This is a genomic window from Halomonas kalidii, from assembly GCF_030010475.1.
GTDB lineage: Bacteria > Pseudomonadota > Gammaproteobacteria > Pseudomonadales > Halomonadaceae > Halomonas > Halomonas heilongjiangensis.
The window spans coordinates 1-57495 of sequence record NZ_JASCQN010000047.1 but is presented as its reverse complement, the minus strand read 5'-3'; the positions used below and the strand labels follow the sequence as shown (position 1 = coordinate 57495).

Sequence of the window (57495 nt, the reverse complement as noted above, 5' to 3'; positions counted from 1 at the left end):
CATAAAAACGCCGGTCGAGGTCGACCGGCGCAGTATGAGAAACGTGGTTCTGGAACGTTTAGAAAACTCTATTGAGCCCGTTCTGGGCCGCCACCCGATAGGCCTCGGCCATGGTCGGATAGTTGAAGGTGGTGTTGACGAAGTACTTGAGTGAGTTGGCCTCGCCCTTCTGCTGCATGATCGCCTGGCCGATGTGGACGATTTCCGAGGCCTGGTCACCGAAGCAGTGGATCCCGTAGATCTCCAGGCTGTCCTGGTCGAAGAGGATCTTGAGCATGCCCACGGTGTCGCCGGTGATCTGGGCCCTCGCCGTATCCTTGAAGAAGGCCTGGGCCACCTCGTAGGGCACCTTCGCCTCGGTGAGTTCGCGCTCGTTGCGGCCGAAGGAGCTGATCTCGGGGATGGTGTAGATCCCGGTGGGCACCTCGGTGACGTAGCGGAAGTCGTCCTCCACCATCTCGCTGGAGGCATTGAGCCCCTGGTCGTAGGCGGCGCTGGCCAGGCTCGGCCAGCCGATCACGTCGCCGGCGGCGTAGATATGCGCGATGGCGGTACGGTAGTGCTCGTCGACCGAGAGCTGGCCGCGGCCATTGGCCTCCAGGCCGATGTTTTCCAGGCCCAACTGGTCGGTGTTGCCGGTACGACCGTTGGCCCACAGGAAGGCATCGGCACGCAGCCGCTTGCCCGACTTGAGGTGCACGGTGACACCGGACTCGTCGCCCTCGACCCGTTCGTACTCCTCGTTGTGGCGAATCAGCACCCCGTGCTTGCGCAAGTGGTAGGAGAGCGCGTCGGAGATCTCGTCGTCGAGGAAGGAGAGCAGGCTGTCGCGGTTGTTGATGAGGTCGACCTTGACCCCGAGCCCGGAGAAGATCGAGGCGTACTCGCAGCCGATCACCCCGGCGCCGAAGATGATCAGGGTGCGCGGCGTATGATTCAGGCTGAGAATGGTGTCGGAGCAGTAGATGCGCGGATGACGGAAGTCGATGTCGGCCGGCCGGTAGGGGCGCGAGCCGGTGGCGATGATGACCTTCCTGGCGACCAACTCCTCCATGCCCTCGTGGTCGTCGCGCACCAGCAGGGTGTGCTCGTCCTTGAAGCGGGCGACGCCGCTGAACAGATCGATGCGGTTGCGCGCATAGAAGTTGGTACGCATCGCCACCTGCTGGTCGATGGTGACGCGGGACCGCTCCATCACGCGGGGAAACGAGAACCAGCGCGGCTCGCCGATGTCGCGGAACATGCGGTTGGTGTTGAACTGCATGATCTGCTTGACCTGGTGACGCAACGCCTTCGACGGGATGGTGCCCCAGTGGGTGCAGTTGCCGCCCACGGTCGGTTGCTTCTCGACCACCGCCACACGCTTGCCGTGCTTGGCGGCATTGATCGCGGCGCTTTCCCCTGCAGGCCCGGTCCCGATCACCACCACGTCATAGTTATGGACTGCCATGGATTGTTGCGTCTCCTTGTTCCCTTGACTCTTGGTTGGAGGGCCGCCGGGCCAGCGGATATCATCGGCGAGTGGCGTCGTACCCGAGGTCGGCACCGCGGCTCTCGTCGCTGCGGCGGCGGGCGCTGCCCTGGCGCTTGCGACCCTCTTCCTCGCACACCTCGTCCTTGCCGCCGCAGATCTCGCAGCCCTCCTTGAGGCCGAGCTGGTTGAGACCGCCACAGGAGCCGGCGATCGGCTTGCGACCGAGGATCACCCCGATCGCCATGGCCGCCATGATCAGCAGCATGAAGCCCAGAACGATAAGCCAGATGGTCATGTGTGCTCTCCCTTCGGCTATGCTTCGAGGTACGGCTCGAGCGCCGAACCATGATGAATTTCAATACCTTGTGGTGTTAAGACAACGATTCGAACCGGACGATCCGCGGCCTGCGCCACGGCATCGGGCCCGGCTGACATCAGTTCTCGGGCCTGGCGGTCGGCCTCGACGGCCGTGGGGGCCACCACGCTGACCGAGAGGAGTCGACGGGCCGCGGGCTGCTCGCCCGGTTCGCCACCCAGGGTGGCCTGCTGGAGCACAGCGGTCTTGGCATCGAGATGCACCAGGGCAGCATCGCCCAGCCTGAGCCCCGGCGCCCCCTCTCCCGGGAGTCCGGGCCGGTCGAGAGCCAGTCGCCAGGGGCGCCCGCCCGCTTGGCCTCGGGTACGCACCACCCCGCCCAGTTCCAGCATGGCATGCTCGATGCCATGGCCCTCGAGCAGCGCATCGAGCCGGTCGACCGCCAACGCCCGGGTCATCTGCAGCAGCACGTCCACCTGGGGCTCGTCGGCGCTCTCCGCCCCCGGGGAAAGCGCTCCGAGGGCGTGGCGCAGCGGCACCAGCCACAGTGCCAGCTCCTGTTCCAGGCCGACCAGTTCACCTTGGATGCCGGCCTTCAGGAGCTCGCGGGCGCCGTCGTCCAGGTCGGCATACAGGGTGATGTGATAGCCGGTATCGAGGGCCGTGCCCTCGAACTGGTGCAGCGGTGACTGGCTGCGGCACCCGACCAGCAGCGTCACCGGCAGCCACACCAGGGCAAACAGAAAGAGGGCCGGCCGCAAGGCCGGCCCCGTGTCTCGCCTCGCGGCGACGGAGATCATCCGCCGAAATCATCCAGCAGGATGTTCTCGGGCTCGACGCCCAGGTCGAGCAGCATCTTGATCACCGAGGCGTTCATCATGGGCGGCCCACACATGTAGTACTCGCAGTCCTCGGGGGCCGGGTGGTCCTTGAGGTAGTTCTCGTAGAGGACGTTGTGGATGAAGCCGGTCGGGCCCTCCCAGTTGTCCTCGGGCTGCGGATCGGAGAGCGCCAGGTGCCACTCGAAGTTGTCGAACTCTTCCGCCAGCTGGTCGTACTCGTCGTTGTAGAAGGTCTCGCGCCATGAGCGCGCACCGTACCAGAACGAGATCTTGCGCTTGGACTTCAGGCGCTTGAGCTGGTCGAAGATGTGGCTGCGCATCGGCGCCATGCCGGCACCACCGCCGACGAAGATCATCTCGGCGTCGGTGTCCTTGGCGAAGAACTCGCCGAAGGGGCCCATCACGGTGACCTTGTCACCCGGCTTCAGGCCGAAGACGTAGGTCGACATCAGCCCCGGCGGATGGCTGGTATTGGGCGGCGGGGTGGCGATACGGATATTGAACTTGAGGATGCCCTTCTCTTCCGGGTAGTTCGCCATGGAGTAGGCGCGGATGACCTCCTCGTTGTTCTTGTGGGAGATGTCAAACAGCCCGAACTTCTCCCAGTCGCCCCGGTACTCCTCCTCGATATCGAAGTCGGAGAACTTGATGTCGTAGGGCGGGGCCACCAGTTGCACGTAGCCGCCGGCACGGAAGGCCACTTCCTCGCCCTCGGGAAGCTTGAGGTTGAGCTCCTTGATGAAGGTGGCGACGTTGGGATTGGCGATGACCTCGCACTCCCACTGCTTGACCCCGAAGACCTCCTCGGGCACCTCGATCTTCATGTCCTGCTTCACCGGGACCTGGCAGGAGAGGCGCCAGCCGTCCTTCTTCTCGCGCAGGGTGAAGTGGGACTCCTCGGTGGGCAGGATGGCACCGCCACCCTCTTCCACCCGGCACTTGCACTGGGCGCAGGACCCCCCCCCGCCGCAGGCGGAGGAGAGGAAGATCCCATTGGCGGCCAGGGTGTTGAGCAGCTTGCCCCCGGCCTGGGTGGTCAGGGTGTGCTCGGGGTCGCCGTTGACCTCGATGGTCACGTCCCCGGTACTGACGAGCCTGCTGCGGGCAGCCAGGATCACCAGTACCAGGCCGATGACGACCACGGTGAACATGACCACACCGAGCAAGATGACTGTTGTATCAACCATGTCGGTTTCCTATTACTTGACGTTGCCTGGCTCCCGGCGACGCAGCACGCCGCCGGGAGAACACGACCTGCCTCAGAGCTGGATGCCGGAGAAGGACATGAAGCCCAGCGACATCAGGCCCACCGTGATGAAGGTGATGCCCAGCCCCTGCAGGGAACCGGGAACGTCGCTGTACTTGAGCTTCTCGCGGATGCCGGCAAGCGCCGTGATGGCCAGCGCCCAGCCGGTGCCTGCCCCCAGGCCGTAGACCACGGACTCGCCGAAGTTGTAGTTGCGCTCGACCATGAACAACACGCCGCCGAGGATGGCGCAGTTCACGGTGATCAGCGGCAGGAAAACGCCCAGGGCGTTGTAGAGCACCGGCACATACTTGTCGAGAAACATCTCCATGATCTGCACCAGGGCGGCGATGACGCCGATGTAGCTGAGCAGGCCCAGGAAGGAGAGATCGATGTTCTCGGCACCCGGAATCCCGGTCCAGGTCAGGGCGCCTTCGGACAGCAGGAAGGAGTAGACCAGGTTGTTGACCGGCACGGTAACGCCCAACACCACGATGACCGCGATGCCCAGGCCAAAGGCCGCCGAGACCTTCTTGGACACGGCGATGAAGGTACACATGCCCAGGAAGAACGCCAGGGCCATGTTCTCGACGAAGACCGAGGCAACGAACAGGCTGATGTAGTGTTCCATGTCAGACGGCCTCCTTCGGCTGGGTGTTGTGCTTCATCTTGAACTCGTTCTCTTCGATCTGCTCAGGGTTCAGCGAGCGCAGTACCCAGATGATCAGGCCGATGATGAAGAACGCCGAGGGCGGCAGCAGCAGCAGCCCATTGGGCACGTACCACCCGCCGTCCTGGACCGGATGCAGCACGGTGAAGCCGAACACGCTGCCGGAACCGAACAGTTCACGGAAGAAGCCCACGGTCATCAGGATGAAGCCGTAACCCAGACCGTTGCCGATGCCATCCAGGAAGGACATGCCCGGGGTGTTGGTCATGGCGAAGCCTTCGGCGCGCCCCATGACGATACAGTTGGTGATGATCAGGCCAACGAACACCGAGAGCTGCTTGGACATCTCGTAGGCGTACGCCTTGAGGATCTGATCCACCACGATCACCAGCGAGGCGATGATGGTCATCTGCACGATGATGCGGATCGACGACGGAATGTGATGCCGGATCAGCGACACGAACAGGTTCGAGAAGGCCGTGACGAAGATCACCGCCATCGTCATGACCAGCGACACGCTCATGCTGGTGGTCACCGCCAGCGCGGAGCAGATGCCGAGCACCTGCAGCGCGATGGGGTTGTTCTTGAACACGGGCGTCGTCAGGACGCCCTTCGGGGTAGCGGCTGACATGATCAGGCTCCTTCAGCTTCGAGTTCGACATCGGCATCCTGAGCATCCTGCTGCTCGATCCCGCTGCGGAATTTCGCCAGGTACTCGCCGAAACCTTCGGGGCTCAGCCAGAACTGCAGCATGTTGGTCACGCCGTTGCTGGTCAGGGTGGCGCCGGAGAGACCATCGACCTGATGCTCGCCGCTGCCGCTGCCCTTGGTGACGCGGATGGCCGGGACCGTGCTGTCCTCCTCATCGAAGATCTGCTTGCCTTCCCACTGGGCCTGCCAGCGCGGGTTGTTGACCTCGGCGCCCAGCCCCGGGGTCTCGGCGTGCTCGTAGTAGGTGATGCCGACGATGGTGTTGCCGTCGCCCTCCACGGCCAGGAAGCCTCGCATCAGGCCCCACAGCCCCTGGCCACGGATCGGCAGGATGATCTGCTCGGGATCCTCCTCGTCACCGACCAGATAGACGGTGGTAAAGTGCTCGACTCGGGTCAGGCCGGCGGGATCGCGCTCGCCGGACAGCACCCGCGAGGCCGCCGGGTCGCGACGCGCCTCGAAGCCGTCGTAGGTGGCCGGATCGAACTCCTCTGTGTACTCGCCGGTACGCATGTCCACCACCCGCGGGGTGACAGCCGACTCGAACGTCTCGTTCACGTCCATGCCGGGCTCGTAGAGGTTGGCCACGTTGAGGATGTTGGTCTTGCGGTCGAGTTCCTGGTTGAACTGCTGCTTGGCGCGTAGCGCCACCGCGGCAGTCGAGACGATGACCGAACACACGATGCAGAGTGCGAACGCCACCGTCAGGATCTTCTTGATGGAGTTGTTGCTCTGTGCCATCAGGCGGTCTCCTCGGCCGACGCACCGGTGCGCTGCATACGGCGCTTGATGTTGGCCTGTACAAAGAAGTGGTCGATGAGCGGGGCGAACAGGTTGGCGAACAGGATCGCCAGCATGATGCCTTCGGGGAATGCCGGATTGACCACGCGGATCAACACGGTCATCACGCCGATCACCACCCCGAAGATCAGGCGACCCGGATTGGTCATCGAGGCGGACACCGGATCGGTGGCCATGAACACCATGCCGAAGGCGAAGCCGCCGATCACCAGGTGCCAGTACCAGGGCATGGCGAACATCGGGTTGGTGTCGGAGCCGATCAGGTTGAACAGCGCACTGGTCGCCACCATGCCGAGGAAGGTCCCCAACATGATTCGCCACGAGGCGATCTTCGTCCACAGCAGCACCGCCGCGCCGATGAGGATGGCCAGCGTCGATACCTCGCCCACCGAGCCGGGGATGAAGCCGAGGAAGGCATCCCACCAGCTGTACTGGCTGGAGAGTGCCGCCATGCCTTCCTGGAAGCCGATGGAGAGGGGCGTCGCACCGGTGAAGCCGTCGGCCGCCACCCACACTGCTTCACCGGAGATCTGCGCCGGATAGGCGAAGTAGAGGAAGGCGCGCCCGGTCAGCGCCGGGTTGAGGAAGTTCTTGCCGGTACCACCGAAGATCTCCTTGCCGATCACTACACCGAAGGTGATGCCGAGCGCTACCTGCCACAGCGGGATGGTGGCCGGCAGGATCAGGGCATAGAGCACCGAGGTGACGAAGAAGCCCTCGTTGACCTCATGGCCGCGCTTGACGGCGAACAGCACCTCCCAGAAGCCCCCCACGACGAACGTCACCAGGTAGATGGGCAGGAAGTAGGTCGCGCCGAGCACGAAGTTGGCCCACAGGCTGTCGGGGTTGTGGCCGCTGGCGAGGATCATCATGATCGCCTCGCGCCAGCCATCCATGGAGGCGTAGCCGTCGGCGATGGCCAGGTTGGCCTGCCAGCCGGCGGCCCACATGCCGAAGAACATGGCCGGGAAGGTGCACAGCCAGACGGTGATCATTATGCGCTTGAGGTCGATGCCATCACGCACGTGGGCGGTGGTCTTGGCCACGCTGGGCGGCGCATAGAAGATGGTGTCTACCGCCTCGAACAGCGGGTAGAACTTCTCGTACTTGCCGCCCTTGTGGAAGTGCGGCTCGAGATTGTCGAGTGTCTGTCGGATAGCCATCATCAGGCCTCTTTCTCGATCAAGGTGAGGTTGTCGCGCAGGATGGGACCGTACTCATACTTGCCGGGGCACACGTAGGTGCACAGGGCCAGGTCCTCTTCATCCAGCTCCAGACACCCGAGCTGCATGGCAGTCTCGATGTCACCGACGATCAGCGAGCGCAGCAGCTGCGTGGGCAGGATGTCCAGCGGCATCACTTCCTCGTAGACCCCCACGGGCACCATGGCCCGCTCGGAACCGTTGGTCGAGGTGGTCGGCGCATAGTTCCTGAGGCCGGTGAACTTCGACAGATAGATCCCCAGGACCGAGTGGCGGTTGGCGCCGAGCGACATCCAGCCCATGAAGACGCGCTTGTTGCCCTCTTCCAGCAGGCTGAGCTGGTTGTGGAAGCGACCCAGGTAGCGCAGGCTCCCCTCGCAGGTAAACCCCGAGAAGACCGATCCGGAGATGACGCGGGTACCATCGGGGTCGACCACCTCACCGGCCAGCAGCTCGTCGGTGCTGGCGCCGATACGGGTACGCAGCAGGCGCGGCTTCTCGGCACGCGGGCCACCCACGGCGACGACCCGGTTCACGTCGAGCTTGCCTTCGGCGAACAGCTTGCCGAAGGCGATCACGTCCTGATAGCCGATGTGCCAGACCCGCTTGTGCAGGCCGACCGGCGACAGGTGGTGGATATGGGTGCCGACCAGGCCGGCCGGGTGCACGCCGCCGAAGGTCTCGACCTGCACGCCCTGGACGTCGCCGCCGGGAAGGCGCGCGTCGGGCGCAGTACACAGGAAGACCTTGCCTTGGGTTAGCTTAGACAGAATCTTGAGCCCATCCTCGAAGGCTTGCGGCTGCTCGTTGATGATCTCGGCCGGATCGCCGCACAGCGGATGGGTGTCGATGGCGGTGACGAAGATGTCCGTCGGCGTGCCGTCGACGGCCGGCGTGCGTGAATAGGGACGGGTGCGCAGCGCGGTCCACAGGCCGGATTCGACCAGTTGCTCGACCACGACCTGGCGCTCCAGGCTCTCGAGCTTGTCACGTCCATGGGCGGTGAATTCGACCGCCTCCTCGTTCTCGTCGACCTTGATCACCACCGACAACAGCTTGCGCTTCTCGCCACGGTTGATGGCCACGATCTCGCCGGCGGCGGGCGCCGTGAAGCGCACGCCTTCGATCTTCTTGTCGGTGAAGAGCAGCTGGCCCAGCTTGACTCTCTCTCCCTCCCGGACCTCCATGGTCGGCTTCATGCCGACGTAGTCGGTACCCAGGATCGCCACGTGACGCACCGGGCGCGCATCCTCGATGCGCTGCTCGGGCGTCCCCGTGATGGGGAGATCCAGGCCTTTCTTGACTTCGATCATAGTCTCGCCCAGTTGATGGATCGGATATACGAAGAAAGGGGTTCGAATGGATTCGAATTCTTGTGGTGTCAGTACGTTACCAGTCAGGCCCGAGGCGAGCTCGGACCACCCCGAAAAATCCCCGGTATTATAAAGACAAGCCTGGGTGATGACCACCTGCCTGAAAGTCGCAGACGATGGCCCGAAGCAAGGGAAAAATTGTCGCAGGCTGTGGAATCTGCGTTGAAAACGCCGCCGGAGCAGCGGGTCGAGGGAGGGAGGACGACCAATGTCTCGCACCACCCCTCGCTGGAGGGGCGGCGCGGTCAGGACTTACGGCTGGGAGCGGGGCAGCTTGAGGAAGCGCACGTTGGAGACCTGCTGCAGGATGCGCACGACCTGGCAGCTGTAGCCGAACTCGTTGTCGTACCAGACGTAGAGCACGGCGTGCTTGCCGTTGGCGATGGTGGCCTTGGCATCGACGATGCCGGCATGGCGGTTGCCGACGAAGTCGGACGACACCACCTCGGGCGAATCGACGTAGTCGATCTGCTTCTGGTAGGACGAGTCGATCGACATGCGACGCAGGTAGTCGTTGAGCGCCGCGACGTCGGTCTCCTTCTCCAGGGTCAGGTTGAGGATCGCCATGGAGACGTTGGGCGTCGGCACGCGGATGGCGTTGCCGGTCAGCTTGCCGGAGAGCTCCGGCAGCGCCTTGGCCACCGCCTTGGCGGCGCCGGTCTCGGTGAGCACCATGTTGAGCGGCGCGCTGCGGCCGCGGCGATCGCCCTTGTGATAGTTGTCGATCAGGTTCTGGTCGTTGGTGTAGGCGTGGACCGTCTCCACGTGGCCGTGGGCGATGCCGTACTCGTCGTTGAGCACCTTGAGCACCGGCACGATGGCGTTGGTGGTACAGGAGGCCGCCGACAGGATGCGATCCTCCTGGGTGATGTCTCCATCGTTGATGCCGAAGACGATGTTCTTGACATCCCCCTTGCCCGGGGCGGTCAGCAGCACCTTGGCGACGCCCTTGCACTGCAGATGCTGACCGAGGCCCGCCTCGTCGCGCCAGATACCGGTGTTGTCCACCACCACGGCGTTGTCGATGCCATAGGTGGTGTAGTCCACGTCGACCGGAGAGTCGGCGTAGATCACCTGGATGACGTTGCCGTTGGCGGTGATGGTGCGCGCCTCGGCGTCGACCTGGATGGTGCCGTCGAAGGGCCCGTGCACGGAGTCGCGGCGCAGCAGGCTCGCCCGCTTCTCGAGGTCCTGGGCGATGTCGCCGCGGCCACGCACGACGATGGCCCGCAGGCGCAGCAGGTTGCCGCCACCGGCCTTCTCGACCAGCACCCGGGCCAGGATGCGCCCGATGCGGCCGAAGCCGTAGAGCACCACGTCCTTGGGCTCGCCGTTACCGCGGCTCGGGTCGTGGGCATCGACGATCTCGGCGAGCTCCTCGCGCAGGAAGGCCAGGGCGTCACCACCGCCGCGCCTCTTGAAAGCCACGCCGAGCTTGCCCACGTCGACGTGGGCCGGGCCCAGGTTGAGCTGGGCCATCGCCTGGACCAGCGGGAAGGTGTCCTGCACGGAGAGCTCGGTCCCCTCGATCTTCCTGACGTAGCGATGGTCCTTCAGGATGCGGATTACGCTGCGGTTGAACAGCGAGCGTCCGTAGAGGGTCGTGACCACGTTGTTGTGACGGTAGAGGCTGCCGATCAGCGGGATCATCTGCTCGGCGGTCGCCTGGTTGTCATGCCATGCCTGGAAGACGGTATCGAGGGGTTGCTGACTCACGGGAAGCCTCTCTGATGGTGTAAGGAATCGCCCTCATTATCGGGGGCCCGTCCTGCGGGGGCAATCGCAGTATGGTCGCAGCCGCTGTAGGGGGATTACAGGAAACGGCGTTTGACTACAAGCGCGCCATGGGGCTGGTATGATGGCCCCGGGACCCGGCCGACACCCGTCGCGGGCGGATTCTCGCCTCACCGTTACCCAGCCGAAGAGACCATGCCGAACTTCTCGCCGCTCGACCCGCCAAGGCCCCAGGGCCTGCGTGACACCCTCTACTGGCAGACGCCACCGGGCAGCGCCAGCGCCCTCGCGCTGGCGCGACTGGCCAGCGACACGCCGCTGCTGGTGATCACCGCCGACACCGCCCAGGCCCAGCGCCTGGAGAACGACCTGTGCTTCTACTCCCGGCTGCCCGTGCTGCCCTTTCCCGACTGGGAGACCCTACCCTACGACAGCTTCTCGCCCCACCAGGACATCGTCTCGGCACGGCTGCGCACCCTGCGCCTGCTGCAGGACGGCGAGCACGGCATCGTGCTGGTGCCGATCAATACCCTGATGCAGCGGCTGCCGCCGGTGGAATACATCGCCGGGCGCGTGCTGACCCTGGAAGTCGGCATGCGCCTCGACCGCGAGGGGTTTCGCGAGAGCCTGTCCCGGGCCGGCTACCGGGCGGTGGAGACCGTCTTCGAGCCCGGCGAATACGCCCTGCGCGGCGCCCTGATCGACCTCTTCCCCATGGGCAGCGAGGCGCCGCTGCGCATCGACCTGTTCGACGACGAGGTCGACACCCTGCGTCGCTTCGACCCCGATAGCCAGCGCAGCCAGGACAAGGTCGAGCGCGTCGAACTGCTGCCGGCCCACGAGTATTCGCTGTCGCGCTCGGCCATCGCCTGTTTCCGCGAGGGCTTCGAGACCCTGTTCGACGTCGACCCGCGCCAGTGCCCGCTCTACGTCGATGCCCTCAAGGGCATCCCCTCTCCCGGCCTGGAGCAGTACCTGCCGCTGTTCTTCGACCAGACGGCGACGCTGTTCGAGCACCTGGCCGAGGGAACCCGGGTGGCCCTGCTGCCCGGCGTCCTCGAGGCCGCCGAGCACCATTGGGCGTCCATCGAGAGCCGTTTCGAGAACCTTGGCGTCGATCCCACCCGGCCACTGCTGCCGCCCCATCGCGCCTTCGTGCCGGTGGCCGAGGTGTTCGGTGCCATCAAGCGCCATCCGCGGGTCGCGCTGACCGACGACATCGACCATCGCCATGCCCACCCGGTGGCGGCCGTGGCGCCTCCCGACGTGGCGGTGAACGCCCGGGCCAGGCAGCCGCTCGCCGCCCTGGAAGGCTTCCTCGCCGCGCACACCGCCAGTCGGGTGCTGTTCGTGGCCGAGTCACGCGGGCGACGCGAGGCGATGGAAGAGACCCTGGCGCCGCTGCACCTGGACCTGCCCCATGTGGAGGACTTCGACGCCTTCCTCACGGGCGAGACGCCGCTGGCGATCACCGAGGGCGAGATCGACGCCGGCCTGTGGCTGACCGCCCCGGATCTCGCAGTGATCAGCGAGACCGAGCTGTTCGGCGAGGTGGTGCGCCAGAGCCGCCGACGCGAGAAGGCCACCGACGACGGCGAACTGGCGATCCGTCACCTCTCCGAGCTCCGCCCGGGCGCCCCGGTGGTGCACCAGGCGCATGGCGTGGGGCGCTACCTCGGGCTCGAGACCATCGAGGCCGGCGGCCAGGCCGCCGAGTTCGTCGCCCTGGAGTACGCCGACGGTGCCCGCCTCTATGTTCCCGTCGACAGCCTGCACCTGATCTCCCGCTACGCCGGGGTCGACGACGAGCTCGCCCCGCTGCATAGGCTCGGGTCCGAGCAGTGGGACAAGGCACGCCGCCGCGCCGCCGAGAAGATCCGCGATACCGCCGCCGAGCTGCTCGACATCTACGCCCGCCGCGAGGCCCGGGAGGGCTTCGCCTGCGCGCCCCCTGACGCCGACTATGCCCGCTTCGCGGCCAACTTCCCCTTCGAGGAGACGCCGGACCAGCGCGCCGCCATCGCCGCGGTGATCGCGGACATGACCGCGCCTCGCCCCATGGATCGCGTGGTGTGTGGCGACGTCGGCTTCGGCAAGACCGAGGTCGCCATGCGTGCCGCCTTCCTCGCCGTGCACTCCGGCCGCCAGGTGGTGGTGCTGGTGCCCACTACCCTGCTCGCCCGCCAGCACTTCGAGAACTTCCGCGACCGCTTCGCCGATACCGCCGTGCAGATAGAGCTCATCTCGCGCTTCACCGCCGGCAAGGGCCAGGCCGAGTCGCTCAGGCGGATCGAGGGGGGCCAGGCGGACATCGTCATCGGCACCCACAAGCTGCTGTCGAAGAGCATGAAACTGCCCAACATGGGGCTGCTGGTCATCGACGAGGAGCACCGCTTCGGAGTGGCCCAGAAGGAGCGACTCAAGAGCCTGCGCGCCGAGGTCGACATCCTCACCATGACCGCCACGCCGATTCCGAGGACCCTGAACATGGCCATGAGCGGCATTCGCGACCTCTCGATCATCGCCACACCGCCGGCCCGGCGCCTGTCGGTGAAGACCTTCGTCCAGCAGCGCGACGAGGCGGTGATCAAGGAGGCGATCCTGCGCGAGATCCTGCGCGGCGGCCAGGTGTACTTCCTGCACAACGAGGTCAAGACCATCGAGACCGCCGCCGAGAGGATCCGCGAGCTGGTGCCCGAGGCCCGCGTCGGGGTGGCCCATGGTCAGTTGCCGGAACGCTCGCTGGAACGGGTGATGTCGGACTTCTACCACAAGCGGTTCAACGTGCTGATCTGCTCGACCATCATCGAGACCGGCATCGACGTGCCCAGCGCCAACACCATCGTCATCGAGCGCGCCGACAAGTTCGGCCTGGCCCAGCTGCACCAGCTGCGTGGCCGGGTCGGACGCAGCCACCACCAGGCCTACGCCTACCTGCTCGCCCCGCATCCTCGGGCCATGACCCGTGACGCGGTCAAGCGCCTCGAGGCCATCGCCGGCGCCGAGGACCTGGGTGCCGGCTTCACCCTGGCCAGCCACGACATGGAGATCCGCGGTGCCGGCGAACTGCTCGGCGAGGAGCAGAGCGGCCAGATGGAGGCCATCGGCTACGGCCTCTACATGCAGATGCTCGACCGGGCGGTGAAGGCGATCCGCGCCGGCAAGACCCCCAACATCGAGGCACCGCTGGACGAAGGCGTGGAGGTGAGCCTCAACCTGCCGGCACTGATCCCCGACGACTATCTGCATGACGTGCAGCAGCGCCTGGTGATGTACAAGCGCATCGCCAGCGCCGCCGACGAGGCCGAGCTCAAGGAGCTGCAGGTGGAGATGATCGACCGCTTCGGCCTGCTCCCCGCGCCGGTGAAGACCCTGATCCGCCAGACGAAGCTGCGCCAGCGTGCCGAGACGCTGGGTATCGTGCGCCTGGAGGCCGGCGCCGCACGCGGCCGGGTGATCTTCGGTGGCCAGACGCGAGTCGACCCCCTGACCCTGGTCGAGCTGATCCAGCGCGCGCCCGACCGCTATCGCCTCGATGGCGCCGACACCCTGCGCTTCGAGGCGAACATGGAGCAGGAAGACGCGCGCTTCCAGGTGGTCGAACGACTGCTCGAGGCCCTCAACCGCAAGGCCGAGGCGGCCTGAACGAGATTTTGTCCCCGGCGCTCTGGCGCACCGCCGCGCGGCAGGGCAATCTATACTGTCAGCCAAGCGGGACATCGCAGCCTGACTCCCTGGCATCGCCGACAAGGACACCGGCGATGCCGTGACAACCGTCATGACCGGCAACGGACCCCCAGCGTCCACCCGGACGACAGCACTACGAGATGATGACGTCGATGAAGCACTCAAGACTGGCCAGCCGCACGGCGACGGAACTCCTGACCCTGGGCCTCGCCGCCGCCCTGGCAACCGCCATGCTCCCCGGCGCCGCCCTGGCCGAGGAGCAGGAACTGGCGCGCGGCCACTATCCACTGCCCGAGACCGGCAACGTGATCGGCGAGGTCTATACCGTCACGGTCGAGGAAGGCGATACCCTGATCGACATCGCCCGCGAACACAACGTGGGGTATGAGGCGATCCGCATGGCCAACCCGGAGGTCAGCCTCTGGGCCCCCTTCGCCGGCACCGAGGTCGTCATCCCGAACCAGCACATCCTGCCCGACGCGCCGCGCGAGGGCATCGTGATCAACCTCTCCGAGCTGCGGCTCTACTACTACTCGAGCGAGGACGTGGTCGAGACCTACCCGATCAGCGTGGGCCGCGACGGCTTCGCCACGCCGGTGGGCGTGACCAAGACCACCGTCAAGGTCAAGGACCCGGCCTGGTCGCCACCCAGCTCGATGCGTGAGGAAGCCGCCGCCCGCGGCGAACCGGCGCCTGAGGTGGTGCCACCCGGCCCGGACAACCCCCTGGGCCGCCACGCCATCCTGCTCGGCCTGCCGAGCTACCTGATCCATGGCACCAACAAGCCCGACGGCGTCGGCATGCGCGCCAGCCGCGGCTGCATCCGCATGTTCCCCGAGGACATCGAGTCGCTCTACGAGCGCGTGCCGAGCGGTACCAAGGTGAACATCATCGACCAGCCCTTCAAGGCGGGCTGGTCGGCAGATGGCGTGCTCTACGCCCAGTCCTTCCCGCAACTGGAGGAGAACGAGGGCACCTTCGAACCGATCCTCAACGCCCTCGAGGTGGTGACCCGCGCCTTCGGCGAGGAACAGCCCCCGGTCGACTACGCCATGCTGCGTGGCGTGGTGGAGAGCCCGGACGGCAGCGTGGTCTCCCTGCTGCGCCAGGCCGAGGAGGAGCCCACCCCTGCCGCCCCGCAGCCCGAGGAAGCCGACGGGCTGTTCCAGGAACTCGAGCTCAGCGCCCTGGGCGGCCACCTGAACTGACCCTCGAGGCAGGCTTCGCCCGCCGAGACCTGCCCCGGACGGTGACGGCAGAAACGAGAAAACCCCGCCGAAGCGGGGTTTTCTCGTACTGCAGAACCGCCACCATCCATGGATGATGCCGGCACTCCGGCAGAATTACTTCTGCATGGAGCGCTGGAACATGCGGTTCATTTCCTCACGGTTCTGCTCGGACATCTGCAGAGCCGCCTGGGCGTCACGCTGCGCCTGGTTGGCGGTGTTCTGGGCCTGAGTGGCGATGCTGCGTGCTTCAGCGGCGTCGGCCTGGGCGGCTTCGGCAGTCTGACGCACTTCTTCCAGGGCGCTGGTGGAAGCACAGCCAGCCAGGATGGCCAGGGAAGCAGCAGCGGCGGTCAGCTTCAGGGTGGTCTTCAGAGTCATGGTGTTCTCCTTGAGTCTTCCTTGGGTAGTGCGTTGGTGATGCCTGGGATCAGGCTTCCTGCTCATGCAGGATTTTCTTGCAGCGACTTCTGCTGCTAAGCACAGGAGTCAAACGCTGTTTTATTATACACAACGGCGCTTGTCCATAGCTTTGAACGTCCCTTGCGCACGTAAAGCCTAGCGGATCACGACGCGAGTGCCAATGTCGATCAACGCGGCCAGCCGCTCGATCTGCGCATCGGTCACCGCCACACAGCCCTGGGTCCAGTGGAAACGGCGATGGATATCGGGGTCGCCCTTGCCGATGCCGTGGATGCCGATGGCCCCTCCCAGGACGGTCTGCTGCGGAGGATGGCCGCGACGGCGATAGTAGTCGAAATAGTCGTCGTAGTCCTGCTGGCTGTAGATCCCCTCCTCCAGTGCCAGGCGGGCATGGGCCGGCGTAGGGTAATCGAGTCCGATGAAGATGTGCCAGTCGCTCTGGCGGTTGAAGCGATTGACGCGAAATTCCCCGAGCGGGGTCGCGTTGTCGCCTTGCGTCCGCTGGATCCTGGCCCCGCCACGGCCCAGGGAGATCGGCGCGAATCGCTCGACCTGGGCATTGCCACGATAGACGGTCAGGGTCGCCTCGCGGTCGTCGACCAGCACCCAGAGCTCGTCCGGGTACTTCGGCACATGGGCACGCGACAGCAGGGTCTCGATCAGATCGGCCCGGGCGGCATCCGCGCCCAGCAAGGCGAACGGAGCGCTCAGCGCCATCAGGGTGAAGCGGCGGCGAGACAACGGGGTCATCGGGTGATTCTCGACAGCATTGAGGGGTACGCGGGGTGGCCAGTTGATGCCGTTATAACGTACTCCGCGCGCCCCTGCCAGAGGTTCCATCTCAACGCGGCGGCGACGGTCCCGATCATGGCCAGGGGGGCATCGGACATCTAGTCTGTGGAGATCAGGGGACAGCGCCCTGCCCTGTCCGTCACCCGCCAGGAGCCAATCGATGTCAGCCGACGATCGCCATGCTCGCCGCCGCGCCGCCACGCCGCGACACCCCCTGTGCGACCGGGAGCCGGACTTCGCCGCCTGGGCCGCGGGCGCGGGGGTGATCGAGCACGGCACGATGACCATCGAGCGCATCGCCCGGCTACTCGAACGCCGGGCACGGGACCCGGCGACGCGCAGGGCCTGGCTCGCCCGGCTGCGGGCCGCCGACCGGCTCGCCAACATGGGCATGTGGCTGGTGGCACACATGACCTACGCCCGCCGCGTGCGTCTCGACGGTGCGCCACTCGAGGCCGCCGACTTCAAGCCCCGCCCCGAGGGCCACACCGGAGGAGCCCTCAACATGGTGCCGGCCTATGTCGGCTATCTGGCGGCCAACGGCCTCTCCGGCCTGACGCGCAGCTGGCTGATGGGCCAGGGGCACTGCGTGGCGGCCATCGACGCCGTGAACCTGCTGGTCGACAACATGGGCACGGCCCACGCCGCGCGCTACGGTCTCTCCGACGAGGGCCTGACCCGCCTGGTCAACGACTTCTACCACTGCGGCGTCGAGGCGAACGGCCTGCCGCGCTCCCCCCTCGGCAGCCACGTCAACGCCCACACCGCCGGCGGCACGAGCGAGGGCGGCTACCTCGGCTTCGCCGGCCTGCAGTACGTGCACATGCCGCTGCCGGGGCAGCATCTGGTGGCCTTTCTCAGCGACGGCGCCTTCGAGGAGCAGCGTGGCAGCGACTGGGCCGCCCGCTGGTGGCGGCCCGACGACTGCGGCCCGGTGGTCCCGGTGATGATCGCCAACGGTCGGCGCATCGACCAGCGCACCACCATGAGCCAGTCCGGCGGCACCGACTGGTTCGAGGACCACCTGGTGCTCAACGGCTTCGCCCCCCTGACCATCGATGGCCGCGACCCGGCGGCCATCGTCTGGGCGATTCTCACCGCCGAGGAAGAACTCGCCGGCCAGGTCGAGCAGGCCAGGACCGGCCATGCCCGCTACCCCCTGCGCCTGCCCTACGTGATCGCCGAGACGGTCAAGGGCTTCGGCTTTCCCGGTGCCGGTACCAATGCCGCCCACAATCTGCCCCTGGGCGGCAACCCGGCGCACGATGACAGCGCCCGCGCACGCTTCCACGAGGGTGCCGCCGCCCTGCATGTGCCCATGGAGGCATTGCAGGCGGCGATCGCCACCCTCAACGATCACGCCGCCACCGGCCGCCCCCGGGAGCGTGACCACACGCTCGCCGCCCCCCATCCGCGCCTGCCGCGGCTGCCCGCGCCGGCGGCCTTCGCCATCGGCGAGTCGATCTCGCCGATGGCAGCCATCGATGCCGCCTTCAGCGCCCTGGCAGCGGCCAATCCGGCCCTGCGCGTGCGGGTATGCAACCCCGACGAGATGCGCAGCAACCGTCTCGACCGGACCCTGGACCTCCTCAGGCATCGCGTCACCGACCCGGAACCGGGCGTCGCCGAGGCGCTGGACGGCGCGGTGATCACGGCGCTCAACGAGGAGGCGGTGGTCAGCGCCGCCCTGGCCAACAAGCAGGGGCTCAACCTGGTGGCCAGCTACGAGGCCTTCGCGGTGAAGATGCTCGGCGCTATGCGCCAGGAGATCATCTTCGCCCGGCACTGTCGCGACGCGGGACGGGCGCCGGGCTGGCTGTCCCTGCCGGTGCTGGCGAGCTCCCATACCTGGGAGAACGGCAAGAACGAGCAGTCGCATCAGGACCCCACCCTGTGCGAGGCCTGGCTCGGCGAGATGGATGACGTGGCGCCGACGCTGTTCCCGGTGGATGCCCCCAGCGCCGTGACGGCGCTGCGCGCGCTCTACGCGAGCCGCGGCCGCATCGCGGTGATGGTGGTGCCCAAGAACGCGCTGCCGGTCCAGCTCGATGCCGGCCAGGCCCGGCGGCTCTGCGAAGACGGCCTGCTCTGCCTTCACCCTGCCGAGCGGGCCCGGCTACAGCTGTTCGCCGTGGGCGCCTACCAGCTGCTGGAGATGCAGCGTGCCCTGGCCCGCCTGGAGGCCGCCGGTATCGCCACCGGCCTCTATGTCATCCAGGAACCGGGGAAGCTGCGGGAGGCACGCGACGAGCAGGAGGCGACCGCGGTGCTCGGCCAGTGCCGACTGGGCCGGCTGGTGCCGGAGGTTCCCGCCCGCGTGATCCTGGCCCACTGTCGTGCCGAGCCGCTGTGCGGCGTATTGCGGCCTCTCGATACCGGGGGACGCACGCGCTTTCTCGGCTACCGCAACCGCGGCGGGACCCTCGACACCTTCGGCATGCTCTACGCCAACCGGGCCACCTGGGCCCACGTGCTCGAAGCCGCCAGCGAGGTCGCCGGACTCGACCTCGATGCCCTGCTCGACGAGCGCGAGCGCGACGCCCTGGCCGGCGAAGGCGATCCGGAGGCCCTGCGCTAGATACCCGCCTCTGCCGACCGGCCACGCACGCAGCGTCGGGTGGCCTGTGGCCGGCATTCGGTTGGCGTCCCGGGCCCACCATAGGCCAACCGGGCGGCATTGCCGACCACACTCAGCGAACTCAGCGCCATGGCCAGCACGGCCAGCTGGGGCGGAATCGCCATCCACACCGCCAGGGTCAGGGCCAGGACGTTGTAGGAGGCCGACAGCACCAGGTTCTGCCCCATCACCCGCCGGGCGGCCCGGGCGATGTCGATGGCCTCGCGTACGCCTCCCGGCCCCGGGCGCAGCAGCAGGATGCCGGCGGCATCCCGCGCCGCCGTGCTGGCCCCGAGCGGCGCCACCCCCAGGCTGGCCGCGGCCAGCGCCGGGGCATCGTTGACGCCGTCGCCGACATAGAGCGACGGCCGCGGCAGTGCCGCCACCAGGGCGCGCTTCTGCTCGGGGTCACGGCCGGCGAAGCAGGCTGAGGCGGCCAGACCCAGCTCGGCGCCGAGGCGGCGCACCAGCGGGGGGCGATCACCGCTGATCAGTGCCACGGCCAGCCCCTCGTCGTGCAGCGACGCCAGCAGCGGCGCGGCCGCGGGGTCCGGGGCGTCGGCCAGCCACAGGCTCCCGAGCCAGCACCGCCCCCGGGCCAGGTCGACCCGGGTGCAGGCCGGATCGTCGGCCATGTCCGCCGGCGGCGCGACACCGAGCCCTTCGAGCCAGGCGGGCGAGCCGATACGCAGAGGGCTAGCCTCCTGCCCAGCCGACGGCGGCGCCGGCCAGGCGACGCGGCCGCGGCCGGCCCGCTCCTCGACCCGCCAGGGTGCCTCGTCCGGCAACACGCCCCGCGCCAGCGCCCGGCGGCGAATCGCGCGCCCCGCCGGATGCTCGCTGCCCCACTCCAGCCGGGCGGCCAGCCGCAGCAGCTCCGCCTCCGTCATCCCCGGGGCCGGTCGCAGCGCCGTGACCGCCAGCTCGCCCAGGCTCAGGGTGCCGGTCTTGTCGAAGGCCACGCTGCGCACGCCACCGGCCAACTCCAGGGCCGCCGGGTCGCGAAACGCCACGCCCCGCTCCAGCCCCCTGGCACTGCCCGCCAGCGTGGCCAGGGGCACGGCCAGGCCCACGGCGCAGGGACAGGCGACCACCAGCACCGAGAGCGCGCGTACCACCGCCTCCTCCACCGCCACGCCGAACGCCATCAGCAGCGCCAGGGTCGCCAGCGACAGGCCGAGCGCCAGCGGCGAGAGCCAGGCGGCGAAGCGTTCGGCCAGCGCGCGCCGCTGGCCCTTGACGGCCTGATGCCGCTGCATGTCGCGATAGAGCCGGTCCAGCCGGCACTCGCCGGCTCGGGCGGTGACCGCCAGGGTGAAGGAGGCGCCGCGGTTGCGGCTGCCGGCCGCCACCCAATCGCCGCGCGTCATCCGGCAGGGCCGGCTCTCGCCGGTGAGGGGTGAGAGGTCGAGCCGGGCCCCGGCGTCGAGCAACTCGCCGTCCAGGGGCACGCGCTCCCCGGCCGCCACCCGGACCCGCTCGCCGGTGGCCACCTCCTCGAGCGGCACCCGGATCGCCCCCGCTTCACGCAGTACCGTGGCCTCCGCCGTGGCCGGCACCAGCCCCTCGAGGGCCCTGAGGCTGCGGTAGCGGGCCAGGGTCTCGACCCAGCGCCCGGCCAGCAGCAGCAGGATCAGCATCACCGCGGTATCGAAGTAGACCTCTGCCGAGCCACGCCATAGCAGCCAGACCGAGACCGCCAGGGCCGCGGCGACGCCCAGCGATACCAGGGCATCCATGCCCGGCCGACGCGCCCGCAGGGTGCGCCAGGCCGCCACGTAGAAGGGCACGCCGGCGTGCAGCACCACCGGCAGCGCGAAGGCGCCGGAGACCAGCGCCATCACCCGCTCGAGCCGGGGTTCGGGTAGGGCACCGGCATAGATCAGCAGCGAGGCCAGCATCGTCCACATGCCGAACAGCGCCGCCACCGCGAATCGTCCCGCCAGACGGCGGCTCTCGGCGTCGAGGCGCGCCTCGGCATCCGGGGCCGAGGCCAGCGGATGCAACCGATAGCCCAGGCGCGCCACCGCCGTGGCCAGGGACGCCTCGGCGATGGCCTCCGGCTCGCCCTCCACCAGCAGGGTCGCGCCGGCGTAGTCGACGCCCACCCGGTGCACGCCCGGCAGGCGACCCAGGCGATGCTCGATGGCCAGGGCACAGCCGCTGCACCACATGCCCGACAGCGAGTAGAGCGCCTCCTCGATCGACGCGATCCGATCGGGGGCTGGCGCGGCACGGGTATCGGCGATGGGGGGCATGGCGATTCACCTGGCAGCGGCTCAAAGGCAGGGAGGCAACGCCATCAGCGGCAGCCCGACGAAGGCCACTCCGGCGGCCGAGAAGAGGTGCAGCCCGGCGCCCAGGGCCGCCATGAAGCGCGCCCTGCCCCGCCCGCGCCATGCCGCGGTCAGGCAGACACGCACCAGCCATCCCAGCAGCCCCAGGGTGGCGAGCGTCAGCAGACCCAGCCAGAGATTGAGGCCTGTCATCGCGCCCTGGGTCGGCGCCGGCGGCGCCACGGCACAGGCCACCGAGAGCCCGCCGTAGAGCGCCACGAACCACAGGCTCCAGATCGTCAGGCCCAGGATCAGCTGCAGCGGATGACCGGCCGTCAGCCGGGGAAGAGGCCGCCTCATGCTCCGCCTCCGATCAGCCTCGGCAGCAGCCCCAGGGCCGCCACCAGGATCCAGTAGACGCCGAGCTGATAGCGCCACAGCAGGGCCACCACCTCGGGTTCGAAGGGCAGGCGGGCACCGACCAGGCCGAGGGCGGCGCGCGCCCCCTGCAGGCCGGCCAGCACGCCGGCCAATAGACCGTGCGCCAGGGCATAGAGCAGCGCCACCAGCAGCACGGCATCGTGGGCGCTGGCGGTCGGCGCCAGCTCCGCCCGCCACAGCAGCGCCGCCCCCAGCAGCAGGTGCAGCCCGCCCAGGGCGGCGATGGCGAACAGCGCGGCCGCAAGGCCGTTGTCCTCGCCGGAGCGCAGTGCCCGCAGGCGCCGCTCCAGCCACAGGGCACCGAGGGTGAAGACGCCCCCCGCCCCGACCAGCAACGGCAGCGACAGCGGCGAACGCTCGGGCATCTGCCACTGGGGCGAGACGGTCCAGAGATAGAACCAGCCGAACAGCAGCGAGAGGAAGAAGGCGCCGTCGGCGAGCAGCGCCACCCCCATGGTCCAGCGCCCGGGCCCGTCGTGGGTGCGGGAGTGCAGCGGCGGCGAGCCGGGCTCGTCGTCGCTTGGCGGCGCGGCGACGGGGTGGGCACCGTTCTCCCAGGACCAGCGCAGCAGCAGCACCGCCGCCACCGCGAAGGCCGTCAGGGCCAGCGGATAGAGCCGCACCAGCAGCGCGATGCAGACCACCGCCAGGCAGGCCGCGGCGGCGAGCGGCCACCAGCTGTTGGTCGGCAGATGAATCACCTCGCACAGCCGGCCGGAGAGCGCCTCCCCGCCGAGCAGTTCGCGGCGGCCATGGGAGGCATCGGCGAGGGCGTGTTCGCCACGGGCGATCTCGTCGCCGAGTCCCGGGGTCTCCCAGAGCGGATGGCGGGTCTCGACCCGCGGCTGGCTGACGAAGTTGTAGGGCGGCGGCGGCATGGCCAGGCTCCACTCCAGCGTATCGGCCCCCCAGGGATTGGGCGGCGCCGGGCGGCCGAAGCGGAAGTGCAGGGCCAGATCGAGCAGCACCGTGGCGATGCCCGCCGCCATCACGAAGCCGCCGATCGACGAGACCAGGTTGTAGAGATCCCAGCCCATGGCCGTATCGTAGGTGTAGATGCGCCGCGGCATGCCCACGAGCCCCGTCCAGTGCATGATCAGGAAGGTGAGATTGAAGCCGACGAAGGTCAGCCAGAAGCCCAGCCGCCCCAGTCGTTCCGAGGGCATGCGCCCGGAGACCAGCGGCAGCCAGTAGACGAACCCGGCCATCAGCGGGAAGAGCATGCCCCCCACCAGCACATAGTGGAAGTGGGCCACCACGAAGTGGGTGTCGTGGACCTGCCAGTTGAAGGGCACCAGGGCCAGCATCACCCCGGTGAGGCCGCCACAGACGAAGATGATCAGGAAACCGAGGATCCACAGCATCGGCAGGGTCATGCGCGGGCGGCCCAGCCACAGGGTCGCCAGCCAGGCGAAGACCTGGATGGCGGTGGGCACCGCCACCAGCATGCTGGCCGCCGAGAAGAAGGCCTGGGCCAGCTGGGGGATGCCCACGGTATACATGTGGTGAACCCAGAGCCCGAAGCTGATGAAGCCGGTAATGACGATCGCCGCCACCACCCAGCCGTAGCCGACGATGGGCCGACCGGCGAACACCGGCAGCAGGGTCGAGACGATACCCGCCGCCGGCAGGAAGATGATGTAGACCTCGGGGTGGCCGAACAGCCAGAACAGGTGCTGCCACAGGATGGGGTCGCCGCCCCCCTCGATCGCGAAGAAGGGCATCCCCGCGGCGCGCTCCAGCTCCAGCAGCACGCTGCCCAGGATCAGCGGGGGGAAGCCCACCACGATCATCAGCGCCATGGCCAGGATGTACCAGGCGAACAGCGGCATGCGATGCAGCGCCATGCCCGGCGCCCGGGTGCGCAGGATCGACACCGTCAGCTCGACCCCGGCCGAGAGCGCCGAGATCTCGACGAAGGTGATGCCGAGCAGCCAGAAATCGGAGCCCGGCCCCGGGGAGTGCTCGCCGGAGCTCAGCGGGGTGTACATGAACCAGCCGCTGGCCGGCGCCATCTCCAGCAGCAGGCTCGTGAAGAGGATGATGCCGCCGAACAGGTAGCACCAGTAGCCGAAGGCCGTCAGTCGCGGGCAGACCAGGTCGCGGGTACCGATCATCTTGGGGATCAGATAGATCGCCAGCCCCTCGAGCATGGGGATGGCGAACAGGAACATCATCACCGTGCCGTGCATGGTGACGACCTGATGGTAGATCTCCGGCGCCATGAAGGCCTGGTCGGGCAACGCCAACTGGGTGCGCGCGAGCATCGCCAGCACCCCGCCGAGCAGGAAGAACACGAGCCCGGTGGCCATGAAGCGCAGCCCCAGGGTGCCGTGATTGACCACGCTCAGCGCGCGCCAGCCGCGGGGATTGGCCCACACCGCCTCGAGGTCGCGATGCAGCCGCGCGACCTCGGGTGCGTCTCCGTCAGCGCTGTGCGGCGTCTCGCTCATGGGCGCAGGGTCTCCAGCCAGGCGCCGAGGGCCTCGAGGGTCGCGGCGTCGAGATGGTCGTGAGCGGGCATGCGGTTGCCGGGCTTGAGCGTCTGGTGCTCGGTGAGCCAGCGGGCGATGGCGCCCTCCTCCATGGCCAGGACGCCGGCCCCCAGGGTGGCCCGGCTGCCGAGATCGGAGAGATCCGGCCCCCCGGTGCCCTCGGCGAGCCCCTCGACCCGGTGGCAGCCGGCGCAGTGTTCATCGAAGGCCTCGCGGGCCGGGTCGTGTCCCTCGGCCTGGGGTGGCGGTCGGCGTCGCGCCTCCAGCCAGGCCTCGAAGTCATCGGGGGGCACTGCCTCGACATGGAGCTGCATGTGCGTGTGCTGGGTCCCGCAGAATTCGGCACACCGGGCACCGAACACCCCGGGCGTGTCGGCCTCCAGGCGGATGCGATTGACCCGTCCCGGGATCATGTCGATCTTGCCGCCGAGCCGCGGCACCCAGAAGGCGTGGATGACGTCGGCGCCGGTGACGTGGAAGTCCACCGCTTCGCCGGCCGGCATCACCAGCCGATTGGCGGTAACCACCTCGCCCGCCTCGTCCGGATAGCGCACCTCCCACCACCACTGGTGCCCGATGACCTCGATCACCCGCGGTGCCTCGCCACCGGGGAGCGGCAACGGCAGCAACCGCTGCCCGGCCGGCACACCGACGGCCAGCAGCACCAGGATGCTCACCCCCGGCAGCAGGATGCCGCCGCCGAGGATCCAGCCCAGGCCGAGTCGACGCTCACGGGCCTCGCCGCGCCGGGGTGACGCACGGCGCCGGAAGGCGGCCAGCCACAGCCCCACCACGCCCACGAAGACCAGGGTGAAGGCCGTAAGCATCCCCCACCAGAGCCAGGCCACCTCCAGGGCCGCCGGCCCGGCCGGATCGAGAACGGAGTGATCGCCACGGCAACCGGTCAGCACTAGCGACAGCCATACCATCGCCGGCTTGACCCCTCTGTGGCGGGGGCCTTCAATGCCAGGGAGGACTCCACGACCGACAGGGAAGCTGCCATGCCCAGAGCGCAACTCAGATCGCCACGACGCTCGATCCATAGCCGCGTCGCTCTCGCCGGCCATCCACTGCACCCGATGATGATCCACTTTCCCGTGGCCGCCCTGATCGCGCTGGTGGCCAGCGACCTGGGCCATCTCTACACGGCTGACCCCTTCTGGGCCCGCGCCTCGCTGTGGCTGGCCGGGGTCGGCGCCTTCGGCGGCTGGGTCGCCGGCCTGGCCGGCCTCGTCGACCTGGTGTCGGTGAAGGAGATCCGGCGCCTGGTCACCGCCTGGAGCCATGCCATGGTCGCCGTGGTGATGCTCTCGCTGGCCTCGCTGAACTGGCTGTGGCGCTTCCTCGGCGAGGCGCTGCTGCCCTGGGGGTTGGTGCTGTCGCTTGCCACCGCGGCACTGATCGCGCTGGCCGGCTGGCTGGGCGGCCAGCTGGTCTACGAGTATGCCGTGGGCGTGGACCTCGACGACTGAGCGCGGACGACTCGGCATTCCCCCTCTCCCTGGTCGGCGGCGTCCCTCACAGTGCCGGCTTGGCCAGTACCAGTGTCACCACGGCCAGCATGCCCGTGGCGGCCAGCACGCCGGCCGTCATGGCGCCTACCGCCACTCCCCGGGGCTGGCCCTGCTCGAGACGCAGCACCAGCCAGCCACAGGCGCCGTGGGCCATGACCATGCCGGTCACCGCCAGCAGCTTGAGCACCAGCCAGCCACCGGCGAGGCCCTGCACCAGGAACAGCAGCGTGCCCGAAGCGATGGCGAGCAGCGCGGCGGGAGCGGCCAGGCTGTTGTAGACGAAGCGCGGCATGGGCGGCGAGGAGGACGCAAACGACGGCGTGTCGGTCGCGGCACGCGCCGACTGCACCAGCAGCGCCGGCAAATAGAGCAGCGTACCGCACCAGCTCACCAGCGCCACGATATGCAGAAACTTGATCCAGGGCATGGGCGTCCTTGCGACTCGCACCTGCCGGCACCACCGCGAACAGGCACTCTCACCCTAGCCGAGCCACGCGACACCGGCCAGCCCCGACATCGTGTCCGAATGCATTCTCAGCCGTAGAGCCCCTGGCTTCTCAGGTAGTCGTCGTAGCTGCCGCTGAAGTCGGTGATGCCGGCGTCACCCATGTCGAGGATGCGCGTGGCCAGCGAGGCGACGAACTCGCGGTCGTGGCTGACGAAGATCAGGGTGCCGGGATAGTGCTCGAGCGCCAGGTTGAGGGCCTCGATGGACTCCATGTCCAGATGGTTGGTGGGCTCATCCATCAGCAGCACGTTGGGCCGGGTCAGCGACAGCTTGCCGAACAGCATGCGGCCCTGCTCGCCGCCGGAGATCACCTTCACCGACTTGCCGATGTCGTCGCTGGAAAACAGCATTCGCCCCAGGGCGCCGCGGATCACCTGCTCGCCGCCGTCGCTCCATTGGGCCATCCACTCGAACAGGGTGGCGTCGTTGGCGAAGTCGTCGGCGTGGTCCTGGGCGAAGACACCGAGTTCGGCGCTGTCGGTCCAGCGCACCGCCCCGGCCCGGGGGTGCAGCTCGCCGGCCAGCGTCCTGAGCAGCGTGGTCTTGCCGATGCCGTTGGGGCCGATGATGGCGATACGCTCGCCGGCCTCCACGGTCATCGAGATCCCTTCGAACAGCGCCGCCTCGCCCGTATACCCCTGGCTCAGCGCTTCGACGTTTACCGCATTGCGGTGGATCTTCTTGCCCTGCTCGAAGCGGATGAACGGGCTGACCCGGCTCGAGGGCTTGATGTCCTCGAGCTTGATCTTGTCGATCTGGCGCGCTCGGGAAGTGGCCTGCTTGGCCTTGGAGGCGTTGGCCGAGAAGCGGCTGACGAAGGCCTGCAGCTCGGCGATCTGCGCCTTCTTCTTGGCGTTGTCGGCGTGCTGGCGCTCGCGGGCGGCGGTGGCCGCGGTCATGTAGTCGTCGTAGTTGCCCGGGAACAGCCTGATCTCGCCGTAGTCGAGGTCCGCCATGTGGGTGCAGACGCTGTTGAGGAAGTGGCGATCGTGGGAAATGATGATCATGGTGCTGTTGCGGGCCGTCAGCACCCCTTCCAGCCAGCGGATGGTGTTGATGTCCAGGTGGTTGGTGGGCTCGTCGAGCAGCAGCACGTCGGGGTCGGCGAACAGCGCCTGCGCCAGCAGGACGCGCAGCTTCCAGCCCGGCGCCACTTCGCTCATGGGGCCGGCGTGCTGTTCGATCGGAATGCCCAGGCCGAGCAGCAGCTCGCCGGCGCGGGCTTCGGCGGTATAACCGTCGAGCTCGGCGAAGCGGACCTCCAGGTCGGCCACGGCCATGCCGTCGGCCTCGCTCATCTCCGGCAACGAGTAGATACGCTCGCGTTCGGCCGCCACCTGCCACAACTCGCGGTTGCCCATGATCACGGTGTCGATGACCCGCTCTGACTCGAAGGCGAACTGGTCCTGGCCCAGCTTGCCGAGCCGTGCCCCGGACTCGACCATCACCTGGCCGGCCGACGGCTCCAGGTCGCCACCCAGGATCTTCATGAAGGTGGACTTGCCACAGCCGTTGGCGCCGATCAGGCCATAGCGGTGGCCATTGCCGAACTTGACGGAGACATTCTCGAACAGGGGCTTGGCCCCGAACTGCATGGTGATGTTGGCGGTGGAGATCACGTGGGGGTCCAATCGAGGGGCAAAAGTCCGCGATTGTACCGGTTATGGCCGCGAGTCACACGCCGGGAAAGCCTGGCGCCGGCCGGGCGTCTGCGCCACCGGCTGCTGCCACCCGGCGAGGGCCTTCCTGCCGGGACGCCACGCCGGGCCACCCGGGAGATGGGAGGTCAGTCGCTCCGCTCGAGGGTGAACATCGAGAGCAGCTTGTCCCGCTTGCCATAGAGGTGGACCGTGGTCTCCTCGAAGGGGAAGGTATCGAGGTACTCGCGATTCAGACACGGCTTGTGGGCATGGATCATCGCCGCCACCAGCCGCTCGCGGTTGACGTAGCCGGACAGCCCGACGGAATACCAGAGGACCTCTCCCTCCTTCAGGCACGCCTGCCACCTGGGACGATCCTCGTGGTACTGCAACCGGTGGCGCACGTCGCGATGCTCACCGATGTAGAGCAGCTCCTGTACCGCCATCTCGCCACTCTGGGCGTCGGGGCCGGCACGGAAGACACAGAAGATACCGGACTCGCTGGGCACCTCGCGTAGCTGCTCGTCCGTCCAGTAACCGAGCATCTTGGGAGACAGGGTGATTTCCATCATGGCGTCCTCCTCAATAGTCCTCGAGTCGTTGCATATCCCTGGCGAGGCGCCGTACCTCGGCCTCGTGGCCGGCGGAGAGCGCATCGAAGAACTCCTTCTCGCTGGAGCCAACGGCCTTGTCGCTGCGGTGGGCGTAGAGATCCTGAAGGGTACGGTGGGCCGTCAACGCGGTCGCCAGCACGCTCTGCACGGTCTCGCAGTCGATACACCCCGGGAGCCGCTCGAGTACCGGCGGATGCGGGAAGTCGGCCGGATCATCGAACCAGGTCTCCAGCACGGCACGGTGGCCGCCATTCTCCCCCAGGTAGGCGGTGAGGTCCGACTGCATCTTGCGCTCGTGCTCGGCCAGGTACTCGAGCGCCATGCGCACCCGCTCGTCCACCCCGCCGGCCGCCAGCTTCGAGAACTGCTCGGCGAGGCGCCCATGGTAGTCGGCCGCCCAGGCGACCAGTTCCCTTACCTGATGAAAACGCATGCCCGTTCCTCCTCGCTGTCACCGGTGGCGCAACCGCTTGGCTCCTGACTTCATCCTAGCCAACGCCGGCGGGCCGCGCTTGACGTGTATCAACGGGAGACGATGCAAGGCTACAGGAGCAGGGGGGGCTCGATGGGAACGAACTCGCTGGCCGCGCGGATCAGCGAGTCCGCGGTGAGGCGCGCCACCCCGACCACGGTCACGTCGACGCCGTGCCGCTCACGCAGCCGCTGGACCAGCAGGTCGAAGTCGCCGTCGCCGGAGACCAGCACCACCCGACCGACCCGTGGTGCGGCCTCGATGGCATCGAGGGCGATGCCCACGTCCCAGTCGCCCTTGGTTGATCCATCGCCGCGCTGGATGAAGGGCTTGAGCTTCACGTCGAAACCGATGCCGCGCAGGATGTTCTGGAACTGGCGCTGCCGGGGATCGCCTCGCTCCACCGCATAGGCATTGGCCACCACCACCTGACGACCGGCGGCGAAGCGCGCCCAGAAGGCGTGGTAGTCGAAGTGGCGGCCGAAGGCCTGGCGCGTGGTGTAGTAGACGTTCTGCACGTCGACGAAAATGGCGACGCCCTCCGCTCGGCTCACCACTCCTGGCTGGTCTCGCGCAGCGCGGCGATCTCCGCCTTGGCCTCGCGCAGGCACCAGCGCAGCTCATCGGCCAGCGCCGCCCCGCTGCCGGTGGCGATCAGTCCCTGGGCGGCACCACTGCTGCGACGGGCCACGCCGTCGCTGCCGTGCAGGGCCTCGAGCCTGGGCAGCAGCCAGGCCAGCCAGCTGTCCTCGCGGGAGGCCAGCTCACGCAGGCGGTGCAGCTCGGCCAGGGAGCGCCCTTCGGGACCGAGCAGTTCGCGCCAATCATGACGCTCGAGCAAGGCATGCTCGGTGACCTCGCGCAGCAGCGATTGCAGCGCCAGCTCGGTCAGCGCCAGGGCCCCCTCCTCCGCCGCCATGCGCCGCGCCTCGGCATGCTCGTCGCCGCCTGCGCCAGTCTCGAGCAGCAGCTCGGCCTGGTAGAGCAGCTGGTTGGTACGCGAACGCGGGGTCACTTGCGCTTGTCCTCCACCTGCCACTTGCCGTTGTCGAAGACGGCCTTCCAGCCGGTGGCCTTGCCCTCCTCGTCGGTCATCACGAACTGCTCCCTGGCCTTGCGCGAGAAGCGGATCTGCGCCGGACGACCGTCAGGGTCCTCGCTTGGCGCGTCGAGCAGGTAGCGGTACTTGTCGGGCAACTCCTCGGCGTGGGCCTTGAGCTCGCGCACCAGCGGCGGACGAGTCTCTCGGTTCTTCGGGAACTTGCTCGCCGCCAGGAACAGGCCGCTGGCCCCGTCGCGCAGCACATAGTGATCGTCGACCTTCTGACACTCGAGCTCCGGCATGGGGATGGGATCCATCTTGGGCGGCGCCACCTCACCGTTGCGCAGCAGCTTGCGGGTGTTCTTGCACTCGTTGTTGGTGCAGCCGAAGTACTTGCCGAACCGGCCACTCTTGAGTTGCATCTCGCTGCCACACTTGTCGCATTCGATGGTCGGGCCGTCATAGCCCTTGATGCGGAACCTGCCCTGCTCGATCTCATGGCCGTCGCAGTCGGGGCTGTTGCCGCAGATATGCAGCTTGCGGGTCTCGTCGATGAGGTAACTGTCCATGGCCGTGCCGCACTTGGGGCAGCGGTGCTTGGCGCGCAGGGCTTCGGTCTCGGCCTCGTCATCGGCATCGGCGGCCACGGCCTCTTCACCGGGCAGCAGGTCGATGGTGGTCTTGCAGCGCTCCTTGGGGGGCAGGTTGTAGCCCGAGCAGCCGAGGAAGACACCGGTGGAGGCGGTACGAATCTGCATCTTGCGCCCGCAGGTCGGGCAGTCGATGTCGGTGGGCACCGGCTGGTTGGGGCGCATGCCCTCGTCGCTCTCGGCGACCTCGAGCTCCTGGCGGAACTCCTCGTAGAAGGCATCGAGCAGAGCGCGCCAGTTGCGTTCGCCTTCGGCGACCTCGTCGAGGCCATCCTCCATGCGTGCGGTGAAGGAGTAGTCCATCAGGTCGGGAAAGGACTCCTTGAGCCGCTCGGTGACGATATCGCCGAGTTTCTCGGCATAGAAGCGGCGATTCTCCAGCTTGACATAGCCTCGCTCCTGGATGGTGGAGATGATCGAGGCGTAGGTCGAGGGCCGGCCGATGCCGCGCTTCTCCAGTTCCTTGACCAGGCTCGCCTCGGTGTAGCGGGCCGGCGGCTTGGTGAAGTGCTGCTGGGGGTCCAGCGCCTCGAGGGTCATCGGCGTGCCATCGGCGAGATCGGGAAGCGACTGGTCCTCGTTCTTGCCGGCCGGCTTCATCACCCGGGTGTAGCCGTCGAACTTGAGCACCCGGCCCTTGGCCTTGAGCTCATAGCCATCGACCTCCACGGTCAGGGTACTCGAGAGATACTCGGCGGGCGTCATCTGACAGGCGACGAACTGGCGCCAGATCAGCTCGTAGAGGCGCTCGGCATCGCGCTCCATGCCGGCGAGGTCTCCGGCGCGGCGATCGACCTCGGAGGGGCGGATCGCCTCGTGGGCCTCCTGGGCCCCCTCCTTGCTGGAGTAGCGATTGGGCGCCTCGGGCAGGTAGCGGGGGCCATACTCGCTGCCGATGAAGTCGCGCACGCTCTCCACCGCGTCCCGCGAGAGGTTGGTGGAGTCGGTCCGCATATAGGTGATATAGCCGGCCTCGTAGAGGCGCTGGGCCAGGGTCATGGTCTTCTTCACCGAGAAGCCGAGCCGGCCACTGGCGGCCTGCTGCAGCGTCGAGGTGATAAAGGGGGCGTTGGGCCTGGAGCGAGTCGGTTTGTCCTCTCGCGAGGTGATCGCCAGGCTCGCCTTGTTCAGTGCGGCGATGCGCTCCAGGGTCTCGGCTTCCGAGGTGGGGCGGAAGGCCTTGCCGTCCTGCCGCACCAGTTCGAAACGTACCGGCTCACCGTCACCGGAGACAAGATCGGCATGGACGTCCCAGAACTCCTCGGGAACGAAGGCGCGTATCTCGCGCTCTCGCTCGACGATCAAGCGCATGGCCACCGACTGCACCCGTCCGGCCGAGAGGCCACGGGCGACCTTGGCCCACAGCAGCGGCGAGAGCATGAAGCCGACGACACGGTCGAGGAAACGTCGCGCCTGCTGGGCCTCGACACGGGGAATGTTGAGACTGCCAGGGGCCTCGAAGGCATCGTGGATGGCATTCCTGGTGATCTCGTTGAACACCACGCGCCGGTAGCGGCTCTCGTCGCCGCCGATGGTCTCGCGAAGGTGCCAGGCGATGGCCTCCCCCTCGCGGTCGAGATCGGTGGCGAGATAGACGGCGTCGGCCTTCTCGGCGAGCTTCTGCAGCTCGGCCACCACCTTCTCCTTGCCGGGCAGGATCTCGTAGTTGGCCTTCCAGCCGTGCTCGGGGTCGATGCCCATGCGGCGGATCAGCTGCTCGCGGGATTTCTGCTTCCTGTACTCGGCCTTCTCTTCCGGCGACATCTTCCGGGTCGCAGCGGCCTGGCGAGCTCGCTCCTTGGGGTCGGAGGCCGCCTTGCCCGAGCCGCTGGTCGGCAGGTCACGGATGTGCCCCACGCTCGACTTAACGATGAACTCGTTGCCGAGGTACTTGTTGATCGTCTTGGCCTTGGCCGGTGACTCGACGATGACCAGTGACTTGCCCATAGTGCTCCACTATTGTGCATGGCGCGCTGGCAGCGCATCGCGCCTGACGGTTCCGTCCACCCGTCGCCCGGGCGGTGAAAAATCCGCTTACCCTACCCCAGCACCGCTCGTCACGCCAGTCGCAAGCGGCATGCCTGGTGCGAGGCGACCCTCTGACCCTAGACCGCCGGGGCATGTCCCGGCAAGGCGCCGGGACCGCCGACACAACGACGACGCCCCCGCCGGCGGACCCGGCGGGGGCGTCGTCGCGCGGCATCGCGACTCAGCTCTTGTCGCCCCCCTCGGGAGCACGACCGCCGACGGGCTTGGCCCGCTTCGTCTTCCGGGCCGCCGTAGCGGTCGCCGGCTTGACGGCCGCCGCCGGTGCCGTACCGGCATCCCCTGGTGATGGCAGCGACGGCGTGGCCGGGCGCGCCTGGGCGAACAACGCCTTGATGTGCTCGAAGCGATCCGCGGCATGCTCGGAGAGCTCGCCGCTGGCGGCCAGCACGTGCTCGATGTGCGCCAGGTGGTCGTCGATCTGTGCAGCCGTCTGCCCGTCGAGCAGGGCCGGGATCGCCTCCAGGGCAGCCTGGTGATCCAGCGTCAGGATAAAGAACTGATCGCGTACCAGGCGTTTGAAATCGGCCAGGCTGGCGGCCGGCTCCAGTTCGCTGCGAGAGGTCCGCAGACGCTTGAAATTGCGCTCGTCGGTGGCCGGCGCTCCGCCCAGCACGTGGATCAGGGCACGCATCACCGCCTCGTGGTGGCCACCTTCGGCGATGTGCTCGCGCAGCTCGGCCTGGCGACGCTCGATGAAGCGCAGGTGCTCGGGCTCGGCGCCCGGACGGCGACGATGGACATGAGCATCGCCGCCCAGGCCGACCAGCGCCTGCAGCAACGGCTGACCGTAGAGGTCGAGGAACAGCCGTTCGGTGCTGCTGTCGCGCAGGTCACGCCAGGCGTTCAGGCCGCGGGTGATCTGATCGGAGACGATGCTCTCGATCACCCGGAAGAGGTTGTCCTCACCGAGCGGGTGGCGCTCGGCACGCACCCGCTCGGCCAGCACCGGCACCGGCACCATCAGGGGGTTGCGATCGGAGAGCAGCCGGTAGCCCAGGCGATTGGGGTGCATGCGACGCATCCACTTCGCCGCCTCGGGTGTCGCCAGGGCGCGGATCCAGGGCTGCAGGAACAACCGGTACAGCCCCAGGTTGATCTCCGAGATGCGCGCCACGGTGGCGAAGCGGGTGTCGTCCTCGGGACGGTGCTGGACCTCCCGGTCGAGATCCTCGACGGTCCGCGGGGTGAACTCGAGCAGGTAGTCACGCTCGATCAGCTCGGCATCGCTGCGCTCGGCCGCCGAGGAGACCGTGGTCTCGTAGAGGCCCGGCGGCAGGACATCGATGTAGTCCATGTTGGCGGTGAACTCGGCGTGCTCCTTGCGCGAGACACTGCCCGAGACGAAGATCCCCAGGTGGCCGGTGGTGTCGTGAACGCAATAGACGATGGTCTGCTCGTTGGCGATGATGTCCTCGACCCCCTCGTAGAGGTCACGCACCCAGCCCAGTGCCTGGGGAGGCGGCGTGATGTCGTCGCCCCGGGAGCAGAACACCACCACCGGCGAACGCACGTTGCGCAGGTCGATGCGCCGCCCGTCGGAGGTCACCAGTTGGGCGGTGGAGAGGCGGTTGCCGACGAACAGGTTGTCGACGATATACTGGATCTCCTCGCCGCCCAGCACCACGTGGCCGCCCCACCAGCGCTCGAACTCCAGGTAGCGACTCGCCTCGGTGTCGATACGGGAGTAGAGCCGATACTGCTTGTGCCACCAGGTGTTCGCCGGGTTCAGGCGCTCGAAGTTCTGGACCAGAAAGGCGCCGTCGAACAGGCCATCGCCCATGTCGCTGAGCAGCGCGGTCATCCAGCTGCCACCGCTCATGCCACCGGTATAGCGCATCGGGGCGCGGCCGTGCTCGCCGGCCCAGTAGGAGAGCGGCGCCCCGGCGATCAGGATGGGACCGAACAGGTCGGGCTCGAGCGAGGCCGCCATCATGATCTGCCATCCGGCCTGGCAATTGCCCACCACCATGGGCTTCTCGCAGGTCTCCGGATGCCGCTCGCCGACATGACGCAGAAAGGCGATCTCGGCCTCGACCACGTCCTCGACGGTCTGCCCCGGCACCGGGTACGGCAGGAAGCCGATGAAGTAGCAGGGGTGACCGGCACGCAGCGCGATGCCGATCTCGCTGTCGGGCTTGAAACCGCCGATGCCGGGGCCATGGCCGGCACGCGGGTCGACCACCACGAAGGGCCGCATCTGCGGGTCGGTGACGACCCCTTCGGGAGGCTCGATGCGCAGTAGCTCGTAGTTCACCGGCCGCGGAAGCTCGCGACCGTCCATCAGGACCTCGGTCTCGAAACCCAGCACGCTGGGCTTGGTCTGCTCGATGTGCTCGAGGTACTGGTTGCCTCGCAGGCGCATGACGTCCATGTAGAGCACGCTGCGTTCCAGGGCATCACGCCAGTAGTCGCAAGCGGCGCGTCCGAAACCGAATGGATCCACAAAGGGCAGCACAGTTGTCGGGGGGGTCGGCATCAGGGAGTTCATTTCGGTCTCCAGGCATGGCGCGGATGAAATGCTGCATTGCAATATAGCGCATCTTCCTCGACACGACGAGCGGAGATTGAACGATGGTTCAATCCTTGCGCCGCGAAAGGGCCACCATCGTCGAGGCGGCCCGCGATGGCCCAGGCAGGATCGGCAATGCTAGCATGCCCCCCGGACCATCAGAGGTCGCCACGGCGGTGTCCAGCCGGGCGGGACGAACCATGACCACTCCCAAGCTGCTCAATCGCCTGACCTTCCGTCAATTGCAGGTATTCCAGGCCGTGTACGACCAACAGTCGTACTCGCGGGCCGCCGAACGCCTGGGGCTCACCCAGCCGGCGGTCAGCTCGCAGATCCGCCAGCTCGAGCAGGCGCTGGGCCAGCCGCTGTTCAAGTACGCCGGCAAGACCCTGCATGTGCTGCCCGCCGCCAACGCCCTGGCCGCTTCCACCAGGGCGATCTTCGGTCAGGTTTCCCGGCTGCAGATGGCGCTCTCCGACATGGCGGGGACCATCAGCGGCGAACTCGACCTCGCCGCGGTCTCCACCGCCCAGTACGTGGTGCCCCACCTGCTTGCACGCTTCCGCGCCCACTATCCCAACGTCCAGGTGCGGCTGCGGGTGTGCAACCGGAGCCAGGCCCTCGAGCGACTCGCCGAGCGGTGCGACGATCTGGTGATCATGGCCCGGGTACCGATCGACGAGGACCTGGCCTGCATGCCGATCCTCGACAACGAGATGATCCCGGTGGTGTGGCCCGGGCATCCGCTGATGACGGCCAGGGCCCCTACCCTGGAGGACTTTGCCCGCCACTACGTGTTGACGCGAGAACCCGGTTCCGGCGTGCGCAGCGCCTTCGAGGAACTGGCCGCCGCCCAGGATGTCCGGCTTGCCCACACCATCGAACTGGGCACCAACGAGGCTGTCAAGCAGGGGGTCATGGCGCAACTCGGCGTGGCGGTGCTGCCCCGTCTGGCGGTTCGCCTCGAGCTCGAGGCCGGGCTGCTCGACGAGCTCTCCCTGCCCGGCTTCCCGCTGCGGCACTCCTGGTGCAGCGTCCATCCCCGCGACCGCTTTCCCACCCCGGTCGCCGAGTTCTTCCTGCGTTTCCTGCGCGAGCATCTGGGCGAATTTCACGCACACTTCAATGCGCCGCTCCGCCCGCTGCCCAGCCACGGGGTGGATTGCCTGCCGCTGACCGGGGACCACTAGCTCGCCGCGACCCGTCGAGACGTGCCCGCCTGTCCAGGGTCGCAGCTGCTGTGGTACCTTTACGCTCCCAGCCAACGTATCATTTGGCGCAGCATGCAGCTCAGTGGCGGCTCCCGGTGCAGTCATTCCGCGGCGGCCTCACCACATCTTCAAGACGTCGACAGCCGGCGAGTAGAGAGGCTCAACACCCCATGAGCGATACCACCTCCAAGCGAGTGCCCAGCGGCGAGAAGTTCCGCAACGAACACGGCATGGCCGTGATCAAGGATGGCATCAAGCAACGCAAGCAGGTCGAGGCGAGCCCCGCGACCGAGCGCAAGCCCCACTGGCTGCGTGCGCAGATACCCGGAGGGGGACGCTTCGATGCGGTGAAGAAGAACGTCGCGACGCATCGCCTCAGCACCGTCTGTGCCGAATCGCACTGTCCTAACATGGGCGAATGCTGGAGCAATGGCACCGCCACCATCATGCTGATGGGTTCGGTCTGCACCCGGGCCTGCCGCTTCTGCGCGGTGGATACCGGCAACCCGCGGGGCTGGCTCGACGGCGAGGAGCCGGAGAACACCGCCAAGTCGGTCGAGCTCATGGGGCTGCGCTACGTGGTGCTGACCTCCGTGGACCGCGACGACCTCTCCGACGGCGGTGCGGCACACTATGCGTCCTGCATCCGCGCCATCAAGACCCATACCCCGGAGGTGGTCGTCGAGGCCCTGACCCCGGACTTCGACGGTGAACCGGCGGCCATCGAGCGCGTCGTCGATTCGGGCCTCGAGGTGTTCGCCCAGAACGTCGAGACCGTCGAGCGCCTCACCGAGCGGGTGCGGGATCCCCGGGCCGGCTACCGCAAGACCCTGGACGTCCTGGCGCATGCCAAGCGGCATCGTCCCGAGGTCATCACCAAGACCAGCCTGATGCTCGGCCTGGGCGAGACCGAGGAGGAGATCCTGGCGACCTTCGATGACCTGCGCGCCATCGGCGTGGACATCGTGACCCTGGGACAATACCTGCGGCCGACGCGCAACCACCTGCCGGTCGAGCGCTGGGTCACCCCGGAGGAGTTCGACCGCTACCGGACCCTGGGCCTCGAGAAGGGCTTCATGGAGGTCCCCTCCGGCCCGCTGGTACGCTCCAGCTACCGGGCCGACCGGGTGTTCGAGAAGAACAACCTCGGGCTCGCCGCCCCCGCCGAGGTGCCGGGCCAGGAAGCCGACCCCAACCGCATCGACGCCGTCAACGTCGGCTAGTGCCCATACCGCTGAGCGCAGTTTGAGTGGACGGAACTTGCGCTCGCGATCCCGGCCCCGAAACCCCGACGCAAGCGGCGCCGGGGATAGGTCGGAGCGGAGGTCATTCTTCAGGGATGAAGAATGTAGCGCCCAGGGAGGGGTCCACAGCGCCTCCGCGATGGTCCGACACTTCGGGACCTGTCGCCGGGAAAGCACGATCCGAGGCAACGACCAGCTCCCGCCCCAACTCCTTCGCCAGGCACTCGGCCAGGCGTTCGCCCACCGCCTCGACGCCGGGGCAATCGTCGACCAGGTCGGCCAGCCGCGTCATGGCCATGCCGGCATAACCGCAGGGGTTGATGCGTTCGAAGGGTGACAGGTCGCCATCGACGTTCAACGCCACGCCGTGGAAGCTCGCCCCGCGCCGGATACGCAGCCCCAGGGAGGCGATCTTGGCCTCCCCCACATAGACACCGGGGGCGTCGGGCCGTGCCCGCGACACCACGCCGTAACCGTCGAGCAGGGCGATCACCGCCTTCTCGAGCGCCGTCACCAGGTCGCGCACGCCGACCCGGGCGCGACGCACGTCGAGCAACGGGTAGAGCACGACCTGCCCCGGGCCGTGGTAGGTCACCTGGCCACCGCGGTCGGTGGCCACCACCGGGATGTCGCCGGGCATCAACAGATGCTCGGGCTTGCCGGCCTGCCCCTGGGTGAACACCGGATCGTGCTCGACCAGCCAGAACTGGTCAACCGTGGTGGCATCGCGCGTATCGGTGAGCTCGCGCATGGCCTGCCAGACCGGCAGATAGGGCTGCCGCCCGAGCCGGTGGACGACGATGGGAGGTAGCGCTCCGACTGCCGGCATCAGACCACCATATGCACGCGGCCGGTAGCCTTGAGGTCGACGAACAGCGCCTTGAGCTGCTCCTCGCCGGTGGCGCGAATGGTGAGACGCACCGACTGGAAGCGGCCGTTGCGGCTCGCCACCACCTCGAGCCGGCTGCCGTCGAACTCCGAGTCGTGGCGGCTGACCACCTGGCAGACGGTAGCAGCGAAGTCCTCGGCGGCATCGCCCACGACCTTGAGCGGATAGCGGCAGGGGAAGGTGATCTTCGGCGGCCGACCGCCAGGCTTGGGCTCGGCGGTGGAGGGCCGGCGCAGGTCACGCAGGGTCTTGTCGTTCATCGATCACCCCAGAAACAGAATACCCGACCATTCTACTCAACCAATGGCCATCCACCAAGGTTCGCTCAGTCGAACCAGCCCCCTATCAGGTTACTGAAGAACCGATGCACGCGGTCGAACAGGCGCTTGAACAGGCCACCCTCCTCGATGCTCTCCAGGGCGACCAGCGACCGCTCGCCGACCACCTCGTCACCGAGGCGAACCTCCATCACCCCGACATTGTCTCCGGCCTGGATAGGGGCTTCGATATCGGCACGGATGTCCAGGCGTGCGGTGAGCTGATCGTTGCGCGCACGCGGCACCGTCATCTGCACGTCGTCATCGACGCCCACCCGCAGCTCGTTCTTGTCGCCCCCCCAGACCCGCGGGGTGTTGAGGACCGCCCCCCGGTCATAGAGCTTGAGGGTCTCGAAGTAGCGGAAGCCATAGCTGAGCAGCTTCTGGGTCTCCTGGGCACGAGACTCCTCGGAGTTGGTGCCCATCACGGCGGAGATCAGTCGCATGTCATCGCGCTTGGCCGAGGCCACCAGGCCGTAGCCGGCCTCGGTGGTCCAGCCGGTCTTGAGGCCGTCGACGGTGGGATCACGCCACAACAGCCGGTTGCGGTTGGGCTGGCGGATATCGTTGTAGGTGAAGTACTTCTCCGCGTAGACGGCATAGTGCTCGGGATAGTCGTTGATGATGTGCTGGGCCAGCAGGGTCAGGTCCCGGGCCGAGGAGTACTGTTCGGGGTGCGGCAGGCCGGTGGCGTTGGCGTAGTTGGTGTTGTGCATCCCCAGGCGGGTGGCATGCTGGTTCATCAGGTCGGCGAAGGGGGCTTCGCCGCCGGCGAGGTGCTCGGCCACGGCAACGCTCGCGTCGTTGCCAGAGGCGATGATGATGCCGTGGAGCAGTTCGTGGATCGGCACCTGGGTGCCGACCTCGATGAACATCTTGGAACCACCCGTGCGCCAGGCATTCTCGCTGACCTGCACCATGTCATCCATGGTGATGTTGCCACGGTGCAGCTCGCGCTCTACCAGATAGGCCGTCATCAGCTTGGTCAGGCTGGCCGGCGGCAGTCGCTCGTCGGCGTTATGCTCCACCAGTACCCGCCCACTGTCGGCATCCATCAGGAACCACGACTTGGCCGCCAGCTGGGGGGCCGCCGGGATCATGGTTTGAGGCGCGGGCACGGCCTGCGCCAGGGCCTGGGGGGCGGCCAGCATCAGCAGGACCAGCAGCACCGGGAAGCAGCGACGGTGGAGAAGCGAGGGCAACACTCTCATGGGGGAGAATCTCATCAGGGACATCGGGGGCATCATGATACTGGAGTGCCGACTCAATCGGCACCGTTGACGACGAAAGCCTGGTCGAAACCGGCACGACGCAACTCGTCACGCACCGGGTCGACCTGGCCGGCATGGGCGAGTGGCCCCACCTGCACACGGTGCAGGCCGGCGGTACTCGCCACTCGCACCGGATGGGACAACTCTTGCTGCAGCCGGGCCTTGAGGGCCTGGGCACTCTCGCCGGAGCCGAGGGCGGCGATCTGCAGGTAGATGGGGCGGCCATCCGCCGGGCGGCGTTCCGCGGGGCGGCCATCCGCGGTCTCCGGCGCACCACTGTCGCCGGTCGCAGCGCGTGTCTCGGCTCGCTCCACCGGGGCAGCGGCGGCCACGGCGGCGGACTCGCGGGCCGGCTCGGCGACCCGTACCGAGGTCGCCTGGCGTCCGGCACCGTTATCCTGCGCCGCGCCGCCCGACGGAGCGCCGCCCGCCCCGTTCTCGGCCAGCCAGCGCTCGATATCGATGGCCTCCACCTTCACTCGCCCGGTGCCGCGGCCGAGGATATCGAGGCGCGTGGCGGCGGCGTAGGAGAGATCGATCTCGCGGTCGCTGTGGAAGGGGCCGCGATCGTTGACGCGCACGATCACCGAATTGCCGTTGTCGAGACTGGTCACCCGCACGAAGCTGGGCAGTGGCAGCGAGCGATGCGCGGCACTCATCTTGTACATGTCGTAGATCTCGCCATTGGAGGTGGCGTAACCATGGAACTTCTCGCCGTACCAGGACGCCGTGCCCTGGCGGGTATAGCCGCGGGCGTCGGGCAGCACCCGATAGGTCTTGCCCCATACCTCGTAGGTGGGCCGGTTCCCGCCCCGGGATGGAGGTTCGATACGCGGTACCGCATCGGGCACCTCGCTGACGTCCGGCGGCTCCTCGGGATAGGCGTCGCCGGACATGGCGTAACGTTCGCCGCTCCCGGTGGACGCCGCCGGCGCGGCGGCCCCGTGCTCGCCGGTTGGTTGGGGTCCGCCACCGCCGGCACAGCCGGCCAGCAGCAACACGACGGCTAGTGCTCCCGGCCAGGCCTTCATGAGCGCCCCTCCGCTTCATCGCCACGGGGCCTCAGGGGGACCGCCTCGAGCGCCTGGGCGTCACGGATCGCCTCGGCCAGCTCGGTCACCGCCATGGCATAGAGGTGGCTGTGATTGTAGCGGGTGATCACATAGAAATTCTCGTGGCCGAGACGATAGCGAAGGACGTCGTCGGCGTGGTCGAGGGCCAGTGGCACCACCGGCTGCCCGTCGTCGAGCTCGCCCCGCGGCTGGATGCCCGCCCGGCGCAGCGTCTCGACCTCGGCGTAGGGCGGTCGGGTGAGGTTGAACTCGACCTCGTCGGGCAGTACCTCTGGCCCCTCGGCCTCGGCATAGATCGGCTCGCCACCCTGCCAGCCGTGCTCGGCGAAATAGTTGCCCACGCTACCGATGGCATCGACCGGATTGGTCCAGAGATCGCGGATGCCGTCACCGTCGAAGTCGACCGCATAGGCGCGGTAGCTGGTGGGGATGAACTGCGGATAGCCCATGGCGCCCGCGTAGGAGCCATCGAGACTACCGGGATCGACCCCCTGCTCGCGGGTGATCTCCAGGAAGGCCGCCAGTTCGCCACGAAAGAAGGCACCGCGCACCGGATGGTGGAAGGCCAGGGTGGAGAGCGAATCGAGCACCCGATGACGGCCGGTGAAGCGGCCATAACTGGTCTCGACGCCGATGATGGCGGCGATCACCTCGGCGGGCACGCCGTACTGGGCCTCGGCGCGCGCGAAGGCGTCGCGATGGGCCTCGATGAAGGCCACCCCACGAGCGATGCGCTCGGGCTGCAGGAAGATCTCGCGATACTCGTCCCAGCGCAGGCGGCGCTCGGCGGCGCCCTCCATGGCATCCAGCACGCCCTGCTGGAAGGCGGCGTCTCGCATGGCCGCCTCGAGCCAGTCGCGCTCGATGCCTCTTTCGGCGAGCTCCTCGACCAGTGCGCCCACCTCGGCGTGGCGGGCGGGATCGAAATCCACGGCAGCCTGGGCGCCCAGCACCTGCAACGACAATCCGGCACAGGCGATCACGGCCAGGCCCTTCCTCGGTCCTTGAAAACGGGACACCGTCATTCTCTTGCCCTCTCCTGCGCCGGCGGCTAGCGCGGCAGCAACCTACGGTGAGCGTGAATGGCCATGAGAATACCGAAACCGGCCAGCAAGGTCACGCCGGAGGTGCCGCCATAACTGACCAGCGGCAGCGGCACCCCGACCACCGGCAGGATGCCGCTGACCATGCCCACGTTGACGAACACGTAGATGAAGAAGGTCAGGACGATGCTCCCGGCCAGCAGGCGCCCGAAGGTGTCCTGGGCACCGGCGGCCAGCCACAGGCCACGGCTGATGATCAGCAGGTAGAGCACCAGCACCGCCAGCATGCCGGCCAGCCCGAACTCCTCGCCGAGTACCGCGACGATGAAATCGGTGTGTCGCTCCGGCAGGAACTCGAGCTGAGACTGGGTGCCCTGCAGCCAGCCCTTGCCGAACAGCCCACCGCTGCCGATGGCGGTGGTCGACTGGATGATGTTCCAGCCCGACCCCAGTGGGTCGCTGTTGGGATCGAGGAAGGTCAGCACCCGCTGGCGCTGGTAGTTGTGCAGGCTCATCCACAGCACCGGCAGGGCCGCCGTCACCAGACCGGCCAGCACGGCGATGAAGCGCCAGGAGAGCCCGGCCAGCAGCACCACGAAGACCGCCGCCGTGGCCACCAGCAGCGAGGTGCCCAGGTCGGGCTGCTTGGCGATCAGCACCACCGGCACACCGATGAGCAGTGCGCAGATCGCCAGATCCTTGAGGCGTGGCGGCAACGGCCGGCGGCTGAGGTAGGCTGCCACCATCAGCGGCATCGCCAGCTTCATCAATTCCGACGGCTGGAAGCGGATCACCCCGGGGATCACCAGCCAGCGCTGGGCGCCCATTCCCATGTCACCCACCAGTTCCACCGCCACCAGCATCAACAGGCCGACGACATAGACGGGCAGTGCCCAGCGCAGCAGCGTGGTGGTCGAGAGCTGAGCCAGCAGCAGCATCACCACCAGCGCCACCCCGAAACGAATACCCTGGGCGATCACCACATCGAGCCGCTGGCCACTGGCGCTGTACATCACCGCCAGCCCGGACGCCATCAGCACCAGCAACATGGCCAGCAGCCAGGGGTCCAGGTGCACGCGCTCCCAGACACCGCGCCTGCGGGCGATGCCACTGGCCGGGGGCCGCACCGGGTGGGGACGCAGCACCCGCGACAGGTCGATCATTGCCATGGGTCAGTTCCCCGCCACGCGAGCATCGTCGTTCTCCATCTCTTCTCGAATCTCCTCGACGTCTAGCGCCTCGTCGTCCAGCAGCCAGGCGTCGGTCATGGCACGTGCCAGGTGCGCCGCATGGGTACTGCCGCCCCCGGCGTTCTCGACGATCACCGACACGGCGATCTGTGGCTCGTCAAGCGGCGCGAAGGCCATGAACAGGGCATGGTCGCGTAGCCTCTCGGCGAGCTCATCGGCGTCGTAGCGCTGGTCCTGCCCCAGCGAGAAGACCTGGGCGGTGCCCGACTTGCCCCCCATGCGATACTCGAGCCCCACCCCGGTGCGCCGCGCCGTGCCTTCGCTGCCGCTGAGCACCTTCTCCATGCCGGAGAACACCTTGTCCCACCAGCCGTCGGTGGCCAGGGTGATGTCCGGCGGGGTCTCGGGCAGTTCCCGCGGCACCTCCTCCTCTCCGATGCGCCGCGCCAACCGCGGCTTGACCCACTGTCCCCGGTTGGCGAGCACCGCGGTAGCGGTGGCCAGCTGCAGCGGCGTCACCTGCCAGTAGCCCTGGCCGATCCCCACCGACAGGGTCTCGCCGGGATACCAGGGCTGGTTGAAGCGGCCGCGCTTCCAGTCCCGCGACGGCATCAGGGCGGTGCTCTCGCCGAAGACGTCGTGGGCGACCCGCTGGCCGAAGCCGAAGGCACTCATGTTGTCGTGTAGCCGGTCGATGCCCATGTCGTGGGCCAGCGAGTAGTAATAGGTGTTGTTGGAGACGGCGATGGAGCGCTCCATGTCGACCCGGCCATGCCCCCAGCGCAACCAGTTGCGGTAGCGCCGCGAATCGTTGGGCAACTGGTAGTACCCCGGATCGAAGATGGTCTTGTCCGGGGTGATCTCCCCCTCGACCAGGCCGGCCAGGGCCAGGAAGGGCTTGATGGTCGACCCCGGCGGATACTGGCCACGGATGGCGCGGTTGAACAGCGGCAGGTCGATGTCCTCCTGCAGCGCCCGGTAGGAGGCCACGTCGATGCCGGTGACGAACTGGTTGCTGTCGAACCCCGGCACCGAGACCATGGCCAGGATCTCGCCGGTCGCGGGCGCGATGGCGACGATGGAGCCGCGCCGACCGTCGAGCAGTTCATAGGCAAGCCGCTGCAGCTCCTTGTCGAGGGTCAGGGTCAGGTTCTGTCCCGGCACCGGGTCGGTGCGACCGAGCTCGCGCAGCACCCGGCCGCGGGCGTTGGTCTCGACCTTGCGCAGCCCCGCCTGGCCATGCAGGGCATCCTCGTAGAAGCGCTCGACACCGGTCTTGCCGATGAAGTGGGTGCCGGCATAGCGGCCGGTGTCCAGGCTCGCGAGCTCCTCGGCGTTGATGCGCCCCACGTAGCCCAGCGCATGGGCCATGATCTCGGCGTCCGGATAGTAGCGCAGCAACTGGGCCTCCACCTCGACCCCGGGCAGGCGATGCCGGTTGACCGCCAACCGGGCGATCTGGTCCTCATCGAGGTCGCTCATCAACAGCGCCGGCTGAAAGGGGCGTTGGCGCTGGCGCGATCGCACCCGGAAGGCCTCGGCCTCCTCGTCGGGCAGCTCGAGGAGACGCACCAGCAGGGCCAGAGTGGCGTCCAGGTCGTCGACCCGCTCCCGCACCAGGGTGAGGTTGTAGGTGGGACGGTTCTCGGCCAGCAGCGCGCCGTTGCGGTCGTAGATCAGCCCGCGGGTCGGCGGCAGCGGCTCCACCCGGACCCGGTTCTTCTCCGAGCGGGTGCTGTAGACCTCATGCTGCACCACCTGCAGGTAGACCAGCCGCCCCATCAGCAGACCGGTCATGACGAAGACCAGCAGCACCGCCAGCAGCGAGCGCACGCGAAAGATGCGCAGTTCCTGCTCGGGATTCTTCAGGGTGTCGCGTCGCTCACGCATTCTCGGCAATGGCCTCGGCAGACGCCTCGCACGGAGGCGGGCTGATATCGGTTACAGGGACACCTTCGCGGGTCGGGGACGGCTCAACGGTGATAGGGATGCCCCACCAGCAGGGTCCAGGCGCGATAGAGCTGCTCGGCGAGCAGGATGCGCACCAGCGGATGGGGCAGGGTCAACGGCGACAGCGACCAGCGCTGGTCGGCGGCGGCCGAGAGCGACGGCTCGAGGCCGTCCGGTCCACCCACCAGCAGGACCACGTCACGCCCCTCGAGACGCCACGCCTCGGCCTCCCGGGCCAACTGCTCGGTGCTCCACGGCTTGCCGCCCACCTCCAGGGCCACCACCCACTCGTCGCCCCTCAGCCGGGCCCGGAGTCGCTCGGCCTCGAGGGCGACCGCCCTGGTCACGTCGGCATTCTTGCCGCGCTGCCCGGGAGCGATCTCCTCCACCTCCAGCGTGAAGTCACGGGGCAACCGCTTGCGGTACTCCTCGACGCCCTGGGTCACCCAGCCCGGCATGCGGGTCCCCACCGCCAGCAGGCGGACCCTCATGCGCCGCCCGCCTCGCCTCCGCTACGCGAACCGCGCACCTCCGCATCGCTGGGCAGGTCGGCCCAGAGGCGCTCGAGATCATAGAGCTGGCGGGTCTCGGGCAGCATCACGTGGACCACCAGGTCGCCGAGATCCACCAGCACCCAGTCGGCACCGTTCTCGCCCTCGACGCCCAGCGGCTGGACGCCGCCGGCCTTGGCCTTCTCGACCACGTTGCCGGCCAGCGCCGCCACATGGCGAGTGGAGGTGCCACTGGCGATCACCATCAGGTCGGTCACGCTGGTCAGGCGCGAGACATCCATCAGGCTGATGTCCCTGGCCTTGAGTTCCTCCAGCGCGTCCACCGCCAGAGTCTTGAGTGCGTCGATTTGCATAGCCCTTCGTGTCAGCCCCTCGTTGAAGCGAAATCGTGGTTACCGTCATTGTACCGGGTTGCGGCTGCTCTCAGGAACCGGAATAGAAGCCATGGGCGAGGATGCGCGCCTCCACTGCCTCGGGCAGCAGGTAGCGCACGCTGCGCCCCGCCGCCAGGCGCCGACGCACCTCGGTGGCCGAGATCGCCATGCGCGAGGGCAGCGCCAGACGCAGCAGCGCTCCCGCCGGCCGGGCCATCAGCGCCTCAGGGGAGCCGACCTCGCGCCCGGCGAGCAGCGCCTTCAGCGCCGCCGGCAGCGGCGCCTCGAAGTCGGGGCGGTCGATCACCACCACATGGGCCAACTCGAAGAGCTGCTCGGGCTCGTGCCAGTCGGCCAGGCGCCGGAAGGCGTCGTGGCCCAGCGCCATCACCAGGCGGGCCCGCTCGCCGAGCTCGCCGCGTAGCGAGGCCAGGGTATCGGCGCTGTAGGAGGGGCCGTCCCTGCACAGTTCGCGAGGATCGGCGATGAGCCCCGGGGTGTCGCCGATACCCAGGCGCAGCAGCGCGAGACGCTCGGCGGGCGCGACATGCGGCTCGCCCCGCAGCGGCGGCGTGCTGGCGGGAATCATGTGCACCCGGTCGAGGGCGAGCGCCTCGCGAAGCTCCACGGCGCTGCGCAGGTGGCCCAGGTGCACCGGGTCGAAGGTGCCGCCGAGCATGGCCACCCGCGGCGGCGGGTCGCCGGCTCGCACCGGCAGTCGACGCGACGTCTCGGGCGTCACTGGCGAACCTGGCCGTCACCGAGGACGATGTACTTGCGGGTGGTGAGCCCTTCGAGGCCCACCGGGCCACGGGCGTGGAGCTTGTCGGTGGAGATGCCGATCTCGGCGCCCAGGCCGTACTCGAAGCCGTCGGCGAAGCGGGTCGAGGCATTGACCATCACCGAACTGGAGTCCACCTCGGCCATGAAGCGGCGGGCCAGGCCGTAGTGTTCGGTGACGATGGCATCGGTGTGGTGCGAGCCGTAGCGCTCGATATGGGCGACCGCCGCGTCCATGCCGTCGACCACACGGATCGCCAGCACCGGCGCCAGGTATTCGGTGTGCCAGTCCTCCTCGGTGGCGGGGACCGCCTCGGGGAGAATGGTGCACGTACGCTCGCAGCCGCGCAGCTCGACGCCGTGCTCGGCATAGGCGGCGGCCAGCTTCGGCAACAGCGCCTCGGCCACCGGCGCGTCCACGAGCAGGGTCTCCATGGTGTTGCAGGTGCCGTAGCGATGGGTCTTGGCGTTCACCGCGATGGCCAGCGCCTTCTGCGGATCGGCGGTGGCATCGATGTAGACGTGGCAGACCCCGTCCAGGTGCTTGATCACCGGTACCCGCGCCTCGCGAGAGATGCGCTCGATCAGCGACTTGCCACCCCGCGGAATGATCACGTCGACATACTCGGGCATGGCGATCAGGCGGCCCACGGCGGCGCGGTCGGTGGTCGCCACCACCTGTACCGCGCCCTCGGGCAGCCCGGCATCGGCGAGCCCGGCACGAATGCAGCCGGCGATGGCGGCGTTCGACTCGCGGGCCTCGGAACCGCCGCGCAGGATGCAGGCGTTACCGGACTTGAGACAGAGACTGGCGGCTTCCAGGGTGACGTTGGGCCGCGACTCGTAGATGATGCCGATGACCCCCAGCGGCACCCGCATCTGGCCCACCTGGATGCCGCTGGGTCGCGAACGCAGGCCATCGATCTCGCCCACCGGATCCGGCAACGCCGCGACCTGATTGAGCCCCTCGACCATGGCGTCGATACGCCTGTCGTCCAACGCCAGTCGCTCGAGCAGCGCGGCGTCCAGGCCGCTCTCCTGTCCCCGCGCCAGATCGCGGGCATTGGCGGCGAGCAGCTCGGCGCGCGCCTCGATGAGCCGCTCGGCCATGGCCAGCAGCGCGGCGTTCTTGGCCCCGGTGGCGGTGCGGCGCATCGCGGTGGCGGCGGTACGGGCCGCCTGGCCGAGGCGCACCATGTAGGTATCGATATCGCCGATACCCTCGGTACCGGCAGCCAGGACAGAGGACGAATCGGAGTGGGAGGCGTGCGCAGTCATGCCGTAGAGTGTCTCCTGAGGCCGGTGTCGCCGAGAGACAGGGACGACACCGGCGTTATACTGTGCGGAAAACCGGGAAGGGATTCATAGTAAGCCACCATGCAGAGCAAGTACAAAATCGGCCTGCTGCGAGGCAACCTGCTGGCCGCGGCACTGTTGCTGGCGTTGCTCGCCCCCGCCGCCCCCACCCTCCCCGAGGCCCTGCTCCTGTGGCTGGCGACGGGCTGGCTGGGGGTAACCGCCGCGCTGCTGGAATTCAGCCATCGCCGCCCGGCCATGGTGCCGTGGCAGTTGCTGCCCAGCCTGCTGCTGGCTGCCCTGTTGTGGGTGGCCCCCGATCGCTACCTGATCTGGCTATGGGCGTGGGCGGTCCTGATCATGCTGCCCCAGCCCGCCTGGATGGCGGCGCTCAACGTCCTGCTCGCCGGCCTCACCTGGTGGTCGCTGCTGGACAGGATGGGCCTGGAACAAGCCACTCTCTCGGGATTGGTCCTGGCCGGCCTGTTGCTCCTCGGCCTGGTCCGCAGCCGTGACCTGCAGCCGCTACGCGGCCCGGACCGGCGCCGCATGCGCCTGATCCCGGGGCTGCGCCTCTGGCCCCGGAACCAGCTCTCCCACGACCTGATACGCGAACGGGCACGAGCCCGGCGCGAGGGCGTTCATGCCGAGCTGTTGATACTCCAGACCTCACCCGGCCAGCTCTGGCCACTCGCCCGCCGGCTCTGCCGGTTCACCCGCAGCTTCGAGAACTGCTATCACCTCGACCGCCGCACCCTGGCGACACTGCTGCTCAGTCGCGATGCCGAGCAGGCCGAGCAGCGCCGCAACCGGCTGCTGAGAGACCTCGACACGACGGCTCGGTTGCGCGTCACCGCCCTGTCCCGGGTCGAGTCGCTCGGCGACGAATGCCGCGCCCTGGAGCGACAGCAGCCACCCATGGCCGTGATCCGAGGGCTCGAGCATGATTGAGCCACGCCCCGCGCGGTTGCATGCCCTGGTCTACAGCACCGGTGCCCTGCTGTTGCTCGGCCATGCCCTGTGGCTCTACCTGATGGGCGACTATCCGAGTATCCTGCTCCCGGTGTTACTGACCCCGTTGATGCTGCTCGCCGCCCTGCTGCGCCTGGGCCAGGACGACCACGGGAGGCTCTCGGCCTATCTGGTGCTGATCTGCGGCTACCTGCTGATCGCCGTTGAGCTACCCCAGCAGGCGTCGCTTGCGCCCCTGTGGCTGGGCCTGCCGGCGGTGCTCACCCTGCTGCTGCTGCCGCTGGGGCCAGCCATGCTGCTCAACGTCATGCTGGTGCCGATCTGGCTGATTCTGGTCGGCGACGAACATCTCGATCGCGACCTGACGCTGAGCTACCTGGCCCTGGTGGTGGTGGCCGGCCTGACGCCCTGGGAATTCCTGCGTCAACAGGCCTTGCTGCGGGCCACCGACCCACGCGACCCGGACTGCCCCGCCACCAACCGCGAAACCCTTCACGACCGGCTGCACAGCGAGTGCGAGCGTGCCGAACTGCTGGACCAGCGCCTGGCGGTACTGCTGCTCCACCTGCCTCAGTTCGACATGGCCGGCGAGCAGTTCGGCTCCAGGGTCCGACAGGCCCTGCTCGACGCCGTCTGCCGGGAGGTCGACAAGCGCTGCCGCGACCATGACCTGCTGGGCCGGGAAGGACCGGCCGACTTCTGGCTGGTACTGCCCGACACCAGCGAGAACGGCGCCATGCTGGTGCGCCAGCGCCTCGAACAGTCGCTGCAGCGGACGGTACTGCTGGAGATCGGCCCGATCGAGACCCGCATGACACTCTGCCTGCTGCAACGCCGCGAATCTCCGGAACACTTCGAGCAGCGCCTGCAGACCCGAACCCAGCGCCTGGCCGAGATCTGATTCCTTGCCGCCGACCACGGAGCGTTCTCTTGAGCCTTGCGGATACCCTCTATCAGTTGACCCCTTCCCCCACCCTGCTGCTGCTGCTCATCGCCGCCATCGCCCTGGTCGAGTCCCTGGCCCTGGTCGGCCTGCTGGTGCCCGGCGTCGTGCTGATCACTGCCGCCGCCTCCCTGGCCGGCCATCAGGAGATCGCCCTGGCGGCGGTCCTCGCGGTCGCCTTCGTCGGCGCCGTGGTGGGTGACGGCGCGAGCTTCCTGCTGGGCTACACCCAGCGCGAAAGGGTGACTCGCCAGTGGCCCCTCTCCCACCACCCGGAGTGGCTGGCCCGGGGCGCCCGCTTCTTCCGGCGCTACGGCAGCCTGTCGGTGTTCTTCGGTCGCTTCGTCGGCCCGGTGCGCCCCATGGTGCCGTTGATCGCCGGCATGCTGCACATGTCGCCGCGAGCCTTCCTCTGGGCCAACCTCGCCTCGGCGGTCCTGTGGGCTCCCGCCTATGTACTGCCCGGCTACCTGCTGGGACACACCTGGCAACGGCTACTCGACCTGCCGGAGGGTATCGAGACCTGGTTGATCGCCCTGGCCGTGCTGCTGGTGGCACTGGCGGTGGTGTTCTCCTGGCTGCGCCAGCAGGTCACCCGCACCGGGCGCCTCTATCGCCTGGCGGCCAACGGCGCGCGGCGCCACCCGGTGATGCGGCGCTTCTGGCTGGCCCAGAGCTGGCGGGGGCAGGGCGAGGTGCCGCTGGCCAGCTGGCTGCTGCTGATCCTCGCCCTGGGCGCCCTCTCGGGCTGGACCCTGATGGTGATCCAGCAGCATGGCCCGCTGGAGGTGGACCTGCGCGTCGACTCGCTCTTCGCGGCCCTGGCCTCCCCCGCCCTGGCGCGTGCCGGCCAGACGCTCGCCCGGGTCGGCGACACCTACGGGGTGCTGGCCCTGGTGCTGCCCTGGGGGCTCTGGCTGCTGTGGAAGCGCCACCTGGCGGCCTTCCTGCACATCGCCGCCGGGCTCGGCGGCATCGCGCTGCTCAATACCCTGGGCAAGGCGCTGATCGGTCGCGACCGCCCCGATGCACCGGACTACCTGACCGGCTCCCTGGCCTATCCCAGTGCCCACGCCTCCACCGCCGTGGTCGTGGCCGGCCTGGCCGCCGCCTTCATCGCCCATGAGCTGCCCCACCGACAGCGCCACTGGGTCTACTGGGGGGCGATCTTGCTCGTCGTCCCCATGGCGCTCTCGCGGCTGGTGATCGGCGTGCACTGGCTCAGCGACCTGGTCGGCGGCGCCCTGCTCGGCCTGGTGGTCTGCGCCCTGGTGCACCTGGCCTGGCAGCAGAGGCCCCATCCGCCACTCGCCCCCTGCCCCTGGTCGTGGCTCGCTGCCGCTTCGCTGGTCCTGGTCGGCGCCCGGGTCGCCTGGCTACCGCCCGTCTAGGCCCCTATCCCAGGGCCAGCCACACCCCGACGCCGACCATCAGCGATCCCGCGAGACGGTTGAGCAGGCGCACGTTGTCACTCTCGCCGAGCAGTCGGCGCAGGCTGCGCCCGCCGGCGGCGTAGAGCAGCAGGCAGAGGAACTCGATGGTCAGTATCACCGCGATCAGCACGCCGAGCTGGCCGGCCAGCGCCCGCGAGGCGTCGAGGAAGGGCGGCAACAGGGCCACGAAGAAGGCCCAGCCCTTGGGATTGGCCACCGCGGTGAGAAAACCCTGCAGCGCCAGCTGACCGCGGGAGGCCGGCGGCAACTCGACGCTCTCGAGGGGAATCGCCATGCGCCCCCGGGAGCGCCACATCATCACCCCCAGATACCCCAGGTAGGCGCCGCCCACCCACTTGAACAGCGCGAACAGCTCCGGCTGACGCAGCATCAGCGTGGCCACCCCGGCACCGGCGGCGGCGGCCACCAGGCCCACGCCGACCAGTTCGCCGGCCATCATCCACAGGGTCCGTTTCACGCCCTGGGTCATCCCCAGCACCATGGAGAGCGTCATGCACATGCCGGGGGTCAGCGACACCAGCAGGAAGGTCGGCACGAAGACCGACAGCAGCGACAGCTTGATCATCATCGAAGGCCTCGTCCTTGTGCGCCCAGCCTGGCGGGAGCGAATGACACCACCGTGACGGCTCCCGCGCCGGAAGCCTCCCCATCACTCGCCCCAGCGCGGCATCAGGCGGTGCTCGATCCCCAACTGGTTGAGGATCCGCGCGACGATGAAGTCGATCAAGTCGTCGATGTGCTTCGGCTGATGGTAGAACCCCGGCGCCGCCGGCAGGATCACCGCCCCCATGCGGGCCAGGCTCAGCATGTGCTCGAGATGGATCGCCGAGAAGGGCGTCTCCCGAGGCACCAGGATCAACCGGCGACGCTCCTTGAGCGCCACGTCGGCGGCGCGCTCGATCAGGTTGTTGCTGGCGCCGGTGGCCACCGCCGAGAGGGTGCCGGTGGAGCAGGGACAGATCACCATCGCCGACGGCGCCCCCGACCCCGACGCCACCGGCGCCATCCAGTCCTCACGTCCGAAGCAGCGGATCTGGCCGGGAGCCGCGCCGCTGCGCGCGGTCAGTGCCTCGGCCAGCCGCTGCGGGCGGGCCGGCAGGTCGGTATCGGTCTCGGTACTGACCACCAGGTGGGCGGCCTTGGAGATCATCACCCACACCGCGTGGTCGGCCGCCACCAGCGCCTCGATCAGGCGCAGGCCGTACTGGGCCCCGGAGGCGCCGGTGATGGCCACCGTGACCGGTGCTCGCAGGTCGTCAGCCATGGGCGGCCTCCAGGGCGGCGAGCAGCTTCTCGTGGATGCCGCCGAAACCGCCGTTGGACATCACCACGATGCGATCGAACGGCCGCGCCTCGGTCACCAGGGCATCGACCAGGGCGTCGAGGTCCTCGTGCAGGTGGGCCACCACGGGGCTCGCCGCGAGCAGCGGCGCCAGCGACCAGTCGAGCCCCGGGGGCTGGTACCAGAAGGCGGCATCGGCGGCGCCGACGCTGGCGGCGAGGCGATCCCGCAGGGTGCCCAGGCGCATGGTATTGGAGCGTGGCTCGACCACCGCCAGCAGCCGGCCGCGGGTGGTGGCGGCGCGCAGCCCCTCCAGGGTGGCGGCGATGGCCGTGGGGTGGTGGGCGAAGTCGTCGATCACCTGGATCCCGGCCACCTCGCCACGCAGCTCCTGGCGCCGCCGTGGGGACTCGAAGCGCGACAGCGCCGCGCAGCCCCGTGCCAGGTCGACCCCGCAGGCGTGTGCTGCCGCCAGCGCGGCCAGAGCATTGCGGGCGTTGTAGGCGCCGGTCAACGGCCAGTCGACCACGGCGTCCTCATCCGCCTCGTCCTGCTGGTGGATCACCCGGAAGCGCGAGCCATCCTCGCGCTCGAGCGCCAGCCGCCAGGGGCTGGAGGCCTCACCGCCGAAGCGCACGACCGGCGTCCAGCAGCCCTGCTCGAGCACCCGGTCCAGCGCCGGTTCGCCGTCGGCCACCAGCAGCCGGCCACGGCCGGGCACGGTGCGCACCAGGTGGTGGAACTGCCGCTCGATGGCGGCCAGATCGGGGAAGATATCCGCATGGTCGAACTCGAGATTGCCGAGGATGGCGATCTCGGGGCGGTAGTGGACGAACTTGGAGCGCTTGTCGAAGAACGCCGTGTCGTACTCGTCGGCCTCGACCACGAAGGGGGCGTCATGGGCCCCGAGACGCGCCGAGACGCCGAAGTTTCGCGGCACGCCGCCGATCAGGAAGCCCGGCGCGAGGCCGGCGGATTCCAGCAGCCAGGCCAGCAGGCTCGCCGTGGTGGTCTTGCCGTGGGTCCCGGCCACGGCGATGACCTGCCGCCCGGCCAGGACATGCTCGGCGAGCCACTGGGGACCCGAGACATAGGGCAGCCCCCGGTCGAGCAGCGCCTCGACCTCGGGGTTGCCCCGGGAGAGGGCGTTGCCGACCACCACCAGGTCGGGGCGTGGCGTGAGATTGGCGGCCGCGTAGCCCTCGGCCAGATGGATGCCGGCCTCCTCGAGTTGGGTGCTCATGGGGGGATAGACATTGGCATCCGAGCCACTGACCGTGAGGCCCAGTTCGCGGGCCAGCAGCGCCAGGCTACCCATGAAGGTGCCGCAGATGCCGAGAATGTGAAGGTGCATGCTGTCTCCGACTGCATCGTGCCGCCGCAGGCCGCGGCGCGGTCACGGGAGACTAGCATGGCGCCCGCGGCGCGCTCCAGCGGGTACCGTCGCGGCCGGGGCACAAGCCCTCTTGGACCCCGTGACCGCGCAGATGCAGCCCATGCCGCTTTCGGCTAGAATCAGACCCCTTTCGAACCCCGAAGGAATCACCGAATAGGCCGACGCCGCGGTTGCCCACGCCTCTATTCAGTGATTCCTTGACGCTACCCAGGAGCAGGAAAGCCCCATGGCCCAGCACAACGCCTTCTACGCCCAGTCCGGCGGCGTCACCGCCGTGATCAACGCCAGCGCCTGCGGCGTGATCGAGGCCTGCCGCCGCCACCCGGACCGCATCGGCAAGGTCTATGCCGGCCACAACGGCATCATCGGCGCCCTGACCGAGGACCTGATCGACGTCAGCCAGGAGTCCGACGACACCATCGCCGCCCTGCGCCACACCCCGGGCGGCGCCTTCGGCTCCTGTCGCTACAAGCTCAAGGACATCGAGAGTCACCGCGCCCAGTACGAGCGGCTGATCGAGGTGTTCAAGGCCCACGATATCCGCTACTTCTTCTACAACGGCGGCGGCGACAGCGCCGACACCTGCCTCAAGGTCTCACAGCTCTCCGAGAAGCTGGGCTATCCGCTGACCGCCATCCACGTGCCCAAGACCGTGGACAACGACCTGCCGATCACCGACAACTCGCCGGGCTTCGGCAGCGTGGCCAAGTACATCGCCACCTCGACCCTGGAGGCCTCGCTGGACATCGCCTCCATGTGCGCCACCTCCACCAAGGTGTTCGTGCTCGAGGTGATGGGCCGCCACGCCGGCTGGATTGCCGCCGCCGGCGCCCTGGCCGGCAACGGCGAGGGCGAGCCGCCCCACCTGGTGATCTTCCCCGAGGTGCCCTTCGACCGCGCCAGGGTGATGACCCGGGTCGAGGAGGCGGTGCGGAAGTACGGCTACTGCGTGATCGTGGTCTCCGAGGGCGCCCGCTACGAGGACGGCACCTTCCTCGCCGACTCCGGCAACACCGACGCCTTCGGCCACCGCCAGCTGGGCGGCGTGGCGCCGACGCTGGCCGGCATGGTCAAGCAGGACCTGGGCTACAAGTACCACTGGGCGGTGGCCGACTACCTGCAACGTGCCGCCCGCCACCTGGCCTCGAAGACCGATGTCGACCAGGCCTACGCGGTGGGCGAGAAGGCCGTGGAACTGGCGCTCGACGGCAAGAACGCCATGATGCCGGCGATCAAGCGCATCTCCGACGCCCCCTACGCCTGGCGCATCGAGGCCGCGCCGCTGGCCGAGGTCGCCAACCGCGAGAAGTTCATGCCCCGGGAGTACATCCGCGAGGACGGTTTCGGGATCACCGAGGCGTGCCGCCAGTACCTCTCGCCGCTGATCCAGGGCGAGGACTTCCCGCCGTTCGAGAACGGCCTGCCGAAGGTCGCCCACCTCAAGCGCGCCAAGACCGAACGCAAGCTGCCAGAGTTCAAGCTCTAGGCGCATAGCCGAGAGCGCCGAGCCAAGAGCCCCACCGGATGTCATTGAACTGCACCCCGAAAGTTGGACACCTAATCCAACCCTCGGGGTGTTTCTATGAGCAATCGATACGACGAGTGGTTCAAGCTGCTAGTGGTGCAGCAGTGTTTGCATGAGGACACTAGCCTACGCGAGGTGGCTCGCCAGCATCGCCTTGACCATTCCCTGGTGCGTAAATGGCGGGAACGCTACCGCCAGCATGGCGCGCCGGGGCTAGGCAAGAAGTACAGTCACTACAGTGCTGCCTTCAAGCTGGCGGTACTCGAGAGAATGTGGCGAGATGGCTTGTCACGCCGGCAGGCTGCCACCCTGTTCGATATTCGCGGAGATGCCGCTATTGGCATATGGGAGCAGCAGTACCATAGTGGTGGCCTGACTGCGTTATCGCCAAAGCGAAAGGGACGCCGCCCGATGGTCAAAAAGCCGCCTTCACCACCACCCCCACCTGATGAAGAGCGCTCTCATGAGGAGTTGCTCAAAGAGTTGGCGTATCTGCGGGCGGAGAACGCCTATCTAAAAAAGCTCGATGCCTTGATCCGGGAGAAGCAGGCGGCAACGCAGGGCAGAAAGCCCAAGCCGTCCAAGGGTTAAGGCACGAGCATTCGCTGGCTCTGCTGCTGCGTGCGGCAGAGCTACCGCGCAGCACGTTCTACTACCAGCTCAAGGCCCTGGGCGCTGACGATCAGTGCGCGCCCCTGAAGGCGCGTATCCGGGCGATCTACGATAGCCACAAAGGGCGCTATGGTTATCGCCGCATCACTGCTGCCCTACGGCAGGCAGGTGAAGTGATCAACCACAAGGCCGTCCAGCGCTTGATGCAACAGCTGGGCTTGAAGTCCCTGGTTCGCCCAAAGCGGTATCGCGCCTACCGAGGAGCAGTGGGACATGTGGCTCCCAACGTACTCGACCGGCAGTTTCAGGCAGAAGGACCGAATCAGAAGTGGGTGACCGACATCACGGAGTTCAACGTCGACGGACAGAAGCTGTATCTGTCCCCCATCATGGATCTCTACAACGGCGAGATCGTCGCCTATCAGACCAGCAGGCGTCCCGTACTCTCACTGGTGAAGCACATGCTGCAGCAGGCCTTTGCCCGCTTGAAGCACTCGGACCGGCCACTGCTGCATTCCGATCAGGGGTGGCATTACCAGCATCCCACCTATCGCGCCCTGTTGGCAGGACAGGCGCTGACCCAGAGCATGTCACGCAAGGGCAACTGCTTGGACAATGCCGCCATGGAGAGCTTCTTCGGCACCCTGAAGGCCGAGTATTTCCACCTGAACCGGTTCGATACGGTTGAGCAGTTGCAGCAAGGCCTCGATCGTTACATCCATTACTACAACCACGAGCGCATCAGGCTGAAACTAAAAGGCCTGAGCCCCGTACAGTACAGGACTCAGGCCTTGGGCGCCGGCTGAACGAACCGTCCAACTATTGGGGGTCAGTTCA

General features: G+C 68.0%; 49 protein-coding genes. 11 read left to right on the top strand and 38 right to left on the bottom strand.

The window, feature by feature from the left end; translation table 11 throughout:
* Nucleotides 1–58: 58 nt before the first annotated feature.
* The 10 genes from sthA to QLQ85_RS14975 all read right to left on the bottom strand — a co-directional run bounded on the left by sthA (nt 59) and on the right by QLQ85_RS14975 (nt 10351).
* Complete coding sequence (gene sthA / locus QLQ85_RS15020) at nt 59–1450, bottom strand: Si-specific NAD(P)(+) transhydrogenase (protein ID WP_282739739.1); 1392 nt, start codon at nt 1448–1450, stop codon at nt 59–61.
* Nucleotides 1451–1511: 61 nt separating this feature from the next.
* The gene (nqrM, locus tag QLQ85_RS15015) at nt 1512–1769 is read right to left on the bottom strand and encodes a (Na+)-NQR maturation NqrM (RefSeq protein WP_282721613.1); all 258 of its coding nucleotides are present in this window, start codon (nt 1767–1769) and stop codon (nt 1512–1514) included.
* Between the two features lie 17 nt (nt 1770–1786).
* Nucleotides 1787–2590 carry an FAD:protein FMN transferase gene (locus QLQ85_RS15010; RefSeq protein ID WP_282739738.1) on the bottom strand — a complete coding sequence of 268 codons (804 nt, stop codon included), beginning with the start codon at nt 2588–2590 and terminating at the stop codon, nt 1787–1789.
* On the bottom strand, nt 2587–3819 hold the full coding sequence (gene nqrF, locus QLQ85_RS15005; RefSeq protein WP_282739737.1) for an NADH:ubiquinone reductase (Na(+)-transporting) subunit F: 1233 nt from the start codon (nt 3817–3819) through the stop codon (nt 2587–2589). The genes QLQ85_RS15010 and nqrF overlap by 4 nt, the downstream gene beginning before the upstream one ends.
* 72 nt (nt 3820–3891) lie before the next feature.
* On the bottom strand, nt 3892–4509 hold the full coding sequence (nqrE, locus tag QLQ85_RS15000) for an NADH:ubiquinone reductase (Na(+)-transporting) subunit E (RefSeq protein ID WP_282739736.1): 618 nt from the start codon (nt 4507–4509) through the stop codon (nt 3892–3894).
* Nucleotide 4510: 1 nt separating this feature from the next.
* Complete coding sequence (locus QLQ85_RS14995) at nt 4511–5179, bottom strand: NADH:ubiquinone reductase (Na(+)-transporting) subunit D (protein ID WP_282739735.1); 669 nt, start codon at nt 5177–5179, stop codon at nt 4511–4513.
* 2 nt (nt 5180–5181) lie between these two features.
* The gene (locus QLQ85_RS14990) at nt 5182–6000 is read right to left on the bottom strand and encodes a Na(+)-translocating NADH-quinone reductase subunit C (RefSeq protein WP_282739734.1); all 819 of its coding nucleotides are present in this window, start codon (nt 5998–6000) and stop codon (nt 5182–5184) included.
* Entirely contained in the window at nt 6000–7226 is a 1227-nt protein-coding gene (locus tag QLQ85_RS14985) for an NADH:ubiquinone reductase (Na(+)-transporting) subunit B (RefSeq protein ID WP_282739733.1), read from the bottom strand. The genes QLQ85_RS14990 and QLQ85_RS14985 overlap by 1 nt, the downstream gene beginning before the upstream one ends.
* A complete protein-coding gene (locus QLQ85_RS14980; RefSeq protein WP_282739732.1) occupies nt 7226–8575 on the bottom strand; it encodes a Na(+)-translocating NADH-quinone reductase subunit A in 1350 nt (449 codons plus the stop codon). Before QLQ85_RS14980 ends, QLQ85_RS14985 begins: the two co-directional genes overlap by 1 nt.
* A 312-nt stretch (nt 8576–8887) precedes the next feature.
* A complete protein-coding gene (locus tag QLQ85_RS14975) occupies nt 8888–10351 on the bottom strand; it encodes a glyceraldehyde-3-phosphate dehydrogenase (RefSeq protein ID WP_282739731.1) in 1464 nt (487 codons plus the stop codon).
* Nucleotides 10352–10564: 213 nt separating this feature from the next.
* Between QLQ85_RS14975 and mfd the strand changes: the two genes are divergently transcribed.
* Nucleotides 10565–14014, top strand: a complete 3450-nt coding sequence (gene mfd, locus QLQ85_RS14970) for a transcription-repair coupling factor (protein ID WP_282739730.1) — start codon at nt 10565–10567, stop codon at nt 14012–14014.
* 194 nt (nt 14015–14208) lie between these two features.
* The gene (locus QLQ85_RS14965) at nt 14209–15264 is read left to right on the top strand and encodes a L,D-transpeptidase family protein (protein WP_282739729.1); all 1056 of its coding nucleotides are present in this window, start codon (nt 14209–14211) and stop codon (nt 15262–15264) included.
* 135 nt (nt 15265–15399) lie between these two features.
* Here the strand turns inward: QLQ85_RS14965 and QLQ85_RS14960 are convergent, their stop codons facing one another.
* Complete coding sequence (locus tag QLQ85_RS14960; protein ID WP_282721603.1) at nt 15400–15663, bottom strand: Lpp/OprI family alanine-zipper lipoprotein; 264 nt, start codon at nt 15661–15663, stop codon at nt 15400–15402.
* 177 nt (nt 15664–15840) lie between these two features.
* Nucleotides 15841–16455: a L,D-transpeptidase family protein gene (locus tag QLQ85_RS14955; RefSeq protein ID WP_282739728.1), complete on the bottom strand. Its 615-nt coding sequence runs from the start codon at nt 16453–16455 to the stop codon at nt 15841–15843.
* Between the two features lie 202 nt (nt 16456–16657).
* On the opposite strand from QLQ85_RS14955, the gene QLQ85_RS14950 reads away from it, so the two are divergent.
* Nucleotides 16658–19075 carry a phosphoketolase family protein gene (locus QLQ85_RS14950; RefSeq protein ID WP_282739727.1) on the top strand — a complete coding sequence of 806 codons (2418 nt, stop codon included), beginning with the start codon at nt 16658–16660 and terminating at the stop codon, nt 19073–19075.
* On the opposite strand, the gene QLQ85_RS14945 is transcribed toward QLQ85_RS14950, so the two are convergent.
* From QLQ85_RS14945 to coxB, 4 genes are read right to left on the bottom strand one after another with little or no spacing between them, the layout of a single operon-like run.
* The gene (locus QLQ85_RS14945) at nt 19072–21372 is read right to left on the bottom strand and encodes a heavy metal translocating P-type ATPase (protein ID WP_282739726.1); all 2301 of its coding nucleotides are present in this window, start codon (nt 21370–21372) and stop codon (nt 19072–19074) included. The genes QLQ85_RS14950 and QLQ85_RS14945 overlap by 4 nt on opposite strands.
* A gap of 21 nt (nt 21373–21393) precedes the next feature.
* Entirely contained in the window at nt 21394–21750 is a 357-nt protein-coding gene (locus tag QLQ85_RS14940) for a hypothetical protein (protein WP_282739725.1), read from the bottom strand.
* A complete protein-coding gene (gene ctaD, locus QLQ85_RS14935; RefSeq protein WP_282739724.1) occupies nt 21747–24284 on the bottom strand; it encodes a cytochrome c oxidase subunit I in 2538 nt (845 codons plus the stop codon). The genes QLQ85_RS14940 and ctaD overlap by 4 nt, the downstream gene beginning before the upstream one ends.
* Nucleotides 24281–25255, bottom strand: coding sequence for a cytochrome c oxidase subunit II (gene coxB / locus QLQ85_RS14930; RefSeq protein ID WP_282739723.1), 975 nt, complete (start codon nt 25253–25255; stop codon nt 24281–24283). Before coxB ends, ctaD begins: the two co-directional genes overlap by 4 nt.
* Nucleotides 25256–25327: 72 nt before the next feature.
* Between coxB and QLQ85_RS14925 the strand changes: the two genes are divergently transcribed.
* Nucleotides 25328–25798 carry a DUF2231 domain-containing protein gene (locus QLQ85_RS14925; protein ID WP_240568440.1) on the top strand — a complete coding sequence of 157 codons (471 nt, stop codon included), beginning with the start codon at nt 25328–25330 and terminating at the stop codon, nt 25796–25798.
* A 46-nt stretch (nt 25799–25844) separates the two neighbouring features.
* Here the strand turns inward: QLQ85_RS14925 and QLQ85_RS14920 are convergent, their stop codons facing one another.
* The 8 genes from QLQ85_RS14920 to QLQ85_RS14885 all read right to left on the bottom strand — a co-directional run bounded on the left by QLQ85_RS14920 (nt 25845) and on the right by QLQ85_RS14885 (nt 35303).
* The gene (locus QLQ85_RS14920) at nt 25845–26267 is read right to left on the bottom strand and encodes a CopD family protein (RefSeq protein ID WP_282739722.1); all 423 of its coding nucleotides are present in this window, start codon (nt 26265–26267) and stop codon (nt 25845–25847) included.
* Between the two features lie 107 nt (nt 26268–26374).
* Nucleotides 26375–27967, bottom strand: a complete 1593-nt coding sequence (locus tag QLQ85_RS14915) for an ABC-F family ATPase (RefSeq protein WP_282739721.1) — start codon at nt 27965–27967, stop codon at nt 26375–26377.
* 167 nt (nt 27968–28134) lie between these two features.
* Nucleotides 28135–28560, bottom strand: a complete 426-nt coding sequence (locus QLQ85_RS14910) for a hypothetical protein (protein WP_282739720.1) — start codon at nt 28558–28560, stop codon at nt 28135–28137.
* A 10-nt stretch (nt 28561–28570) separates the two neighbouring features.
* A complete protein-coding gene (locus tag QLQ85_RS14905; protein WP_282739719.1) occupies nt 28571–29035 on the bottom strand; it encodes a 2-hydroxyacyl-CoA dehydratase in 465 nt (154 codons plus the stop codon).
* Nucleotides 29036–29145: 110 nt separating this feature from the next.
* Nucleotides 29146–29628 (bottom strand): NYN domain-containing protein, encoded by a 483-nt coding sequence (locus QLQ85_RS14900; protein ID WP_282739718.1) that lies wholly within the window; start codon nt 29626–29628, stop codon nt 29146–29148.
* Entirely contained in the window at nt 29625–30089 is a 465-nt protein-coding gene (locus QLQ85_RS14895) for a DUF6586 family protein (protein ID WP_282739717.1), read from the bottom strand. The genes QLQ85_RS14900 and QLQ85_RS14895 overlap by 4 nt, the downstream gene beginning before the upstream one ends.
* Entirely contained in the window at nt 30086–32713 is a 2628-nt protein-coding gene (gene topA / locus QLQ85_RS14890; protein WP_282739716.1) for a type I DNA topoisomerase, read from the bottom strand. Before topA ends, QLQ85_RS14895 begins: the two co-directional genes overlap by 4 nt.
* A 262-nt stretch (nt 32714–32975) precedes the next feature.
* Nucleotides 32976–35303, bottom strand: coding sequence for a DUF3141 domain-containing protein (locus tag QLQ85_RS14885; RefSeq protein WP_282739715.1), 2328 nt, complete (start codon nt 35301–35303; stop codon nt 32976–32978).
* Nucleotides 35304–35524: 221 nt separating this feature from the next.
* Here QLQ85_RS14885 and QLQ85_RS14880 point away from each other — a divergent pair, with 221 nt between their 5' ends.
* Complete coding sequence (locus QLQ85_RS14880; RefSeq protein ID WP_282739714.1) at nt 35525–36514, top strand: LysR family transcriptional regulator; 990 nt, start codon at nt 35525–35527, stop codon at nt 36512–36514.
* 191 nt (nt 36515–36705) lie between these two features.
* Nucleotides 36706–37758 carry a lipoyl synthase gene (lipA, locus tag QLQ85_RS14875; protein ID WP_282739713.1) on the top strand — a complete coding sequence of 351 codons (1053 nt, stop codon included), beginning with the start codon at nt 36706–36708 and terminating at the stop codon, nt 37756–37758.
* 103 nt (nt 37759–37861) lie between these two features.
* Here the strand turns inward: lipA and lipB are convergent, their stop codons facing one another.
* From lipB to QLQ85_RS14820, 11 genes are all read right to left on the bottom strand, one after another.
* Complete coding sequence (gene lipB, locus QLQ85_RS14870) at nt 37862–38608, bottom strand: lipoyl(octanoyl) transferase LipB (RefSeq protein ID WP_282739712.1); 747 nt, start codon at nt 38606–38608, stop codon at nt 37862–37864.
* Entirely contained in the window at nt 38608–38928 is a 321-nt protein-coding gene (locus tag QLQ85_RS14865) for an HP0495 family protein (RefSeq protein ID WP_282739711.1), read from the bottom strand. The genes lipB and QLQ85_RS14865 overlap by 1 nt, the downstream gene beginning before the upstream one ends.
* A gap of 65 nt (nt 38929–38993) precedes the next feature.
* Nucleotides 38994–40196, bottom strand: coding sequence for a D-alanyl-D-alanine carboxypeptidase family protein (locus tag QLQ85_RS14860; protein WP_407650396.1), 1203 nt, complete (start codon nt 40194–40196; stop codon nt 38994–38996).
* 53 nt (nt 40197–40249) lie between these two features.
* Nucleotides 40250–41287, bottom strand: a complete 1038-nt coding sequence (locus QLQ85_RS14855) for a septal ring lytic transglycosylase RlpA family protein (protein ID WP_282739710.1) — start codon at nt 41285–41287, stop codon at nt 40250–40252.
* Nucleotides 41284–42354 (bottom strand): lytic murein transglycosylase B, encoded by a 1071-nt coding sequence (gene mltB / locus QLQ85_RS14850; RefSeq protein ID WP_282739709.1) that lies wholly within the window; start codon nt 42352–42354, stop codon nt 41284–41286. Before mltB ends, QLQ85_RS14855 begins: the two co-directional genes overlap by 4 nt.
* Nucleotides 42355–42380: 26 nt before the next feature.
* The gene (gene rodA, locus QLQ85_RS14845; RefSeq protein WP_282739708.1) at nt 42381–43541 is read right to left on the bottom strand and encodes a rod shape-determining protein RodA; all 1161 of its coding nucleotides are present in this window, start codon (nt 43539–43541) and stop codon (nt 42381–42383) included.
* Between the two features lie 3 nt (nt 43542–43544).
* Complete coding sequence (mrdA, locus tag QLQ85_RS14840; RefSeq protein WP_282739707.1) at nt 43545–45452, bottom strand: penicillin-binding protein 2; 1908 nt, start codon at nt 45450–45452, stop codon at nt 43545–43547.
* Nucleotides 45453–45535: 83 nt separating this feature from the next.
* Nucleotides 45536–46003, bottom strand: a complete 468-nt coding sequence (gene rlmH / locus QLQ85_RS14835; RefSeq protein WP_282739706.1) for a 23S rRNA (pseudouridine(1915)-N(3))-methyltransferase RlmH — start codon at nt 46001–46003, stop codon at nt 45536–45538.
* Nucleotides 46000–46377: a ribosome silencing factor gene (gene rsfS / locus QLQ85_RS14830; protein ID WP_282739705.1), complete on the bottom strand. Its 378-nt coding sequence runs from the start codon at nt 46375–46377 to the stop codon at nt 46000–46002. Before rsfS ends, rlmH begins: the two co-directional genes overlap by 4 nt.
* Before the next feature lie 70 nt (nt 46378–46447).
* The gene (gene nadD / locus QLQ85_RS14825) at nt 46448–47077 is read right to left on the bottom strand and encodes a nicotinate-nucleotide adenylyltransferase (protein WP_282739755.1); all 630 of its coding nucleotides are present in this window, start codon (nt 47075–47077) and stop codon (nt 46448–46450) included.
* A gap of 59 nt (nt 47078–47136) precedes the next feature.
* Entirely contained in the window at nt 47137–48375 is a 1239-nt protein-coding gene (locus QLQ85_RS14820; protein WP_282739754.1) for a glutamate-5-semialdehyde dehydrogenase, read from the bottom strand.
* A gap of 180 nt (nt 48376–48555) precedes the next feature.
* Here QLQ85_RS14820 and QLQ85_RS14815 point away from each other — a divergent pair, with 180 nt between their 5' ends.
* From QLQ85_RS14815 to QLQ85_RS14805, 3 genes are read left to right on the top strand one after another with little or no spacing between them, the layout of a single operon-like run.
* The gene (locus QLQ85_RS14815; RefSeq protein ID WP_282739704.1) at nt 48556–49425 is read left to right on the top strand and encodes a hypothetical protein; all 870 of its coding nucleotides are present in this window, start codon (nt 48556–48558) and stop codon (nt 49423–49425) included.
* Nucleotides 49418–50347 (top strand): diguanylate cyclase domain-containing protein, encoded by a 930-nt coding sequence (locus QLQ85_RS14810; RefSeq protein WP_282739703.1) that lies wholly within the window; start codon nt 49418–49420, stop codon nt 50345–50347. The genes QLQ85_RS14815 and QLQ85_RS14810 overlap by 8 nt, the downstream gene beginning before the upstream one ends.
* A 29-nt stretch (nt 50348–50376) precedes the next feature.
* Nucleotides 50377–51780 carry a bifunctional DedA family/phosphatase PAP2 family protein gene (locus QLQ85_RS14805; protein WP_282739702.1) on the top strand — a complete coding sequence of 468 codons (1404 nt, stop codon included), beginning with the start codon at nt 50377–50379 and terminating at the stop codon, nt 51778–51780.
* A gap of 4 nt (nt 51781–51784) precedes the next feature.
* Here the strand turns inward: QLQ85_RS14805 and QLQ85_RS14800 are convergent, their stop codons facing one another.
* The 3 genes from QLQ85_RS14800 to mpl all read right to left on the bottom strand — a co-directional run bounded on the left by QLQ85_RS14800 (nt 51785) and on the right by mpl (nt 54479).
* Nucleotides 51785–52408 (bottom strand): LysE family translocator, encoded by a 624-nt coding sequence (locus QLQ85_RS14800; protein ID WP_282739753.1) that lies wholly within the window; start codon nt 52406–52408, stop codon nt 51785–51787.
* A gap of 84 nt (nt 52409–52492) precedes the next feature.
* Nucleotides 52493–53107: a flavin prenyltransferase UbiX gene (locus QLQ85_RS14795; RefSeq protein WP_282739701.1), complete on the bottom strand. Its 615-nt coding sequence runs from the start codon at nt 53105–53107 to the stop codon at nt 52493–52495.
* A complete protein-coding gene (mpl, locus tag QLQ85_RS14790; protein ID WP_282739700.1) occupies nt 53100–54479 on the bottom strand; it encodes a UDP-N-acetylmuramate:L-alanyl-gamma-D-glutamyl-meso-diaminopimelate ligase in 1380 nt (459 codons plus the stop codon). The genes QLQ85_RS14795 and mpl overlap by 8 nt, the downstream gene beginning before the upstream one ends.
* A gap of 268 nt (nt 54480–54747) precedes the next feature.
* On the opposite strand from mpl, the gene QLQ85_RS14785 reads away from it, so the two are divergent.
* Together QLQ85_RS14785 and QLQ85_RS14780 are read left to right on the top strand one after the other, a co-directional pair.
* A complete protein-coding gene (locus QLQ85_RS14785) occupies nt 54748–56007 on the top strand; it encodes a 6-phosphofructokinase (RefSeq protein ID WP_282739699.1) in 1260 nt (419 codons plus the stop codon).
* 96 nt (nt 56008–56103) lie between these two features.
* Nucleotides 56104–57464, top strand: a protein-coding gene (locus QLQ85_RS14780) for an IS3 family transposase (protein ID WP_407650358.1) whose coding sequence is annotated in 2 segments (ribosomal slippage) — nt 56104–56569 and nt 56569–57464 — 1362 coding nt in all. Because the reading frame shifts where the segments join, the coding sequence is not laid out codon by codon here.
* The last annotated feature ends 31 nt before the right edge of the window (nt 57465–57495 follow it).

Bases quoted from the DNA above. Each gene is read 5' to 3' on its own strand.
- sthA (WP_282739739.1), bottom strand. From the start codon at position 1,450: ATGGCAGTCCATAACTATGACGTGGTGGTGATCGGGACCGGGCCTGCA.
- nqrM (WP_282721613.1), bottom strand. From the start codon at position 1,769: ATGACCATCTGGCTTATCGTTCTGGGCTTCATGCTGCTGATCATGGCG.
- QLQ85_RS15010 (WP_282739738.1), bottom strand. From the start codon at position 2,590: ATGATCTCCGTCGCCGCGAGGCGAGACACGGGGCCGGCCTTGCGGCCG.
- nqrF (WP_282739737.1), bottom strand. From the start codon at position 3,819: ATGGTTGATACAACAGTCATCTTGCTCGGTGTGGTCATGTTCACCGTG.
- nqrE (WP_282739736.1), bottom strand. From the start codon at position 4,509: ATGGAACACTACATCAGCCTGTTCGTTGCCTCGGTCTTCGTCGAGAAC.
- QLQ85_RS14995 (WP_282739735.1), bottom strand. From the start codon at position 5,179: ATGTCAGCCGCTACCCCGAAGGGCGTCCTGACGACGCCCGTGTTCAAG.
- QLQ85_RS14990 (WP_282739734.1), bottom strand. From the start codon at position 6,000: ATGGCACAGAGCAACAACTCCATCAAGAAGATCCTGACGGTGGCGTTC.
- QLQ85_RS14985 (WP_282739733.1), bottom strand. From the start codon at position 7,226: ATGATGGCTATCCGACAGACACTCGACAATCTCGAGCCGCACTTCCAC.
- QLQ85_RS14980 (WP_282739732.1), bottom strand. From the start codon at position 8,575: ATGATCGAAGTCAAGAAAGGCCTGGATCTCCCCATCACGGGGACGCCC.
- mfd (WP_282739730.1), top strand. From the start codon at position 10,565: ATGCCGAACTTCTCGCCGCTCGACCCGCCAAGGCCCCAGGGCCTGCGT.
- QLQ85_RS14965 (WP_282739729.1), top strand. From the start codon at position 14,209: ATGAAGCACTCAAGACTGGCCAGCCGCACGGCGACGGAACTCCTGACC.
- QLQ85_RS14960 (WP_282721603.1), bottom strand. From the start codon at position 15,663: ATGACTCTGAAGACCACCCTGAAGCTGACCGCCGCTGCTGCTTCCCTG.
- QLQ85_RS14955 (WP_282739728.1), bottom strand. From the start codon at position 16,455: ATGACCCCGTTGTCTCGCCGCCGCTTCACCCTGATGGCGCTGAGCGCT.
- QLQ85_RS14950 (WP_282739727.1), top strand. From the start codon at position 16,658: ATGTCAGCCGACGATCGCCATGCTCGCCGCCGCGCCGCCACGCCGCGA.
- QLQ85_RS14945 (WP_282739726.1), bottom strand. From the start codon at position 21,372: ATGCCCCCCATCGCCGATACCCGTGCCGCGCCAGCCCCCGATCGGATC.
- QLQ85_RS14940 (WP_282739725.1), bottom strand. From the start codon at position 21,750: ATGAGGCGGCCTCTTCCCCGGCTGACGGCCGGTCATCCGCTGCAGCTG.
- ctaD (WP_282739724.1), bottom strand. From the start codon at position 24,284: ATGAGCGAGACGCCGCACAGCGCTGACGGAGACGCACCCGAGGTCGCG.
- coxB (WP_282739723.1), bottom strand. From the start codon at position 25,255: ATGGTATGGCTGTCGCTAGTGCTGACCGGTTGCCGTGGCGATCACTCC.
- QLQ85_RS14925 (WP_240568440.1), top strand. From the start codon at position 25,328: ATGCCCAGAGCGCAACTCAGATCGCCACGACGCTCGATCCATAGCCGC.
- QLQ85_RS14920 (WP_282739722.1), bottom strand. From the start codon at position 26,267: ATGCCCTGGATCAAGTTTCTGCATATCGTGGCGCTGGTGAGCTGGTGC.
- QLQ85_RS14910 (WP_282739720.1), bottom strand. From the start codon at position 28,560: ATGATGGAAATCACCCTGTCTCCCAAGATGCTCGGTTACTGGACGGAC.
- QLQ85_RS14905 (WP_282739719.1), bottom strand. From the start codon at position 29,035: ATGCGTTTTCATCAGGTAAGGGAACTGGTCGCCTGGGCGGCCGACTAC.
- topA (WP_282739716.1), bottom strand. From the start codon at position 32,713: ATGGGCAAGTCACTGGTCATCGTCGAGTCACCGGCCAAGGCCAAGACG.
- QLQ85_RS14885 (WP_282739715.1), bottom strand. From the start codon at position 35,303: ATGAACTCCCTGATGCCGACCCCCCCGACAACTGTGCTGCCCTTTGTG.
- QLQ85_RS14880 (WP_282739714.1), top strand. From the start codon at position 35,525: ATGACCACTCCCAAGCTGCTCAATCGCCTGACCTTCCGTCAATTGCAG.
- lipA (WP_282739713.1), top strand. From the start codon at position 36,706: ATGAGCGATACCACCTCCAAGCGAGTGCCCAGCGGCGAGAAGTTCCGC.
- lipB (WP_282739712.1), bottom strand. From the start codon at position 38,608: ATGCCGGCAGTCGGAGCGCTACCTCCCATCGTCGTCCACCGGCTCGGG.
- QLQ85_RS14865 (WP_282739711.1), bottom strand. From the start codon at position 38,928: ATGAACGACAAGACCCTGCGTGACCTGCGCCGGCCCTCCACCGCCGAG.
- QLQ85_RS14860 (WP_407650396.1), bottom strand. From the start codon at position 40,196: ATGAGAGTGTTGCCCTCGCTTCTCCACCGTCGCTGCTTCCCGGTGCTG.
- QLQ85_RS14855 (WP_282739710.1), bottom strand. From the start codon at position 41,287: ATGAAGGCCTGGCCGGGAGCACTAGCCGTCGTGTTGCTGCTGGCCGGC.
- mltB (WP_282739709.1), bottom strand. From the start codon at position 42,354: ATGACGGTGTCCCGTTTTCAAGGACCGAGGAAGGGCCTGGCCGTGATC.
- rodA (WP_282739708.1), bottom strand. From the start codon at position 43,541: ATGGCAATGATCGACCTGTCGCGGGTGCTGCGTCCCCACCCGGTGCGG.
- mrdA (WP_282739707.1), bottom strand. From the start codon at position 45,452: ATGCGTGAGCGACGCGACACCCTGAAGAATCCCGAGCAGGAACTGCGC.
- rlmH (WP_282739706.1), bottom strand. From the start codon at position 46,003: ATGAGGGTCCGCCTGCTGGCGGTGGGGACCCGCATGCCGGGCTGGGTG.
- rsfS (WP_282739705.1), bottom strand. From the start codon at position 46,377: ATGCAAATCGACGCACTCAAGACTCTGGCGGTGGACGCGCTGGAGGAA.
- nadD (WP_282739755.1), bottom strand. From the start codon at position 47,077: ATGCTCGGCGGCACCTTCGACCCGGTGCACCTGGGCCACCTGCGCAGC.
- QLQ85_RS14820 (WP_282739754.1), bottom strand. From the start codon at position 48,375: ATGGTGCGCCTCGGCCAGGCGGCCCGTACCGCCGCCACCGCGATGCGC.
- QLQ85_RS14815 (WP_282739704.1), top strand. From the start codon at position 48,556: ATGCAGAGCAAGTACAAAATCGGCCTGCTGCGAGGCAACCTGCTGGCC.
- QLQ85_RS14810 (WP_282739703.1), top strand. From the start codon at position 49,418: ATGATTGAGCCACGCCCCGCGCGGTTGCATGCCCTGGTCTACAGCACC.
- QLQ85_RS14800 (WP_282739753.1), bottom strand. From the start codon at position 52,408: ATGATCAAGCTGTCGCTGCTGTCGGTCTTCGTGCCGACCTTCCTGCTG.
- QLQ85_RS14795 (WP_282739701.1), bottom strand. From the start codon at position 53,107: ATGGCTGACGACCTGCGAGCACCGGTCACGGTGGCCATCACCGGCGCC.
- mpl (WP_282739700.1), bottom strand. From the start codon at position 54,479: ATGCACCTTCACATTCTCGGCATCTGCGGCACCTTCATGGGTAGCCTG.
- QLQ85_RS14785 (WP_282739699.1), top strand. From the start codon at position 54,748: ATGGCCCAGCACAACGCCTTCTACGCCCAGTCCGGCGGCGTCACCGCC.